General features: G+C 67.0%; 57 protein-coding genes and 1 riboswitch (1 of these 58 cut by a window edge). Of the genes, 37 read left to right on the top strand and 20 right to left on the bottom strand.

Annotated features, from left to right (window positions below; genetic code table 11):
• Positions 1 to 125 carry the 5' end (the start) of a hypothetical protein gene (locus OG976_RS09355; protein ID WP_328360960.1) on the bottom strand. 526 nt of this gene lie to the left of the window's left edge, so the window shows 125 of its 651 coding nt (coding positions 1-125); it begins with the start codon at positions 123 to 125; its stop codon lies off the left edge, out of view.
• A gap of 210 nt (positions 126 to 335) precedes the next feature.
• Complete coding sequence (locus tag OG976_RS09350; RefSeq protein WP_328360957.1) at positions 336 to 662, bottom strand: hypothetical protein; 327 nt, start codon at positions 660 to 662, stop codon at positions 336 to 338.
• 769 nt (positions 663 to 1,431) lie between these two features.
• Between OG976_RS09350 and OG976_RS09345 the strand changes: the two genes are divergently transcribed.
• Genes OG976_RS09345 through OG976_RS09335 form a run of 3 tightly spaced genes read left to right on the top strand, consistent with a single transcriptional unit; the run spans position 1,432 to position 4,804 of the window.
• Positions 1,432 to 2,508: a phosphotransferase family protein gene (locus tag OG976_RS09345; protein ID WP_328360955.1), complete on the top strand. Its 1,077-nt coding sequence runs from the start codon at positions 1,432 to 1,434 to the stop codon at positions 2,506 to 2,508.
• 8 nt (positions 2,509 to 2,516) lie between these two features.
• Positions 2,517 to 3,866, top strand: a complete 1,350-nt coding sequence (locus OG976_RS09340) for a flavin-containing monooxygenase (RefSeq protein WP_328360953.1) — start codon at positions 2,517 to 2,519, stop codon at positions 3,864 to 3,866.
• A complete protein-coding gene (locus tag OG976_RS09335) occupies positions 3,863 to 4,804 on the top strand; it encodes an alpha/beta hydrolase (protein ID WP_328360951.1) in 942 nt (313 codons plus the stop codon). The genes OG976_RS09340 and OG976_RS09335 overlap by 4 nt, the downstream gene beginning before the upstream one ends.
• Here OG976_RS09335 and OG976_RS09330 read toward each other — a convergent pair.
• Both OG976_RS09330 and OG976_RS09325 read right to left on the bottom strand, forming a co-directional pair.
• Positions 4,758 to 5,579 carry a mycofactocin-coupled SDR family oxidoreductase gene (locus tag OG976_RS09330; RefSeq protein WP_328360949.1) on the bottom strand — a complete coding sequence of 274 codons (822 nt, stop codon included), beginning with the start codon at positions 5,577 to 5,579 and terminating at the stop codon, positions 4,758 to 4,760. The genes OG976_RS09335 and OG976_RS09330 overlap by 47 nt on opposite strands.
• Positions 5,576 to 6,748 carry an acyl-CoA dehydrogenase family protein gene (locus OG976_RS09325; protein WP_328360946.1) on the bottom strand — a complete coding sequence of 391 codons (1,173 nt, stop codon included), beginning with the start codon at positions 6,746 to 6,748 and terminating at the stop codon, positions 5,576 to 5,578. Before OG976_RS09325 ends, OG976_RS09330 begins: the two co-directional genes overlap by 4 nt.
• Positions 6,749 to 6,846: 98 nt before the next feature.
• On the opposite strand from OG976_RS09325, the gene fabG reads away from it, so the two are divergent.
• Genes fabG through OG976_RS09305 form a run of 4 tightly spaced genes read left to right on the top strand, consistent with a single transcriptional unit; the run spans position 6,847 to position 10,673 of the window.
• Complete coding sequence (fabG, locus tag OG976_RS09320) at positions 6,847 to 7,587, top strand: 3-oxoacyl-ACP reductase FabG (RefSeq protein ID WP_328360943.1); 741 nt, start codon at positions 6,847 to 6,849, stop codon at positions 7,585 to 7,587.
• Positions 7,587 to 8,798 carry an acetyl-CoA C-acetyltransferase gene (locus tag OG976_RS09315; RefSeq protein WP_328360940.1) on the top strand — a complete coding sequence of 404 codons (1,212 nt, stop codon included), beginning with the start codon at positions 7,587 to 7,589 and terminating at the stop codon, positions 8,796 to 8,798. Before fabG ends, OG976_RS09315 begins: the two co-directional genes overlap by 1 nt.
• Positions 8,795 to 9,988, top strand: coding sequence for an acyl-CoA dehydrogenase family protein (locus OG976_RS09310; RefSeq protein WP_328360937.1), 1,194 nt, complete (start codon positions 8,795 to 8,797; stop codon positions 9,986 to 9,988). The genes OG976_RS09315 and OG976_RS09310 overlap by 4 nt, the downstream gene beginning before the upstream one ends.
• Position 9,989: 1 nt before the next feature.
• A complete protein-coding gene (locus OG976_RS09305; RefSeq protein ID WP_328360934.1) occupies positions 9,990 to 10,673 on the top strand; it encodes a GntR family transcriptional regulator in 684 nt (227 codons plus the stop codon).
• Between the two features lie 3 nt (positions 10,674 to 10,676).
• Here OG976_RS09305 and OG976_RS09300 read toward each other — a convergent pair whose 3' ends face one another.
• Positions 10,677 to 11,288 (bottom strand): maleylpyruvate isomerase family mycothiol-dependent enzyme, encoded by a 612-nt coding sequence (locus OG976_RS09300; RefSeq protein WP_328360931.1) that lies wholly within the window; start codon positions 11,286 to 11,288, stop codon positions 10,677 to 10,679.
• A 133-nt stretch (positions 11,289 to 11,421) separates the two neighbouring features.
• Between OG976_RS09300 and OG976_RS09295 the strand changes: the two genes are divergently transcribed.
• Positions 11,422 to 12,597, top strand: coding sequence for a thiolase family protein (locus OG976_RS09295; protein ID WP_328360928.1), 1,176 nt, complete (start codon positions 11,422 to 11,424; stop codon positions 12,595 to 12,597).
• Between the two features lie 15 nt (positions 12,598 to 12,612).
• On the opposite strand, the gene OG976_RS09290 is transcribed toward OG976_RS09295, so the two are convergent.
• The 3 genes from OG976_RS09290 to OG976_RS09280 all read right to left on the bottom strand — a co-directional run bounded on the left by OG976_RS09290 (position 12,613) and on the right by OG976_RS09280 (position 15,710).
• Positions 12,613 to 13,293: a TetR/AcrR family transcriptional regulator gene (locus OG976_RS09290; protein ID WP_328360925.1), complete on the bottom strand. Its 681-nt coding sequence runs from the start codon at positions 13,291 to 13,293 to the stop codon at positions 12,613 to 12,615.
• Between the two features lie 99 nt (positions 13,294 to 13,392).
• The gene (locus OG976_RS09285; RefSeq protein WP_328363330.1) at positions 13,393 to 14,607 is read right to left on the bottom strand and encodes a CaiB/BaiF CoA transferase family protein; all 1,215 of its coding nucleotides are present in this window, start codon (positions 14,605 to 14,607) and stop codon (positions 13,393 to 13,395) included.
• Positions 14,608 to 14,732: 125 nt separating this feature from the next.
• Positions 14,733 to 15,710, bottom strand: coding sequence for a squalene cyclase (locus tag OG976_RS09280; RefSeq protein WP_328360922.1), 978 nt, complete (start codon positions 15,708 to 15,710; stop codon positions 14,733 to 14,735).
• A gap of 97 nt (positions 15,711 to 15,807) precedes the next feature.
• Between OG976_RS09280 and OG976_RS09275 the strand changes: the two genes are divergently transcribed.
• Entirely contained in the window at positions 15,808 to 16,236 is a 429-nt protein-coding gene (locus OG976_RS09275) for a nuclear transport factor 2 family protein (RefSeq protein WP_328360919.1), read from the top strand.
• Positions 16,237 to 16,255: 19 nt separating this feature from the next.
• On the opposite strand, the gene OG976_RS09270 is transcribed toward OG976_RS09275, so the two are convergent.
• Positions 16,256 to 16,864 (bottom strand): TetR/AcrR family transcriptional regulator, encoded by a 609-nt coding sequence (locus OG976_RS09270; RefSeq protein WP_328360916.1) that lies wholly within the window; start codon positions 16,862 to 16,864, stop codon positions 16,256 to 16,258.
• 38 nt (positions 16,865 to 16,902) lie between these two features.
• Here OG976_RS09270 and OG976_RS09265 point away from each other — a divergent pair, with 38 nt between their 5' ends.
• On the top strand, positions 16,903 to 17,292 hold the full coding sequence (locus OG976_RS09265) for an ester cyclase (protein WP_328360913.1): 390 nt from the start codon (positions 16,903 to 16,905) through the stop codon (positions 17,290 to 17,292).
• Positions 17,289 to 18,332, top strand: a complete 1,044-nt coding sequence (locus tag OG976_RS09260) for a TIGR03857 family LLM class F420-dependent oxidoreductase (protein ID WP_328360910.1) — start codon at positions 17,289 to 17,291, stop codon at positions 18,330 to 18,332. Before OG976_RS09265 ends, OG976_RS09260 begins: the two co-directional genes overlap by 4 nt.
• Here OG976_RS09260 and OG976_RS09255 read toward each other — a convergent pair.
• Entirely contained in the window at positions 18,322 to 19,818 is a 1,497-nt protein-coding gene (locus OG976_RS09255; protein WP_328360907.1) for an acyl-CoA carboxylase subunit beta, read from the bottom strand. The genes OG976_RS09260 and OG976_RS09255 overlap by 11 nt on opposite strands.
• A gap of 62 nt (positions 19,819 to 19,880) precedes the next feature.
• Here OG976_RS09255 and OG976_RS09250 point away from each other — a divergent pair, with 62 nt between their 5' ends.
• Both OG976_RS09250 and OG976_RS09245 read left to right on the top strand, forming a co-directional pair.
• A complete protein-coding gene (locus OG976_RS09250) occupies positions 19,881 to 20,915 on the top strand; it encodes an LLM class F420-dependent oxidoreductase (RefSeq protein ID WP_328360904.1) in 1,035 nt (344 codons plus the stop codon).
• A 103-nt stretch (positions 20,916 to 21,018) separates the two neighbouring features.
• On the top strand, positions 21,019 to 22,110 hold the full coding sequence (locus OG976_RS09245; protein ID WP_328360902.1) for an alkene reductase: 1,092 nt from the start codon (positions 21,019 to 21,021) through the stop codon (positions 22,108 to 22,110).
• Here the strand turns inward: OG976_RS09245 and OG976_RS09240 are convergent.
• Positions 22,083 to 22,574, bottom strand: a complete 492-nt coding sequence (locus OG976_RS09240; protein ID WP_328360899.1) for a DUF2834 domain-containing protein — start codon at positions 22,572 to 22,574, stop codon at positions 22,083 to 22,085. The genes OG976_RS09245 and OG976_RS09240 overlap by 28 nt on opposite strands.
• 74 nt (positions 22,575 to 22,648) lie before the next feature.
• Between OG976_RS09240 and OG976_RS09235 the strand changes: the two genes are divergently transcribed.
• Genes OG976_RS09235 through OG976_RS09225 form a run of 3 tightly spaced genes read left to right on the top strand, consistent with a single transcriptional unit; the run spans position 22,649 to position 24,125 of the window.
• Complete coding sequence (locus OG976_RS09235; protein WP_328360897.1) at positions 22,649 to 23,248, top strand: TetR/AcrR family transcriptional regulator; 600 nt, start codon at positions 22,649 to 22,651, stop codon at positions 23,246 to 23,248.
• Between the two features lie 16 nt (positions 23,249 to 23,264).
• Positions 23,265 to 23,660: a nuclear transport factor 2 family protein gene (locus tag OG976_RS09230; protein ID WP_328360894.1), complete on the top strand. Its 396-nt coding sequence runs from the start codon at positions 23,265 to 23,267 to the stop codon at positions 23,658 to 23,660.
• 51 nt (positions 23,661 to 23,711) lie between these two features.
• Entirely contained in the window at positions 23,712 to 24,125 is a 414-nt protein-coding gene (locus OG976_RS09225; protein WP_328364080.1) for a hypothetical protein, read from the top strand.
• Here the strand turns inward: OG976_RS09225 and OG976_RS09220 are convergent.
• Positions 24,008 to 24,361 (bottom strand): UBP-type zinc finger domain-containing protein, encoded by a 354-nt coding sequence (locus OG976_RS09220; RefSeq protein ID WP_328360891.1) that lies wholly within the window; start codon positions 24,359 to 24,361, stop codon positions 24,008 to 24,010. The genes OG976_RS09225 and OG976_RS09220 overlap by 118 nt on opposite strands.
• 369 nt (positions 24,362 to 24,730) lie before the next feature.
• Between OG976_RS09220 and OG976_RS09215 the strand changes: the two genes are divergently transcribed.
• The 11 genes from OG976_RS09215 (at position 24,731) to OG976_RS09165 (ending at position 35,897) form a co-directional block, all read left to right on the top strand.
• Positions 24,731 to 25,417 carry an MlaE family ABC transporter permease gene (locus OG976_RS09215; protein WP_442930515.1) on the top strand — a complete coding sequence of 229 codons (687 nt, stop codon included), beginning with the start codon at positions 24,731 to 24,733 and terminating at the stop codon, positions 25,415 to 25,417.
• Positions 25,414 to 26,235: an ABC transporter permease gene (locus OG976_RS09210; protein WP_328360885.1), complete on the top strand. Its 822-nt coding sequence runs from the start codon at positions 25,414 to 25,416 to the stop codon at positions 26,233 to 26,235. Before OG976_RS09215 ends, OG976_RS09210 begins: the two co-directional genes overlap by 4 nt.
• A gap of 2 nt (positions 26,236 to 26,237) precedes the next feature.
• The gene (locus OG976_RS09205; protein WP_328360883.1) at positions 26,238 to 27,581 is read left to right on the top strand and encodes an MCE family protein; all 1,344 of its coding nucleotides are present in this window, start codon (positions 26,238 to 26,240) and stop codon (positions 27,579 to 27,581) included.
• Positions 27,578 to 28,606, top strand: a complete 1,029-nt coding sequence (locus OG976_RS09200; RefSeq protein ID WP_328360880.1) for an MlaD family protein — start codon at positions 27,578 to 27,580, stop codon at positions 28,604 to 28,606. Before OG976_RS09205 ends, OG976_RS09200 begins: the two co-directional genes overlap by 4 nt.
• Positions 28,603 to 29,913, top strand: coding sequence for an MCE family protein (locus OG976_RS09195; protein ID WP_328360877.1), 1,311 nt, complete (start codon positions 28,603 to 28,605; stop codon positions 29,911 to 29,913). The genes OG976_RS09200 and OG976_RS09195 overlap by 4 nt, the downstream gene beginning before the upstream one ends.
• Complete coding sequence (locus tag OG976_RS09190) at positions 29,913 to 31,217, top strand: MCE family protein (protein WP_328360874.1); 1,305 nt, start codon at positions 29,913 to 29,915, stop codon at positions 31,215 to 31,217. Before OG976_RS09195 ends, OG976_RS09190 begins: the two co-directional genes overlap by 1 nt.
• Positions 31,214 to 32,335, top strand: coding sequence for an MCE family protein (locus OG976_RS09185; RefSeq protein WP_328360871.1), 1,122 nt, complete (start codon positions 31,214 to 31,216; stop codon positions 32,333 to 32,335). The genes OG976_RS09190 and OG976_RS09185 overlap by 4 nt, the downstream gene beginning before the upstream one ends.
• A gap of 1 nt (position 32,336) precedes the next feature.
• Entirely contained in the window at positions 32,337 to 33,788 is a 1,452-nt protein-coding gene (locus tag OG976_RS09180) for an MlaD family protein (protein ID WP_328360868.1), read from the top strand.
• Between the two features lie 65 nt (positions 33,789 to 33,853).
• Positions 33,854 to 34,297: an SRPBCC family protein gene (locus OG976_RS09175; RefSeq protein WP_328360865.1), complete on the top strand. Its 444-nt coding sequence runs from the start codon at positions 33,854 to 33,856 to the stop codon at positions 34,295 to 34,297.
• Between the two features lie 14 nt (positions 34,298 to 34,311).
• Positions 34,312 to 35,394 (top strand): CaiB/BaiF CoA transferase family protein, encoded by a 1,083-nt coding sequence (locus OG976_RS09170; protein WP_328360862.1) that lies wholly within the window; start codon positions 34,312 to 34,314, stop codon positions 35,392 to 35,394.
• A gap of 56 nt (positions 35,395 to 35,450) precedes the next feature.
• Positions 35,451 to 35,897, top strand: a complete 447-nt coding sequence (locus OG976_RS09165) for an SRPBCC family protein (protein WP_328360859.1) — start codon at positions 35,451 to 35,453, stop codon at positions 35,895 to 35,897.
• Here OG976_RS09165 and OG976_RS09160 read toward each other — a convergent pair.
• On the bottom strand, positions 35,869 to 37,065 hold the full coding sequence (locus OG976_RS09160) for a pyridoxal phosphate-dependent aminotransferase (protein ID WP_328360855.1): 1,197 nt from the start codon (positions 37,063 to 37,065) through the stop codon (positions 35,869 to 35,871). The genes OG976_RS09165 and OG976_RS09160 overlap by 29 nt on opposite strands.
• A gap of 163 nt (positions 37,066 to 37,228) precedes the next feature.
• Here OG976_RS09160 and OG976_RS09155 point away from each other — a divergent pair, with 163 nt between their 5' ends.
• From OG976_RS09155 to OG976_RS09130, 6 genes are all read left to right on the top strand, one after another.
• Positions 37,229 to 38,440, top strand: a complete 1,212-nt coding sequence (locus OG976_RS09155) for an acetyl-CoA C-acetyltransferase (RefSeq protein WP_328360852.1) — start codon at positions 37,229 to 37,231, stop codon at positions 38,438 to 38,440.
• 9 nt (positions 38,441 to 38,449) lie between these two features.
• A complete protein-coding gene (locus OG976_RS09150) occupies positions 38,450 to 40,585 on the top strand; it encodes a 3-hydroxyacyl-CoA dehydrogenase NAD-binding domain-containing protein (protein ID WP_328360849.1) in 2,136 nt (711 codons plus the stop codon).
• 81 nt (positions 40,586 to 40,666) lie between these two features.
• A complete protein-coding gene (locus OG976_RS09145) occupies positions 40,667 to 42,154 on the top strand; it encodes a class I adenylate-forming enzyme family protein (RefSeq protein ID WP_328360846.1) in 1,488 nt (495 codons plus the stop codon).
• 39 nt (positions 42,155 to 42,193) lie between these two features.
• Entirely contained in the window at positions 42,194 to 43,183 is a 990-nt protein-coding gene (locus OG976_RS09140) for an LLM class F420-dependent oxidoreductase (RefSeq protein ID WP_328360843.1), read from the top strand.
• 91 nt (positions 43,184 to 43,274) lie between these two features.
• Entirely contained in the window at positions 43,275 to 43,700 is a 426-nt protein-coding gene (locus OG976_RS09135; protein ID WP_328360840.1) for a Zn-ribbon domain-containing OB-fold protein, read from the top strand.
• A 19-nt stretch (positions 43,701 to 43,719) separates the two neighbouring features.
• Positions 43,720 to 44,865: a thiolase family protein gene (locus OG976_RS09130; protein WP_328360837.1), complete on the top strand. Its 1,146-nt coding sequence runs from the start codon at positions 43,720 to 43,722 to the stop codon at positions 44,863 to 44,865.
• 2 nt (positions 44,866 to 44,867) lie between these two features.
• Here the strand turns inward: OG976_RS09130 and OG976_RS09125 are convergent, their stop codons facing one another.
• From OG976_RS09125 to OG976_RS09115, 3 genes are all read right to left on the bottom strand, one after another.
• The gene (locus OG976_RS09125) at positions 44,868 to 46,610 is read right to left on the bottom strand and encodes a PE-PPE domain-containing protein (RefSeq protein ID WP_328360834.1); all 1,743 of its coding nucleotides are present in this window, start codon (positions 46,608 to 46,610) and stop codon (positions 44,868 to 44,870) included.
• Between the two features lie 87 nt (positions 46,611 to 46,697).
• Positions 46,698 to 48,347, bottom strand: coding sequence for a DNA repair helicase XPB (locus OG976_RS09120; protein ID WP_328360831.1), 1,650 nt, complete (start codon positions 48,345 to 48,347; stop codon positions 46,698 to 46,700).
• A 26-nt stretch (positions 48,348 to 48,373) separates the two neighbouring features.
• On the bottom strand, positions 48,374 to 50,632 hold the full coding sequence (locus tag OG976_RS09115) for a helicase-associated domain-containing protein (RefSeq protein ID WP_328360828.1): 2,259 nt from the start codon (positions 50,630 to 50,632) through the stop codon (positions 48,374 to 48,376).
• 65 nt (positions 50,633 to 50,697) lie between these two features.
• On the opposite strand from OG976_RS09115, the gene OG976_RS09110 reads away from it, so the two are divergent.
• The 4 genes from OG976_RS09110 to OG976_RS09095 are packed head-to-tail and all read left to right on the top strand — an operon-like array spanning position 50,698 to position 52,272.
• Complete coding sequence (locus OG976_RS09110) at positions 50,698 to 50,883, top strand: hypothetical protein (RefSeq protein ID WP_328360825.1); 186 nt, start codon at positions 50,698 to 50,700, stop codon at positions 50,881 to 50,883.
• 59 nt (positions 50,884 to 50,942) lie between these two features.
• On the top strand, positions 50,943 to 51,374 hold the full coding sequence (moaC, locus tag OG976_RS09105; RefSeq protein ID WP_328363327.1) for a cyclic pyranopterin monophosphate synthase MoaC: 432 nt from the start codon (positions 50,943 to 50,945) through the stop codon (positions 51,372 to 51,374).
• Positions 51,371 to 51,850 (top strand): MogA/MoaB family molybdenum cofactor biosynthesis protein, encoded by a 480-nt coding sequence (locus OG976_RS09100; RefSeq protein ID WP_328360822.1) that lies wholly within the window; start codon positions 51,371 to 51,373, stop codon positions 51,848 to 51,850. Before moaC ends, OG976_RS09100 begins: the two co-directional genes overlap by 4 nt.
• Positions 51,847 to 52,272 (top strand): molybdenum cofactor biosynthesis protein MoaE, encoded by a 426-nt coding sequence (locus OG976_RS09095; RefSeq protein ID WP_328360819.1) that lies wholly within the window; start codon positions 51,847 to 51,849, stop codon positions 52,270 to 52,272. The genes OG976_RS09100 and OG976_RS09095 overlap by 4 nt, the downstream gene beginning before the upstream one ends.
• Before the next feature lie 4 nt (positions 52,273 to 52,276).
• Here the strand turns inward: OG976_RS09095 and OG976_RS09090 are convergent, their stop codons facing one another.
• From OG976_RS09090 to OG976_RS09075, 4 genes are all read right to left on the bottom strand, one after another.
• Entirely contained in the window at positions 52,277 to 53,461 is a 1,185-nt protein-coding gene (locus OG976_RS09090; protein WP_328360816.1) for a transglycosylase family protein, read from the bottom strand.
• A 9-nt stretch (positions 53,462 to 53,470) separates the two neighbouring features.
• A riboswitch (cyclic di-AMP (ydaO/yuaA leader) is annotated at positions 53,471 to 53,653 on the bottom strand.
• Positions 53,654 to 53,903: 250 nt separating this feature from the next.
• Positions 53,904 to 54,173 (bottom strand): MoaD/ThiS family protein, encoded by a 270-nt coding sequence (locus tag OG976_RS09085; protein WP_328360813.1) that lies wholly within the window; start codon positions 54,171 to 54,173, stop codon positions 53,904 to 53,906.
• Between the two features lies 1 nt (position 54,174).
• Positions 54,175 to 55,239: a GTP 3',8-cyclase MoaA gene (gene moaA, locus OG976_RS09080; protein WP_328360811.1), complete on the bottom strand. Its 1,065-nt coding sequence runs from the start codon at positions 55,237 to 55,239 to the stop codon at positions 54,175 to 54,177.
• Positions 55,236 to 55,628: a YccF domain-containing protein gene (locus OG976_RS09075; RefSeq protein WP_328360809.1), complete on the bottom strand. Its 393-nt coding sequence runs from the start codon at positions 55,626 to 55,628 to the stop codon at positions 55,236 to 55,238. Before OG976_RS09075 ends, moaA begins: the two co-directional genes overlap by 4 nt.
• Positions 55,629 to 55,713 lie beyond the last annotated feature (85 nt).

Genomic DNA, 55,713 nt, shown 5'->3' with positions numbered 1-55,713 from the left:
CCGACCAGAGCCACATGCCATGGAACGCTCGCTATCGCGCCCTGGCGCTCGGCTTTACGACTGATGAGCTGCCCCCAGATCATTAGCGGAAAGCCAATGGGGCCAAGGAATATAGTGCTGGTCAACAAAACGCCCCAAAAGAAAAGTAGTTCTCCTTTTCGGTGATTCCGTTGGAGTTTGGCACTATCCAGCGGCCCCGCTAAATCTCGCTCGCTAGGGGTATTGGTCGCAACATAGGGCTTCGACATTTTAATATTCCGTTCGCTCTGAGGCAAAGTTCGCCGGCGTCCGAGGTCGTCCGGCCTTCCGATTTGAGATGAGACGGGCGTCGTCGGTCATGGCGTCTGCCAGCCCCAAGCCCAAACGCCTAGGGGCATCAGCAAGGCACCCTCGAGCAGAATTCCGAAGCTGACGATGAGGGCAAGTATCAGTGTCACCTTGACGATTGTTGGGAAATTCTTCCAACTTCCGTCTTGTCCGCCATTTCCATCGGTGTCGGCATACAAGTCGCCGTTGGTCGTGCCGGCGGCCATCTCCGCCTCCGGCGAAGGGAGCATGCGGCGGTCTCCGAGCAATGCCATGAGCTTCCACCAAAAGAACACAACTGCGCTGTCGAAAATGATCAGCAGTCCGTAGTTGCCGAGATCCGCGAGTCGAAACATCTTTGTACAGGTCCTATCGTCGCCGGGTTTGGACGCTCAGAATGGTTTGGCCGGGCCGGGGCCCAAGCTCACGAGGATGGCGATCGTCAGGAGCGCGAGCATCACCAGAGAATACGACCATACAAACATGCGTACGCCTTTCAACCGGGCCTCGTATTCTGGGGATTTGTCATTCGGATATCGCAGAACGGCGCCTTCGCTATGGGCGCCAGATTTCGATGTATCAATATCGGCCACTGTTGATTTCCCTTTCCGGCTAGCGCATTGAGAAAGAACGGTTGCCGTAGATGGCCAGTCTTTCTCGCTTGTTTGATGGCTAGCTAGTTGATTAGAGGTTCGCTGAGCGTACGACAGGCGAAAATTAGTGTCAAGGTTCACATTGTGCCGGCTGTCGGTGGCACGTCACATTGGCCGGGTGCGCCGCTGGTCAGGCACACCTTCGCGACGGCGTCCACTGCCGTTTCGCACGCGCTATTGCGCTGACTTGGCCGAAACCACTTGCTGTTGAACAACTTCGGGCTCACATGAGGCGTCGGCACCGAACCGCCGCGACCTCTACCGGATGCGACTACGCCACGCGATTCTGCAGCCCGGGCCGGTTGGCCGCCGACACTTTGCGCGCCATCACGGCTGACAAAGCGCTGCTGGTCAGGCCTCGCCGGGCCATGGTGCCTGGGCTCTTCGCCCGCCCGGCTCCCGGACTGCCCAACCGGATGGGGGCCCGATTCGTGTCCCGGCAGCGTTCCGCTGACGAACGGTCGATGACACTATGAGCGATGTGTCTACCATCCCGCGGTACCCCTCCGATGTAACGCCCGGCTGGCTCGCCGAGGTCCTGGCAGGTCGAGGTACGGCAACCGAGGTCACCTCGGTGGACGTGCGCCCTGTCGGCACCGGGCAGACCGGCGCCACCTTCCGGGTGAGCGCGACCTACGCCGCCAATCCGCACGGCGTGCCGCAGACGTTCATCCTCAAACTGCCCTCCAGTGACGACGCAGTACGCGATCGCGTGGCATTGGGCTATCGCAGCGAGAGCGCCTTCTATCAGTCCGTCGCCGACCGGGTCAGCATCCCGATCCCGCAATGCTTCCATTGCGAGGTCACCGACGACGGGTCCAGTTTCGCCCTGCTGCTGGCAGACCAGGCACCCGCGGTGCAGGGCGACCAGATCGCCGGCTGCGGTGTCGAGGAGGCCCGGCTGGCCGTCCGCGCCCTGGCCGGGCTGCACGGCCCCACCTGGTGTGACCCGCACTGGCACGCTTTCGAGGGTTTGGTCATGTCGACCAACGGCGAAGATGCCATCCGGGGCATGGGTGAGATCTCCAAGATGGCCGCCGACATCACCAGGGGCAAGCTCGCAGGCAAGCTCAGTGACGCCGACGCCGAAACCCTCTCCGCGTCGATGGCTGCGGTCACACCGTGGCTGCTGCAGGCACCTGATCGTTTCGCGCTGCTGCACGGCGACTACCGGCTGGACAACCTGCTCTTCGACGGCGACCGCGTCACCGTCGTCGACTGGCAGACCCTCGGCGTCGGCCTCGCCGGTCGCGACCTCGCCTACTTCACCGGGACGAGTCTGGAGCCCGACGTCCGGGCGGCGGTGGAGAAGGACCTGGTCGCCGAATACCACCAGGCACTGCTCGAGCAGGGAGTCGAGGACTACGACCTGGCGACCTGCTGGCAGGACTACCTGCTCGGCATGATCCAGGTGCCGCTGATCTCCGCCCTGGGTTGCGCATTCTCGATCGAAACCGAGCGCGGCGACGACATGATGGCAGCGATGTTGCGCCGTGGCTGTCAGGCCATCCGCGACCTGGGGACCCTCGATCTCATCGAAGCCGAATAGGAGCAGACATGGGTGATGCCCTGCCCCGCACCGCGATCATCGGTGCGGGCATCAGTGGACTCACGTCGGGCAAGATGCTCAAGGACTACGGGGTCCCGTACACCACCTTCGAACTCTCCGACCGCATCGGTGGCAACTGGGCATTCGGCAACCCCAACGGACTCTCCAGCGCATACCGGTCGCTGCATATCGACACCTCCAAGCAGCAGCTGTCGTTCAAGGACTTTCCGATTCCTGAGCACTTCCCGTCCTTCCCGCACCACAGCGACATCAAGACCTATCTCGACTCCTATGCCGAGGCGTTCGGATTGCTGGACAACATCGAATTCAGAAACGGCGTCGCGCATGCCGCCCGGCGAGCCGACGGCCGCTGGGACATCACCGACCAGCACGGCGACACCCGCGAGTTCGACCTGCTGGTGATCGGCAACGGACATCACTGGGACGCCCGCTACCCGAACTTCCCGGGCGAATTCACCGGCGAGACGATCCATTCCCACCACTACATCGACCCGCACACGCCGCTGAACCTCACCGGCAAGCGCATCCTGGTGGTCGGCATCGGCAACAGTGCCGCCGACATCACCGTCGAACTGTCGTCGAAGACTCTGCAGAACACCGTCACCCTCTCGACGCGCTCCAGCGCGTGGATCGTGCCCAAGTACATCGCCGGGCGCCCCGCCGACAGCCTCGCGCGTACCTCGCCACACATCCCGCTGTCCTGGCAGCGCAAGGCGATTCAGTTGATGGCCCCGTTCATGGGTGTCGACCCGCAGCTCTACGGCCTTCCGGCGCCGAATCACAAACTGTTCGAAGCGCATCCGACGCAGTCGGTGGAGCTGCCCCTGCGCCTTGGCTCCGGGGACGTCGTCCCCAAGCCGAACGTCGCACGGCTCGACGGCGACACCGTCCACTTCGAGGACGGCACCAGCGCGGTGTTCGACGCCATCGTCTACGCCACCGGCTACAACATCACCTTCCCGTTCTTCGACCCCGACTTCATCAGCGCGCCCGGCAACGACATCCGGCTCTACAAGCGAATGTTCGCCCCCGGCATCGACAATCTGGTGTTCATCGGTTTCGCCCAGGCCATCCCCACGTTGTTCCCGTTTATCGAATGCCAGGCCAAGCTGCTGGCCGCCTACGCCATCGGCCGCTACGCCCTGCCGCCGGTCGCGGAGATGGAGCGGGTGATCGACGCCGATCAGAGGAAGTACGTCGGGCACTGCGTCGACCGCCCACGCCACACCCAGCAGGTCGACTACGTCCACTACGAGCACGACATCCGCACTCGCGAGTTGCCCGCCGGCCTCAAGCGCGCCGAACTTCGACGCCTGCGAACCAAGGAAGCCGTATGACGCCCACCGACATATCCTTCGACTCGGCCGGAGTGCTCTGCAGCGGATGGCATTTCGCCGGCGAGGGTGATCGCTTCTTTGGGCCCGCGGGCAGGCCGGTGGTGGTGATGGGTCACGGCTTCGGCGGTACCAAGGACTCCGGGCTGGCCCCCTTCGCCGAGCGGATCAGCCACGCGGGCATCGACGTGCTGGCCTTCGACTACCGCGGGTTCGGCGCCTCGGAAGGATCACCGCGCCAGACGGTCTCGGTGGCGGCCCAGGTAACCGACTTCCGATCGGCGGTCGCGGCGGCCAAGCGACTGCCCGACGTCGACCCGAACCGGATCGTGCTGTGGGGGTCGTCGATGTCGGGTGGCCACGTGCTGCAGGTAGCCGCCGGGCGGCCCGACATCGCGGCCGTCATCGCCATGACACCGCTGACCAGTGGCCTGGCGGCCAGTCGCGCCGCGGTGGCGCACCGCGACGTCGGAACGGCGTTGAAGTGGACGGCGATCGGGTTCAAGAGCCGCGTCGACGTGACCCGCGGCCGCCGCCCCACGATGATGCCTCTGGTGGCCCACCCCGGCGAGCCCGGCGGGCTGACGCTCGACGGCGCGTACGAGAGCTACACCGCGCTGGCCGGTCCGACGTGGCGCAACGAGGTCGACGCGGCCGCGGGACTTCAACTCGCCGGCATCCGAACAGCGCAGGCCGCCAAGCAGTTACGCTGCCCGGCGCTGTTCCAGATCGCCGACTTCGACCGCTATGTTCCCGCCGACTCGGTGGCCGACACCGCAGTGCTGGCCAGGGGACAGGTCCACCACTACCCGTGTGACCACTTCGACGTCTGGCCCGGTCACGCGTGGTTCGACCGGGCCGCCGACGATCAGGTGGCGTTCCTGACCCGCGCCTTCAGTACTTCGTCGAGCCCTGATCGACTGAAATCGCCTCAGCGGTAATCAGTTTGGCGTCGTCGCTGGCCAGGAAGCACACCGTGTCGGCGATGTCCTCCGGCTCGGCGATGTAAATCGGCAGGAACGGCAGCATCATGTTGTTCAGCGCCGGGTTGGTTTCCATCGCCTTGCCCAGCTCGGCCACCATGTCGCCGGTACCCATGTCGGTGTTGACCGGTCCGGGGTGCACGCTGTTCACCCTGATGTTGTGCTTGCCGAGTTCGGCGGCGAATGCCCTGGCCATGCCGGTGACGGCATGCTTGCTGGCGGTGTAGTGCACCATGAACGGCTGCATCTTGATGCCGGCCGCCGAGCTGATCAGGATCACCGACCCTCCGCGCCCGCCATCGACTATCGCCGGAGCGCCTGCCATCACGGTGTTCCAGGTTCCAGTCACGTTGACGTCCATGACATCCCGGAAAGCTTCCGGCGTGATCTCGTCCCACGCCGATGGTGACGTGATGCCCGCGTTGGCGACGATGATGTCCAGCCTGCCCAGTTTTGCTACGCCGTCCGCGACAGCGTCCTTGAGACCGGCGTGATCGCGGACGTCTACGACGGCTGGCACGATCCGCCCGCCGGCCGCCTCGACCAGGCGCACGGTCTCGGCCAGATCCTCCGGGGTGGCCGGGTTGTACGGCACGCAGTCCGGCAGCTTGCCCGCGATGTCGACGGCGATGATGTCGGCACCCTCGCTCGCCATCTTCACCGCGTGCGCGCGGCCCTGGCCGCGGGCGGCTCCGGTGATGAACGCGACCTTGCCGCTGAGCTTTCCTGTCATGCTTTGCGCTGCGCTTCCTTGACTAGTCCGCCACCGATGATCAGGCGCTGAATCTCGCTGGTGCCCTCGTAAAGCCGCAACAAGCGCACCTCTCGGTAGATCCGTTCGACCGGGACACCTCGCATGTATCCGGCGCCGCCGTGTACCTGGACGGCAAGGTCGGCGACCTTGCCCGCCATCTCGGTGCAGAAAAGCTTGGCCACCGACGGCGCTATCCGACGGTCCTCGTCGTGCAGCCACTTGCGCGCGGCATCGCGCGCCAATGCGCGGCCCGCCATCACACCGGCCTGCTGGTCGGCCAGCATCGCCTGCACCAGTTGGAAGGTGCCGATCGCGGTGCCGCCCTGGGTGGCGGTCGCGGCGTAGGCCACCGACTCGTCCAGCGCGCGTTGGGCGGCGCCGACCGCCAGTGCTGCGATGTGAATGCGCCCGCGCGCCAGCGACGTCATCGCCGCGCGGTATCCGTGGTCCTCGCTGCCGCCGATCAAGGCGTCGTCGCCGACGCGGACATCGGTGAAGGTCACGTCCGCGGTCCAGGCGCCCTCCTGGCCCATCTTGGCGTCCTTGACCCCCACCTCGACGCCGGGGGTGCCGGCCGGCACCAGGAACACCGCGATGCCCGCACCCTTGTTGTCGGCGGGCCTGGTGCGGGCGAACACGATGAACAGATCCGCCACTGGCGCGTTGGTGATGTACTGCTTGCTCCCGTTGATCACCCAATCGCCCTCGTCGCGAACGGCTTTGGTCTTCAAGCCGGACGGATTGGACCCCGCGCCGGGCTCGGTCAGCGCGAAGGAGGCGACGACCTCGCCGGTGGCGATGGGTTCCAGCCAGCGAGTCCGCTGCTCGTCGGTGCCGAAGCCCACGAGCACCTGACCGGCGATGCCGTTATTGGTGCCGAACATCGACCTCAGCGCCAGGCAGGTGTAGCCCAGTTCCATGGCCAGTTCGACATCCTGGGTGATGTCCAGGCCGAGGCCGCCCCACTGCTGCGGGATCGCGTAACCGAACAGGCCCATCTTCATGGCCTGGTCACGCAGGTCGTCAGGAACCTTGTCCTCGGCGACGATCTCCGACTCCCGCGGCACGACGGCCGTGCGGACGAAGTGGCGGGTCTGAGCCAGGATCTCGCGGAAGTCGTCGTCGCTGACAGCAGCAACTGGGCTCATCAGAGCTCCTTGTGAGTGGGGGCACGTATCGGTGGCGATCATATATGAAATATGATTCTGCGAAGTTTCGCGTTCGCAGCCTGGAAAAGGGAGATCAGATGTCGTTGCTGGCCGGCCAGACGGCTGTCATCACCGGTGGAGCGCAGGGCCTGGGCTTTGCGATCGCCGAGCAGTTCATCGCCGAGGGTGCCCGGGTGGTCATCGGGGACATCAACCTCGAGGCCACCGAGGCGGCGGCGGAGAAACTCGGCGGTGCCGAGGTGGCCCGGGCCGTGAAATGCAATGTGACGTCCTATGCCGACGTCGACGCTCTGGTCGATGCCGCAGTCGAGCAGTTCGGGCGCTTCGACGTGATGGTCAACAACGCCGGCATCACCCGGGACGCCACCCTGCGCAAGATGACCGAGGACGAGTTCGACCAGGTCATCTCGGTGCACCTGAAGGGCACCTGGAACGGCCTGAAGAAGGCCGCCTCGGTCATGCGTGAGCAGGGCAGTGGCGCGATCGTGAACATGTCGTCGATCTCCGGCAAGGTCGGCATGATCGGGCAGACCAACTACTCGGCGGCCAAGGCCGGGATCGTGGGAATGACGAAGGCGGCCTCCAAGGAACTGGCCCATCTCGGTGTGCGCGTCAACGCCATCCAGCCAGGGCTGATCCGTTCCGCCATGACCGAGGCTATGCCGCAACGTATTTGGGACTCCAAGGTCGCCGAGGTCCCGATGGGGCGCGCCGGTGAGCCGAGCGAGGTCGCCAAGGTGGCGCTGTTCCTGGCCTCCGACCTGTCGTCGTACATGACGGGGACGGTCCTTGAGGTCACCGGGGGACGGCACCTCTGATGCCGACCGCGGTCATCTGCGAGCCGGTTCGCACACCCATCGGCCGCTACGGCGGGATGTTCGCCTCGCTGAGCGCCGTCGAGCTGGGAGTCGCTGCGCTGAAGGGACTGCTGGAACGCACCGGCGTGTCCCCGGACGCCATCCAGGACGTCATCTTCGGGCACTGCTACCCCAACAGCGAAGCGCCCGCGATCGGCCGGGTGGTCGCACTCGACGCCGGCCTGCCGGTCACCGTGCCGGGCATGCAGGTCGACCGCCGCTGCGGGTCGGGACTGCAGGCCGTGATCCAGGCCTGCCTCCAAGTCGCCTCGGGTGACAACGATCTCGTCGTCGCAGGCGGTGCGGAGAGCATGAGCAACGTCGCCTTCTACTCCACCGACATGCGGTGGGGTGGTGCCCGGCACGGAGTCACGGTGCATGACGGGCTGGCGCGTGGCCGCACGACCGCAGGCGGCAAGCTTCATCCGGTGCCCGGCGGCATGCTCGAGACCGCCGAGAACCTGCGCCGTCAGTACGGCATCTCCCGTCTGGAGCAGGACGAGTTGGCGGTCACCTCGCATCAGCGGGCGGTCGCCGCGCAGAACAGCGGTGTCCTGGCCGAGGAGATAATCCCCGTCGCGGTGTCCACCCGCGGTGGTGACCAGCTCATCGACACCGACGAGCATCCGCGTGCCGACACCACGATCGAGTCGCTGGCCAAGCTCAAACCCGTTCTGGCCAAACAGGATCCCGACGCGACCGTGACAGCCGGAAACTCCAGCGGCCAGAACGACGCCGCGTCGGCATGCTTGGTCACCACCGCCGAGAAAGCCGCCGAACTGGGTCTGCGGCCACTCGTCCGGCTGGTGTGCTGGGCCTCGGCCGGGGTGGGTCCTGAGATCATGGGCATCGGTCCGGTGCCGGCCACCGCCGTCGCGCTACACAAGGCAGGCCTGCACCTCGGTGACATCGACGTGATCGAACTCAACGAAGCCTTCGCCGCGCAGGCGCTGGCGGTCATGCGGGAGTGGAAGTTCACCGACTCCGATCTCGAGCGCACCAACGTGCGCGGATCGGGCATCTCGCTGGGCCACCCCGTGGGCGCCACGGGCGGTCGCATGCTCGCCACGCTGGCCCGCGAACTACACCTGCGCGACGCGCGCTACGGGCTGGAGACGATGTGTATCGGCGGCGGGCAGGGCCTGGCGGCGGTGTTCGAAAGGGTGACATGACCAAACTCGCGCAAACCCTCGGGCTGACCGAAGTGCAGGCCGAAATCATCTCCACCGTGCGGCAATTCGTCGACAAGGAGATCATCCCCAACGCCCAGGACCTCGAGCACTCCGACACCTACCCGCAGGCCATCGTCGACCAGATGCGCGACATGGGGCTGTTCGGCCTGATGGTGCCCGAGGAGTACGGCGGGCTCGGCGAGTCGCTGCTCACCTACGCACTGTGCGTCGAAGAACTGGCCCGCGGCTGGATGAGCATCTCCGGGGTCATCAACACCCATTTCATCGTCGCCTACATGATCCGCCAGCACGGCACCGACGAACAGAAGCAGCGTTTCCTGCCCCGGATGGCCACCGGCGAGACCCGCGGCGCCTTCTCGATGTCCGAGCCCGAACTCGGTTCCGACGTCGCCGCGATCCGCACCCGGGCCCGCGACAACGGCGACGGCACCTACACCATCGACGGTCAGAAGATGTGGCTGACCAACGGCGGCAGCTCGACCCTGGTCGCGACGCTGGTGAAAACCGACGAAGGCGCCGACAAGCCGCACCGGAACCTGACCGCGTTCCTGATCGAAAAGCCCTCCGGCTTCGGCGAAGTCGCGCCCGGTCTGACGATCCCGGGCAAGATCGACAAGCTGGGGTACAAGGGCATCGACACCACCGAGCTGATCTTCGACGGCTACGTCACCGGCGCCGAGAACGTCCTCGGCGCCAAGCCGGGACAAGGCTTCTTCCAGATGATGGACGGTGTGGAGGTCGGCCGCGTCAACGTCGCCGCCCGCGCCTGCGGGGTCGGGTTGCGGGCGTTCGAGCTCGCGATCCGCTACGCCCAGCAGCGCAGCACGTTCGGCAAGCCGATCGCCGAGCACCAGGCCATCGCCTTCCAGCTCGCGGAGATGGCCACGAAGGTCGAAGCCGCACATCTGATGATGGTCAACGCCGCCCGACTCAAGGATTCCGGGGAACGCAACGACGTCGCGGCCGGGATGGCGAAGTATCTGGCGAGCGAGTTCTGCTCGGAGGTCACCCAGCAGAGCTTCCGGATTCACGGCGGCTACGGGTACTCCAAGGAGTACGAGATCGAGCGGCTGATGCGCGACGCCCCCTTCCTGCTCATCGGCGAGGGCACCAGCGAAATCCAGAAGAACATCATCAGCAAGCGGCTACTGGCCGACTACCGGATCTGACATGAGCGCACCGGATTTCGCACCGCGGCCACAGTTGGCCGAGGATGTCGCGCGCTTTGTGCGACAGCGAATCTTCAACGGCACCTATCCCGCCGGGGAGTACATCCGGCTCGACCAACTCGCCGCCGAACTCGGAATCAGCGTGACCCCGGTACGCGAGGCGCTGTTCGAACTGCGCGGGGAAGGGTTGCTGGACCAGTTGCCCCGGCGCGGCTTCGTGGTGCTGCCGTTCACCGACCGCGACATCACCGACGTGTCGAACCTGCAGGCCCACGTCGGAGGTCTGCTCGCGGCCAGGGCGGCTGCCAACATCACCGATGAACAGCTGCAGGAACTCACCGCCATCCACTCGGAGCTGACCGACGCCTACGCCGCCAACGACGGCGACCGCGCGGTGCGGCTCAACCATGAGTTCCACCGGGCGATCAACGTGGCCGCGGACTCGCCGAAACTCGCCCAGCTGATGTCGCAGATCACCAGGTACGCACCGGAATCGGTGTTCCCGACCATCGACGGCTGGCCGGACAGGTCGATCGCCGACCACCACCGCATCGTGGCCGCGCTGCAGGCCCATGACGAGGACGGGGCGCGCGCCGCGATGTCCGAGCATCTGGCGGCGGGGGCCACCCCGCTGATCGAGCACCTCGTGAAGCAGGGTGTGGCCCGGCGCGTCGCCGGCCCCTAAGACTCACACCACCGAGAATCCCGTCGCCAGTGGGGCACGCCCGGTCAGGGCCGACAGCACCAATTCGCCGTGGCCCCGCCGGACCGCGATCGCCGCAGCCAATTCCGTTGCACTGCCGCACACCTCATCCGGCAGCGTCTCCGGTTGACCGGTGGCCCGGGCCAGGTCCAGGCTGTGCACCGCCAACTCGAAGATCCGGGTCGGCAGATAATCCGACAGCCGCATCCCGCCGGCCACGGTGGAGATCAGCGGATCGCCAGCGCCGCCCAGGGCGGCGAGAGCCGCGTCCCGGAAGGACCGCAGCGCCGTCAGCGGATCGTCGCCGAGTGCGCGTGCGGCCTGCTCGGCGCGGGCGTCGATCGCCGCCGCATCGGTCTGTTGCAGGGCGACGATGTAGTAGTCCGCGACGGTGTGGACGTCGCGGTCGGCCGCCGGCTTCGCCAGATAATCGGTGACAGTGGTGAACGAGCGGCCGAGATGGCCGACCAGCGTCCGCACCGTCCACGATCCGAGCGCGGGAGCCTGCCAGCGGTCCGCAGGCACCGCGGCAACCAGTGCCAGCGCATGCTCACCGGCGACGCGATAGATCTCGATCAGTTCTCCGGTGGTGGTCATGGTGTGCATTCCATCGAATCCGGGCGCGGTGGTAAAGAGCCAGTCGGTGCCGTCTGGCACCCACCGCCGGCGCCGATACATTATCTGCTACTTTTGTAACGCTCTTGACGCATCAATCCTGAGGTGGAGAACTATGCCCGAAGCAGTCATCGTCGGCGCTGTGCGGACCGCGATCGGTCGCTCGTTCAAGGGCACGCTGGTCAACACCCCGCCGGAAACTCTGATCACGGCCATCGTCCCCGAGGTGATCCGCCGCGCCGGCATCGACCCGGCCGACATCGACGACATGATCTTCGCCGAATCCCATTACGGCGGTGGCGACCTCGCTCGGTACGCGGCCGACGCATGCGGCCTCGAGCATGTTCCCGGGCAGTCGGTCAACCGGCACTGCGCGGGTAGCCTGACCGCGATCGGCAACGCCTCGGCGCAGATCGGCTCCGGTATGGAGCGCGTACTGATCGCGGGCGGTACGCAGTCGCTGTCGATGACCCCGCTGACGAGCCAGCGCATCATCGGCCCCGAACTGAAGTTCGAGGAGCGCTGGATGCCGCCCACCCACGTCGAGACGCCCGACGCCCCCACCAAGGACATGTCGATCACGGTCGGCTGGAACACCGCACAGGCGGCAGGCATCAGCCGCGAGGAGATGGACGCCTGGGCGGCCCGCTCACACCAGCGCGCCGTCGCCGCGATCGACGCCGGAAAGTTCCTCGACGAGATCCTGCCGCTCAAGGTCGCACAGCTCGACGGTTCGGTGATCGACTTCAGCGTCGACGAGCAGCCCCGCCGCGACTCCACCGCCGAGAAATTGGCTCAGCTCAAGGTGCTTCACCCCGAGATCGAGGGCTTCTCGATCACCGCGGGCAATGCCAGCGGCACCAACGACGCGTGCGCCGCGGTGGCACTGGTCGACCGTGCCTACGCCGCGGCCGACGACCTCGACATCCTGGCGACGGTCAAGGCCTGGGGTGCGGTTGGCGTGCGGCCGCGCGACACCGGGCTGGGCGGCGTCGAGGTGATCGGCAAGGTCCTCGACCGCGCCGGGCTCAAACCGTCGGACATCGCCCTGTGGGAGATCAACGAGGCCTTCGCGTCGGTGCCGATCGCGGCCACCCGCAAGTACGGTCTTGACGAGGAGCTGGTGAACTTCTCCGGCAGTGGCTGCAGCCTGGGGCATCCCATCGCGGCATCCGGTGCCCGGATGGTCACCACTCTCATCTACGAGCTTCGCCGTCGCGGCGGCGGTATCGGTATGGCGGCGATGTGCGCCGGCGGCGGTCAGGGCGGCGCAGTCATCATCGAGGTCTAGGGGACAGCCCGGCCCTCAGCTCTTGCGGCGCGCCTTCGGGCCGGCCTTCTTGCCCTCGTCGATCAAGCGCTCGGCGTGCTCGAGGATGCACTGCAGCCCGTACTCGAAGTTGTGATCGTCGGCCGCACCAATGCGGATGGTGTCTTCGAGTGCGTGCGCATCCGCGTTGGCGGCTTGGTTCTTCTCGTGAAGACGATGCAGCACAACCGAACCCCGCACATGCACCGACACCGCTGAGTAGACGTCGAACGCGTCCTGGGCGGACAGGCCGGCATCGGCCAGGTTGGCGATGGCCTTCTCGACTTCCTGTTCACCGGCGCGCACCGCCCGTGGACTCAGGGCCGAGCGGATCAGGATGAGATCACACAGGATTGGGTTTGCCAGGAACGTCGCACGTGTCGTCCTGGCGTGGTTGGCCAGTGTCCGTCGCCAGTCGTCGGCCGCCACGTAGGGAGTGGCGAACTCGCACTGCCGCAGCGCGCGATCGGTCATCGCGTTGAGCAGGTCGTCCTTCTTGCGGAAGTACCAATAGATGCTCGTGACGCCAACACCGAGGTGCCTGCCCAGCTGTGGCATGCTCAAGTTGTCGATCGACACCTGCTCCGCCAGTGCGAAGGCGCCGGCGATGATGTCGTCCGGATTGATCGACCCGCGCTCGCGCCGCGGGCGCTTCGCCACCGTCGCTGGCTTGGCCACTGCAGGACCACCTTCCGTTGAAACTGGCTCCCGGGCCGATTCATCGAGTTACTGTAAAGCCTATAGTAGGCGTTACCGAACATCGCGGCCATACCGGGCCTAGGCGATGGCCCCGGACTCCTTGAGGGCTTCTATGCGATCCCAGTCCAGACCGATCTCCATCAATACGGTTTCGGTGTGCTCAGAAGCCTGTGGCGCACGGGTGGTTTCGAGTGGTTCGTGGTTGAACTGCACGGGACCGCGCACCACCTTGAAGGGTGCCCCGCCGTCGGCGGCTTCCACTTCGGCGATCATGTCGTTGGCGAGCGCCTGCTCGTCGGCGGCCAGGTCGACCAGGCTCTGATAGGGCGCCCACTGCCCGCGCATGGTCTTGAGCTGCTCACGCCAGTAGTCGAACGGTTTGGCTCCGACAGCGGCGGCGATCAACTCGCTTGCCGCCTCGGCATTTTCGATGAGTGGCATGACGTCGGCGAACCGCGGGTCGTCGGCAGCCTCCGGGATGCCGAGATGTTCGAAGGTGTCCCGGATGAGACCGGTCGGGCTGACGATGCAGAGGTTGATCGTCCCGCCATCGGAAGCGACGTAGTTACCCAGGAACGGATTGAACTGCGATCCGCCGGATTTGGGCATCTCGGCACGCATGCACTCGCCGGTGTCCATGCCCTGGGTCACGCTGGCGCCTGCCGCCCACCAGGCGGTGCTCATCAGCGATACGTCGACTTCGAGTGCCTCGCCGGTCCGCTCGCGGTGCAGCAGCGCCGCTGAGATGCCGCCGGCGATGTTCATGCCGCCGATCGAGTCGCCGAACGCGGGAATGCCCTGGGCCAGCATGCCTCCCAGCTCAGCCGGTGACAGCGCGTAACCGATCCCACTGCGGGTCCAGAATGCCGTCCCGTCGTAGCCGCCGACGTCGCGCTGCGGCCCCTTGTCGCCGTATGCGCTGCCGCGTGCGTAGATGATGTTCGGGTTGACCGCGCGGATGTGCTCGACGTCGATCTTGTTCCGCTGCCGTACGCCGGGCATGTAGTTGGTCAGGAACACATCCGCGGTCTTGGCGATCTCGTAGAGCACCTCCTGACCCTCGGGTGTCGAGATGTCGATGCCGACGCTGCGTTTGCCACGGTTGGGATGTTCCATGAGCGGGTGGCGGTCCGGATTGAGCTGAAATCCGCCCATGTAGAGGAAGCCGCGCTGGGTGTCGCCGCGCACCGGGTGTTCGACCTTGATGACGTCGGCACCCCAGTCGGCCAGAATCGCACCCGCGGCGGGAACGAAGGTGAACTGCGCGACCTCCAGTACCCGGAAGCCATCCATCACTTTGGTCACCGCGGCGCCTCCTTCTATCTGTGGAATTTACTGTAACAATTACAGTTGGTTGGAGGGGCGGCGTTGCGGATGCACGGCGCCGGGCGCGGCGGCGCAGCAGCAACCGGTGAATCTCACGGGCTCCCGTCCCACCAGGCGAGCACTCGAATTGCGAACAGAGTCAGCCACTTCGACGGCTGTCCCTCGGGTACATCCACCTCGAACCACACCCGTCCTGGATGATGAGCGCCTTGGCGCCAGGTGCCGTCCGGTTGCCTGGCGGCACGGATGAGGTCGATCGCGTCCGCCATGCGCGGGTCGGGCGGTGAACCATCGAGCAACGACGCTTGGCGGAAGTACTCGGCTGCGCTGAGCACGTTGTATCGCCATCGGAATGGGTAGGAGAAGGCGTCCACCCAGGGTGCGACCGGATCGCCGGTCGTCAGACGGCGAAAAAGCCCGCGCCGCAGCAGGTATTCCTGCCCGGCGTGCCGGGCTGAACGGGTCGCGTCGCTGCCCCCGGTCACCGTGTCGTAGGCGAGGAGGCCCTGCAGTGCGTTGAGCGTCGAGTGGAACGAGGATCGCGTCGACCCCTCCACCCATTCGCAGTTCCACCCGCCGTCAGGTAGTTGATGCTCGAGGAACCAGGTGACGATGCCGGAGATATCTGCACCGAGCCACGCCCCGTTGGCGACCGTCCAGGCGTTGATGCAACAGTCGACTTCCCCGCCCCAGTAGGGCAGGTCCTCGTACTCCCACCGGCTGTTCTGTGCGAGAAGCTCAACAGTGCGGCGCTCGCGCAGGACACTGGCGTCAAGGCCCCACTCCCGCAGCGAGTTGAGCGTCCAGGTCGTCGCGGTCCAGGGCTGCCCCGCGCCGTCGTCGGCCTCGGGGCCGTCGAAGTCGAAATCGGCCGGGAAGAATGCGCCGCCCGCCCACTGGCCATCGCTGTCCTGCGCCGCGAGAAGACGCGCACCGAATCCTTCGGTTGCGACCCGTGATCGAGTTGCTTCCCAGACCGCCGCCGGCTCACCGACCAGATCGCGCTCCACTTGCCAACGCAGCGCCGGATCAGAATCGACGAGCCACGCGATCAGCGGCAGGGCCGGCATGCTGCGACTATAGCGATATGGGCACGTGTGCCCGGGTCTTGTTGCTGTGATGAGAGTTCTTCTCGTCCCGGTGAACGAAGGGTGTGCGGTGACATCGATGTCCGATGAACTGGAGGCGATTCGGCAGCTGAAGGCCCGATACTGCCGGTACCTGGATACCAAGGATGTCGAGGGCTGGCGTGCTGTCTTCGCCGAGGATCTCACCGTGCTGCTCGACGGTGCCGTATCGACCGGCGGGGTGGATCCGCAGACCGGTCCACCGATCGAGGGCGTCGACAACTTCGTCCCGATGGTGTTGGCAACGCTGGAGGGGGTGGCCACCGTTCACCACTGCCACACCCCGGAGCTCACCCTGGATTCGCCGACGACCGCGACCGGCATTTGGGCGATGGAGGACATGTTGTTCTTTCCCGACGGAACCCACATGCACGGGGCGGGTCACTACCGCGAGACCTACGCCAAGCGCGACGGCGGTTGGCGAATCACGTCCTTGCATCTCACCCGAACGCTGCTGCGCTTCTCGTGAGCCGGCGGCACACGCGCCCTCAGGTTCCGTAGTCGTGGATGATCCGTTCGCGGGTGTGGGTCAGTTCGCGGCCGATGTCGAAGGTTCGCGGCAGGGTAATCCAGACGAACACCGCACCGAAGGTCGCCGCGGTGATGTCGCCGACCGCTTTGTCGACGTCGACATCGCGGCGAACCGACTTGTCGCGGACACCGCGTCGAAGGCTCGTACCGATCTTGTGCGCTGCGTTGGACAGGTCGCCGGCTATCCGGTCGCGCAGCGGCGAGGTGGTCTTGACCGCTTCGAAGGTGGCCACGTACATCGCGTGGAACACGTCGGGCTCCCGGGCGTAGAGCTCACGGATCCGGTCGATGTGGGCCAGCACCTGCTCCATGCCCGTCGCGCCCGGATCTGGGTCCGGGTTGAGGCGGCTCATGTACACCTGCAGGAAGTCGTCCAGGATGGCGTCCTTGCCGCCGTAGCGGGCGTGCACCATCGTGCGGCTGTACCCGGCACGGCGGCCGATCTCCGCAGCGGTCGTTGCCTCCCAGCCCTTCTCGACGATGAGCGCGGCGGCAGCCTCCATCAGGCGGCGTCGAGAGGTCTCGACCCGCTCCGCTTGCGTCAAGCCGCGTTCGGGAGTGGGCACCCTTGCATATTAAACACACGACAACTAAGTTGCCTGGAATGACGTCAGCGCCGGTGGGCAGGACCGCGCGTGAGGTGGTCGAGCTCTACAACCTCGTGGTCTGGAACACGCGGGACTTCGCTCTGGCCGAGGAACTGCTGGGGGACAGCGTGATTCGCCACGAGGTGGGGGAGTCTCATGTGCTCACCCACGATGAGGCTGTCAAACGAGTGGTCGACACCTGGGAGATGTTCGACGAGATCCGGTTCGATCTGAACCTGATCGTCGCCGGGGATGACGACGAGCACGTGGCGCTGGTCTACCAGTCGCCGATGACGCTCAAGGACGGGTCCGAGATCTGTATCGGCAGCATGGAGATCTTCCGTGTCGTCGACGGCCGGATCACCGAAGTCTGGAATTGTGGCTACAAACAAGGAGAGTGGCAGTGAGCGGACAACCGTTGGACGAACTCGGCTACTACCTGCTGGCAGGCGCCGGCGGTGAAGGGCCCGCCACGTTGATGGACGAGGCCCGCCGAGGTGAGGAACTCGGCTTCGGCACGGCCTTCATCTCTGAGCGCTGGAACGTCAAGGAGGCCTCGTCACTGGTGGGTGCGGCCTGCGCGGTGACCACCCGGATGCAGATCGCCACGGCGGCAACCAATCACAACACTCGGCATCCGCTGATCACCGGGTCGTGGGCCACCACCATGCACCGCCTGTCCGGTGGCCGGTTCACCCTGGGGATCGGACGCGGAATCGGCGCCATCTACTCGGCGTTCGGCATCCCGGCGGTCACCACCGCGCAGATGGAGGACTTCGCCCAGGTGATGCGCCGGCTGTGGCAGGGCGAGATCATCTTCAACCATGACGGCCCGCTCGGGAAGTACCAGATTCTGTTCCTCGATCCGGACTTCCGGGAGGACATCCGGCTGGCGCTGGTGGCATTCGGGCCGAACACCCTCAAGCTCGGTGGCCGCGCGTTCGACGACGTCATCCTGCACACCTACTTCACCCCGGAAACCCTGCAGCGCTGCGTCAAGACGGTCAAGGACGCCGCCGAGCAGGCCGGCCGCGACCCGGACAGCGTGCGGGTGTGGTCCTGCTTCGCCACCGTCGGTGATCACCTGCCCGAAGAGTTGCGGCTCAAGAAGACGGTGGCCCGCCTGGCGACCTACCTCCAGGGGTACGGCGATCTGCTGGTGAACACCAATGGCTGGGATCCCGCTGTGCTGGAACGGTTCCGGGCGGATTCGGTGGTGCAGTCCATCGGTGGTGGCATCGACCACAAGGGAACCGCCGAGCAGATCGAGCACATCGCGACGCTGATCCCCGACGAGTGGCTCGAACCATCGGCCACCGGTTCGGCGCAGCAGTGTGTCGACCGTATTCGCAAGGAGTTCGACTATGGCGCCGACGCGGTGATCCTGCACGGTGCCACCCCGGACGAGCTCGAGCCGGTCGTGCAGACCTATCGCGCTACGGTGTGATGACGGTGCGCGACACCGGTTCTGCGACCTGCTGGCGGCTGTAGACACCGCGCTGTAGCGCCAGCAGCAGGGCGTTGCGGGTTTCTTCCGGCGAGATCAGTTCGTCGAACCCGAGGTTGTTCGCCGAGCGGTACGACGCCTCGAGCTCCATGTTCTTGAGGACTTCGGTGACGTCCTCGTCGGCGTGCGACGCCCGGCTCAGCGCCGCCGCGCTCATCGCGCCCATGGTGGCGCCCGGGAAGGCGAAGGTGGCCACCTGGCTGTCGAAACCCAACAGCGACATGACCATCGAACCGAAGCCGAACGCCTTGCGCAGTGTCACATGCAGTTTGATCGTGGTGGCCGCCGTCTGGGCGGCGAACATCCGGGCCCCGGAGCGCAGCACACCACTGCGTTCGGACTGACTACCAGGCAGCATGCCGGGATTGTCGGCCAGAAAAACGATCGGCAGGTGGAATGAGTCGGCCACCATGATGAAATGTGCTGCCTTGTCGGCAGCGTCGGCGTCGATCGACCCGGCGAGCTTGGTCGGCTGATTGGCGACGACTGCCACCGGATAGCCACCCAGGTGGGCCAGCGCACAGATGATCGCCGGGCCGAACTTCGGTTGCACCTCGAACCAGTCCGGCTCGTCGAACACCACGTCGAGGACGGTGCGCATGTCGTAGATGCGTCGGTTGTCCCGGGAGATGATGTCCAGCAGTTCGGGGGTGTGGCGCAGTTCCGCCGAGTCGTCGTAGAGCCGGGTCGGGGGATAGGACCAGGCGCTGGAGGGGAAGTAGGACAGGTAGCGACGAACCTCGTCGAGCACCGCTTCGTCGGTCTCGGCGACGTTGTGGATCACGCCGCTGGCAAGGGCGACGTCGGGGCCGCCCAGGTCCTCCTTCGAGATGTCCTCTCCGGTGGACTCTTTCACCACCGGCGGTCCCGCGGTGAAGATGGCGCCCTGACCGCTCATGATGCTGAAGTCGCACACCGGCGCCACCAGTGCGCCGTGGCCGGCCGACGGGCCCAGCACGGCCGAGACAGTGGGCACCTTGCCGGAACACTGTGCCTGCGCGATGAGGTCGGTGGGGCTGCGGCCATAGTGTTCCCCGCTCGGCCGAAATCCGGCCCCTTCCAACAGCATTACCAGCGGCACCTTGTTGCGTAGCGCCAGTTCGGCCAGCCGGTAGCGCTTCGCGTTGCCGCCGGGGCCGATCGTGCCTGCCAGGGTGGTGAAGTCTTCGGCGCCGATCATCACCGGCGTGCCGCCGACGCGTCCGGCTCCCGTGACGATGCCGTCCGCGGCGATCTCGCCGCCGACCAGGGTGCCGAACTCCTGGAAGGTGCCGGGGTCGAGGAGGTGGTCGATGCGTGCCCGGGCGTCGAGTTTGCCCTTGTCGTGGTGTTTGGCCAGCCGCTCGTCGCCGCCCATCGCATGTGCATGCTGACGCCGCCGGCTCAGGTCGTGCAGTGTGTCCTGCCAGTCCTGCGCGTTGCTCATCGAGGTGTCCTAACCGTGCGCGCGTTGACCATACTGAATTGCTTACTGTAGCCTCTGCCAGCATGGCGTCGGGCGGTTGTCTCAAGGTCGATCGCGGTGTCATGAGCAGGCTCGCCGAGGTCGCCGACGCAGCCCGGGATCTGGAGCGGCTCGGTTATGACGGCTGCTGGACCGCGGAGATCAATCACGACCCGTTCCTGCCGCTGACCCTGGCTGCCGAGCACACCTCGCAGATCGAGTTGGGCACGAGCATCGCGGTGGCATTCGCACGTAACCCGATGACCGTCGCCAATGTCGGGTGGGATCTCCAGGAGTACTCCGAAGGCCGGCTGCTGCTGGGCCTGGGCACTCAGATCAAACCGCACATCGAGAAGCGGTTCAGCATGCCGTGGAGTCAGCCTGCGAAGCGGATGGGCGAGTTCGTTGTCGCGTTGCGCGCCATCTGGGACTGCTGGCACAACGGCACCAAGCTGAGCTTCGACGGAGACTTCTACACCCACCGCCTGATGACGCCGATGTTCACTCCGGAGCCCCAGCCCTACGGTTCGCCGAAAGTCCTCATCGCGGCGGTGGGCGAGTTGATGACGGAGACGTGCGGCGAGGTCGCCGACGGGATGATCGCGCACGCGTTCACCACCAAACGCTACTTCGACGAAGTGACCATCCCGGCGGTGGAGCGCGGGATGGCCAAGTCCGGCCGCAGCCGCGACGACTTCCAGATGTTCGCGCCGGTGTTCGTGGTGACCGGTGCCGACGAGGCGGAAATGGCCGCGGCGGCAGCGGCTTCACGCAAGCAGATCGCGTTTTATGCCTCGACCCCGGCGTATCGCAAGGTGCTCGAACTGCATGGCTGGGGTGAGTTGCAAACCGAATTGCACCGGCTGTCGATGGCGGGCCAGTGGGACACGATGGGCACCCTCATCGACGACGAGATACTGGAGACCTTCGCCGTCGTCGCGCCGGTGGAGGAGTTGGCCGGCGCGCTGCGGGCCCGCTGTGACGGCATCATCGACCGGGTGATGGTGGGGCTGCCGGCCGGCACGCCGGAGTCCACCGTCCGCACATTCCTGGATGAGGTCCGCGCTCCCAGCCTGTAGTTGGCGACATGTCCACTCGTCGCACTTCCTCGCGACAACGACAGGCTCGGTGAATCTATCCGCGGCGGGAATGAATCAGGGCCCGCCCGTACTTGAGGCAGGCATGACCTACACCCTGGCCGACGACGCAGCCCTGCTCCAGCCGATCACCGTCGGCAGTGTGACGGCCCGCAACCGGATCTTCATGGCGCCGTTGACGCGCAGCCGGGCCCAGGATGACGGCACACCGTCTGACCTGCAGGTCGAGTACTACGCGCAACGTGCCTCGGCGGGTCTGATCATCACCGAGGCCACCGCGGTCTCTCAGGCCGGCAACGGTGCCTACGGCAATACCCCGGGCATCTACACCGACGCACACGAGCAGAAGTGGGCGCAGGTCGCCCAGGCCGTCCACGAACGTGACGGGCTGATCTTCATGCAGATCTGGCATGTCGGCCGGATGGGGCACCCCGACATCAGCGGTACCGAGTCGGTGGCGCCGTCAGCGATCGCTGCCGACATGCTCGCGCACACCCCCGCCGGCAAGAAGCCGCTGCCCGTTCCGCGTGCTCTCGACACCGACGAAATCCCCGGCGTGATAGCGCAATTCCGCACCGCGGCCCGCCGCGCGGTCGACGCCGGTATGGACGGTGTCGAGATCCATTCGGCCAATGGCTATCTGCTGCACCAGTTCCTGGCCGATGCCACCAATCGGCGCACCGACCACTACGGTGAATCTGCGCAGAACCGTGCGCGGCTGGCCGCCGAGGTCATCGAAGCCGTCGCCGAGGAGATCGGCCCCGACCGGGTCGGGGTGCGCATCTCGCCCGGAAACAACGCCGGAGACGTCCACGAGATCGACACCATATCAGCGTATGAGGCCCTGCTGCAGCGCATTTCAACGCTCGGCCTGGCATACCTGCATGCGCTCATCGACCCCGACGCCGACGATTTCGGAACCATCCGCGCACTGTGGCCGGGGACTTTCGTCCTCAACACCGGTCGCGAGGTCGAAACCAGTTTCTGCCAGCTGGAGAACCTCGCCGACTGGGGCGTCATCAGCGCCGCCACCGTCGGCCGGGCGTTTCTGGCCAACCCCGACCTCATCGACCGGCTGCGTGCCGGCGCCGAGCTCAATGAACCCGACGTCGCGACGTTCTACTCACCGGGATCGGCGGGTTACACCGACTACCCGACGCTGGCGCCGATCGTCTGAGCCGCCGCCTTCTCGTGGCGGCGCTGACGCTCGGCGGTCGCCAGGTAGAACGCCCAGGCGAACGCGAAGCTGGTGAACAGGCTGGACACGAAGAACAGCCACGGCCTGCGGATGCCACGGCGGTAGCCGTCGACGATGGTGAACAACGGCAGCAGGATGACATTGCCGATCGTGTAATCCTGGCTGGCTGAGGCGGCCGCTGGGTTGTCATAGCCCAAAGTGATGAACTGCCACCAGCTTCCGCTCCCGGTGAACACATTGCCGCTGCCGTCGGCGTACTGGTGGACGAACTTGATGTTGAAGTACCAGCCGAGCGCGATCGAGGCGATGCCCGCCACGTAGTAGGCCACCTCCAGGGCGCTGAGAGCGGGTCCGTTGGCAGGCTTGCGGAAGATCGTGGGGTTGGACTGAATGACCCAGGCGATCACGAGTACGGCGAGCACTGCATGCACGAGAAGCGTCATGGTTGGTCAATGTAGATCAATCACTTCGATGTTTTGTCAATTTTGACAAATGGTCGTGCGGTAGGTTGTCCTGCGTGATTCGGCCTGCTCAGACGGCGCGCAGTGAGCGCACCCGCGACGCGTTGCGGCGCGCGGCCATGGTGCGGTTCCTCGCCCAAGGTGTCGAGGACACCTCGGCCGATCAGATCGCCGCCGATGCCGGGGTCTCGCTGCGCACGTTCTATCGCCACTTCACCTCCAAACACGACCTGCTGTTCGCCGACTATGACGCCGGCCTGGAATGGTTCCGCGCCGCGCTGCAGGCGCGTTCGCCGGAGGAACCGATCCTGGAGTCGGTGCAATCGGCCATCGACGCCTCGCCCTATGACCCGGAGGCCGTCGCCCAGATCGCGGCTCTGCGCGCCAAAGAACTCGACCCCGGCAGCATCCTGCGGCACACCCGCCAGGTGGAGGCCGAGTTCGCCGACGCGGTGGCTGCCCAGCTCTCCGACAGCGCCGGGCACGCGACGGTCGACGATCGGCTGCGCGTCATGGTCACGGCCCGCTGCATCGCGGCCGCCGTTTTCGGTGCGATGGAGATGTGGATGGTCGGCGACGACCCGTCGCTGGCGGAATTGCAGCGGCTGTGCCGCACCGCGCTGGAGCTGTTGCGCGGCGGCGTCATCACCGAGTAGTGGCATGCTCTCGGTCATGCATGCATTTCGCGCTGCCGTGGAAGCCGGCGACTTCGATGCCCTGCCCGCGCTGTTCGCTGAGGACGTCGTCTTCCGCAGCCCCATCGCGCACAAGCCGTACCACGGCCGCGACGCCGTCGGCGTGATCCTGCGCGCCGTCTCGCGGGTGTTCGCCGATCTCACCTACGTCCGCGAGATCGGTGCGCAAGACGCTCCCGACCACGCGCTGGTCTTCACCGCCAAGGTCGGCGACCTCGACATCAACGGCTGCGACTTCCTGCACACCCGGCCCGACGGGCTTATCGACGAGTTCACCGTGATGCTGCGTCCGCTCAAAGCGGTCAACGCGTTCGCCGAGCGGATGAGCGAGGAATTCGCCAAAGAGATGCAGAGGTCTGGTCTTTCGGATTGACACGGCGTGTGCTCCCACACTTGAGCGGCTGCGCGGAGGACCATCGGACCCATGGCGAGGATCGGTGACGACTCTCTGATCGTTCGCGCCGAACAACGTGCCGACGCCACCTGGCTGTTCACCATCCGCTACACGGTGTACTTCGACCAGTCCGAGCTCGGGATGCGATTCGACGACAGCGTCCAGGTCTGCGACGACCACTGTGCGAGGCCGGTGCCGTTCATCGCCTGCACGCCGTCGGTGTTGCGCAAGAAGCGCGTGGTGGTCAACGACGACGCGATCACTCAGGTCGACAACGTCTACGCCACAGTGTGTCTGCGTCGTCGCGGCGGTCCCGACGCGGTGATTCAGTCCGCGCGCCTTCCCAGGATCTCGGCCCAGTCGCTGGGCACCCGCCCGCGGGGACCGGGCACCGTCTCGTCAGCGGGCCGGCTCTCCGGTGGCGCCAGTCGCGGTCCGTCGTAGTACTGGTTGTCCTGGTAGTCCCAGAACCAGTCCTCGCCCGGCTCGAAGGAGCGGATGATCGGGTGACCTGACTGCCGCCAATGCGCGGACGCGTGACGCATCGGGGAGTCATCGCAGCAGCCGATGTGTCCGCAGGCGGCGCAGCGGCGCAGGTGCACCCACCAGCCGCCCGAGGCGTCACATTCGACGCAGCCCGTGCCGCTCGGTGGGATGGACGGGTCGACCGCTTCAGCCACCAGCCCAGCCTACGCACGGGCTCTAGCACGCCGCGGACAACACTTTAAATCGCGACGATCCGATCGGTCTGAGCGAAACCAAATGCTTTGCGGCGACCTGCCGATAGTGCCCATTGACGCTTGGACTTCTGCGCAGGCGTGCGTTGACAGCTAATCGGGACTCTCTTAGCGTCCGGCCCAAGCCTGACGATGGAGAGGACTGCATGTGGGATCCGCAGAGGGGTGCTGGCGCCCGGCGGCTGTAATGCCGCCGTTGCCCTCGCTCCGCCCGCGTTTCCTCGGCGGCCGACGGTGAAAGCTGCCGCCTGGTCCAAGCCCGTGTTCTCCATCGGCGACTTCGTCGTTCTCGTGGGCGAAACCTTCGCGGCCATGTTCCGCCGCCCGTTCGCCTGGCGTGAACTGCTCGACCAGATCTGGTTCGTCGCCCGGGTGTCCATCGTGCCCACGGTGGTGCTCTCGATTCCCTACACGGTGCTGATCGTCTTCACCCTCAACATCGTGCTGCTCGAGGTCGGCGCGGGTGATCTCTCCGGCGCCGGGGCGGCGCTGGCCTCGGTCACCCAGGTGGGCCCTGTCGTGACGGCCATCGTGGTCTCCGGGGCCGGCTCGACCGCCATGTGCGCCGACCTGGGTGCCCGCACGATCCGCGAAGAGATCGACGCGATGAAGGTGATCGGCGTCAACCCCATCCAAGCCCTCGTGGTCCCACGGGTCATCGCCGCGACTTTCGTTGCGCTGATGCTGTATTCGGTGGTCGCCGTCGTCGGCCTGGCCGGAAGCTACTTCTTCGTCGTGTTCATTCAGCACGTCACGCCCGGGGCGTTCGTCGCCGGCATGACGCTGCTGACCGGCCTGCCCCAGGTGATCGTGTCTCTGGTCAAGGCGCTGCTGTTCGGCCTGTCGGCCGGTTTGATCGCCTGCTACAAGGGGCTGTCGGTCGGCGGCGGGCCCACCGCGGTCGGCAATGCCGTCAACGAAACCGTGGTGTTCGCGTTCATGGCGTTGTTCCTGATCAACATTCTGGCCACCGCGTTCGGCGTCAAGGTGGCGCCGTGAGCGACACCGATACCAATCGGCTGGTCGGCGCGACCCGGAAGCTGGGGGAGCAGACGGCGTTCTACGGAAGCGCCCTGGCGGCCACGCCGTACGCAGTGCGGCGTTATCCCGCCGAGGTGCTGCGACTCATCGCCGTCATGGGGATGGGCACCGGCGCGCTGGCCGTCATCGGCGGCACCGTTGTCATCGTCGGCTTCCTGACGCTGTCCACCGGCGCGCTGATCGCCGTGCAGGGCTACAACACACTGTCGAACGTCGGTATCGAGGCCTTGACCGGATTCCTGGGCGCCTTCCTCAACGTCCGGTTCATCGCGCCGGCGACCGCGGGCGTGGCGCTGGCCGCGACCATCGGGGCGGGCGCCACCGCGCAGCTCGGCGCGATGCGGATCAACGAGGAGATCGACGCCCTAGAAGTGATGGGTATCCGCGCCGTCACCTACCTGGCCTCGACCCGCATCGTGGCGGGCGTGCTGGCGGTCATCCCGATCTACACCGTCGCCGTGTTGATGTCGTTTCTGGCCACCCGGTTCGGCACCACCGTCATCTACGGCCAGTCCCGCGGTGTCTACGACCACTACTTCTCGAGCTTCCTTCATCCCAGCGACCTGATGTGGTCGTTCATCGAAGCGCTGGCGATGGCCGCCGTCGTGATGGCTATCCACACCTACTACGGCTACACCGCCACCGGCGGGCCGGCCGGCGTGGGTGAAGCCGTCGGCCGCGCGGTGCGCACCTCCATCACCGCGGGCGTGTTCATCCTCTTGACCATCACACTGTCCGTGTACGGACAGTCCGGCAACTTCCACCTGTCGGGGTAGGCGTGGCGAACTCCTCCCGACGCGAGAAGATCGATCCGATCTGGTGGGCCCCGGTGCTGATCCTCGTGATCGCCGCCCTCACCGCGCTGACCGCACTGCTGTTCTCCGGATCGCTGCGCAAAACCGTTCCGCTGACGGTGGTTTCGGACCGTGCCGGACTCGTCATGGAGGACGGCGCCAAGGTCAAACTGCGCGGCGTGCAGATCGGCCAGGTCAGCTCGATCGGCGCTGAGCACGCCGGTGGGCAGAACCTCTCCGCTCTGAAACTCAAGATCGACCCCGGGCCGTTCCAGTACCTGCCGGGCAACGTCGAGGCGGAGATCAAGTCGAGCACCGCATTCGGCGCCAAGTACGTCGACCTCATCGTCCCGTCCGACGGTGCGAGCGGGCGCCTTGCCCCCGGCGCGGTGCTGCGCTCCCGCAATGTCACCGTCGAGGTGAACACGGTCTTCCAGAACCTGCAGTCGGTGGTGCGCTCCATCGACCCGGCCAAGCTCAATTCGGTGTTCACCGCGGTCGCCGACGCGGTGCGCGGCAAGGGCCAACGGATCGGTGAGTCGATCACCGACGCCAACAAGGTGCTGCTGGCGGTCAACCCGCGGATGCCAGGAGTGCAGCGAGACTGGCAGTTGTTCGGCCAGACCGCCCAGGCCTATTCCGATGCGGCGCAGAACATTCTGGCCATCCTGGACAACTTCACCACCACCAGCGCGACGATCACCGCCAACGCCGGCGCCCTGGACAGCCTGCTGCTGTCGGCGGTCGGGTTCTCCCAGTCCGGCATCAACACGATCGGCGCCAATCAGCCGAACCTGGTGCGGGCGATGAACATCCTGGACCCGACCACCGCGCTGTTCGGAAAGTACTCGCCGACCTACACCTGCCTGTTCCAGGGCGCCCAGTGGTTCCTCGAGAACGGTGGCCGGGATGCCCTCGGCGGCAACGGCAAGTCGGTGATCATGGACGCCGCTCTCCTGGCCGGCGACGACCCCTACCGCTACCCCGACAATCTGCCGATCGTCAACGCCAAGGGCGGTCCCGGCGGAAAGCCGAGTTGCGGCTCGCTGCCCGACGCCAGCAAGAACTTCCCGGTGAAGTACCTCGTCACCGACACCGGCTTCGGAACCGGCCTCGACGTGCGGCCGAACCCGGGTATTGGGTTCCCCGGCTTCGCCAACTACTTCCCGGCCACCAAGGGCGTGCCGGAGGAACCGCGGATCCGTTATCCCGGGGGCCCGGCTCCCGGCCCGCCGCCGCCCTATCCCGGCGGACCGGCCTACGGCGCACCGGAATTCGCACCGGACGGCACACCGCTGTACCCACCGCCACCGGGAGGACAGCCGTGAGATCGAGAACCGCCCGTACCGCCACCCTCGTGGCGCTGTTCACCGTGATGTGCCTGATCTTCATGTTCGTCCTGGTCACCGTGTTCGGCCAGTTCCGCTTCGACTCGCGGGCGTCGTACAGTGCGGTGTTCTCCAACGTCTCGGGTCTCAAGGGCGGCAACTTCGTCCGCATCGCCGGGGTGGAGGTCGGCAAGGTCAAGGACATGACCCTGCACAAGGACGGCACTGTCACCGTCGACTTCGCCGTCGACAAGCAACTGCAACTCACCGAGGGCACCCGCGCCGTGGTGCGCTACGAGAACCTGATCGGAGACCGCTACCTGTCGCTCGAGGAGGGTGCGGGTTCGGTGCGCAAACTCTCTCCCGGGCAAACGATTCCGTTGACCCGGACCGCGCCGGCCCTCGACGTCGACGCGCTCATCGGCGGCTTCCGGCCGCTGTTCCGCGCATTGGACCCCGACCAGGTCAACGCCCTGTCGGGTCAGCTGCTGCGGGTGTTCCAGGGTCAGGGCGGCACGATCTCCTCGGTGCTCGCCCAGACCTCGGCGCTGACCACCACGCTGGCCGGGCGCGACCAGCTGATCGGTGAGGTGATCACCAACCTCAACACCGTGCTCGGGACGTTCGCCGCCCGCGACGACCAGTTCGGCACGGGGCTGGACAAGCTGTCCCAGCTCGTGGCGGGCCTGGCCGACCGCAGGACCGACATCGGCACCGGGCTGGCCTACATCAACGCCGCGGCCGGGTCGGTCGCCGACCTCCTGACCGCGGCACGCCAGCCGATCAAGGACACCGTCACCCAGACCGACCGGTTCGCCGGCCAGGTGATGGCCGACCACGACTTCGTCGACGACCTGGTCAAGACACTTCCGGACGCCTACCAGGTACTGGCCCGAAATGGCTTGTACGGGGATTACTTCGGCTTCTACCTCTGCGACGCGATCCTCAAGGTCAACGGAAAGGGCGGTCAGCCCGTGTTCGTCAAACTCGCCGGACAGGACACCGGACGGTGCACACCCAAATGAGCCGACTCACGATCAAGCGACCACACTTCACGCCGCTGGCCGACCGTAACCGGCTGACCGTCGGCCTCGTCGGTGTCGCCGTCGTCGTCGCCCTGGTGGCCGCGGTGTTCTCCTACGACAAGATCCCCTTCATCAAAGGGACGACGGACCACTCCGCCTACTTCGCGGAAGCCGGCGGTATCAAGACTGGTAGCGACGTGCGGGTGTCGGGTCTCGGTGTCGGCCGGGTCTCCGGCATCAGCCTGGAGGGCACCAAGGTGCTGGTGGACTTCACGGTTCGCGACGGGGTGGACCTCGGTGACCGCACCGAGGTCGCGATCAAGACCGAAACAGTGCTCGGCACAAAGTATCTCGAGCTGACACCGCGCGGTGACGGCACGCTGAGCGGACCCATCCCACTGGAACGCACCCGCTCGCCCTACGACCTCACCGACGCCCTCGGTGACCTCACGACGACGATCAGCGGTCTGGACACCGCCCAGTTGTCGTCGTCGCTGACCACTATCGCGGACACGTTCAAGGACACCCCGCCCGACCTGAAGATCGCTCTCGAGGGTGTGGCCCAGTTCTCCGACACCCTCAACACGCGCGATGCCAAGCTCCGCCAGCTGCTGGCCGATGCCAACAAGGTCACCGGCGTGCTGGCCAAGCGCAGCGAACAGATCGCCCAGCTGGTCGCCAACGCCAACGCGCTACTGGTCGAGCTTGTCTCCCAGCGTGACTCGGTGGACGCATTGATGGGCAACATCAGCGCGGTGTCGCAGCAGATCTCCGCGGTGGTCGCCGACAACCGCACCCAGCTCAAGCCGGCCGTCGACAAACTCAACGGGGTGCTGGCAATCCTGGACAACCGCAAGAAGGAATTGCAGCGCACGCTGTATCTGTTCCGGCGCTACGCCATGTCGTTCGGTGAGGTGCTGGGTTCGGGACCGTTCTTCAAGGCGTCGGTGGTCAACCTCGTACCCGGCCAGTTCTCCCAGCCGTTCATCGACGCGGCGTTCTCCGACCTCGGTCTGGACCCGAACGTGAAGGTGCCCTCCCAACTCGTCGAGCCCGGCGTCGGACAGCCGGCCACCCCGCCGCTGCCGGTGCCCTACCCGCGGACCGGACAGGGCGGCGAGCCGAACCTGACCCTGCCCGACGCCATCACCGGTAACCCCGGCGACCCGCGCTACCCCTACCGCGAGCCGCTGCCGGCACCGCCGCCCGGCGGTCCACCACCGGGCCCGCCCGCCCTGGCTCCGGCACCCGGTGAGCTACCGCCACCGTCGATCCCGCCGGTGCCGCCGGCCGACGGGAGGAACTGATGCTCACGACGCATCGGCGCGCGACCCAGATCGCCACGGGCATCAGCCTGTTGGCCATCCTGGCGGTGGCGGTCACCGTGGTGGCCACCCCGTGGTGGCGTCACGTCGCGCAGAACACCTACGTCGCCTACTTCGCCAACACCAACGGCCTCTACACCGGCGACGAGATCCGCATTCTGGGCGTCGCGGTCGGCACCGTGGAGAAGATCGAGCCGCAACCCACCGCGGCCATGGTCACGTTCTCCGTCGACCGCAAGTACCAGGTGCCCGCCGACGTGAAGGCGGCGATCCTGTCGCCCTCGCTGGTCTCCGCCCGGGCGGTGCAACTGATTCCGGCCTACTCCGGCGGCCCGGAACTCGCCGACGGAGCGACCATCCCGATCGAGCGGACCGCGGTGCCCCTCGAATGGGACGACCTGCGAAGGCAACTCGAGAAACTCACCGGATCACTGCAGCCCACCACACCGGGCGGCCCCAGCGCGCTCGGCGAGTTCATCAACACCGCCGCAGACAACCTGCGCGGCCAGGGCGACACCGCGCGTGACACGGTGCTCAAGCTCTCCCAGGCCGCCTCGGCACTGGGTGACCACGCAGGAGACATCTTCGGCACCGTCAAGAACCTGCAGCTGCTGGTCTCGGCGCTGTCATCGAGCAGCGACCTGCTGGCGTCGTTCAACACCAACCTGGCCGACGTCACCACCGTGCTGTCCAACACCCCCGACGAAATCGCCGGCGCGACACAGGGCCTGGACGGGGCCGTCAACGATCTGCGTGGCTTCGTCGCCGAGAACCGGGAAGGTCTCGGAACCACCTTCGACCATCTCAACGCGATCACCACCGCGCTCAACGACAGCAGCGGCGACGTCAAGCAGGCGCTGCACATCGCGCCTACGGTGTTCTCCAACTTCACCAACATCTACCAGCCGGCGCAGAGCGCGATCACAGGCATCCTGGCCCCAGTCAACTTCGCCGACACCGTCCAATTCATTTGCAGCTCAATCCAGGCGGCGTCGCGCGAAGGCTGGCAGCAGTCCTCGAAGCTGTGCACGCAGTACCTGGCGCCGATCATCAAGAACCGCCAATACAACACCTTTCCGATTGGCGGTAACCCGTTCGTCGGCACCGTCGCGCGGCCCAACGAGATCACCTACAGCGAGGACCGGCTCAACCCCCACCTGCCACCGGCCGATACCGCCCCACCGACCGACGCCGCCTCGGCGCTGGCCGCCGAGGTCCCGCCCGCCACGCCGACCGACCCCGGTGCCGGGCTGGAAGGTCTGATGGTTCCGGAGGGTCCGCCATGAGGCGGCTTGGCGCCGCGGCGCTGGTCGTCGCCTGCCTGTTGGGTGTCTCGGGTTGCCAATGGCGGGGCCTCAATTCGCTGAGCCTGCCGGGCACCACCGGAACCGGTGACGGCTCCTACACCATCCAGGCCGAACTGCCCGACGTGGTGACCATTCAGGAGAACACCCGGGTGCGGGTGGCCGACGTCAACGTCGGCAACGTCACCAAGATTGCGGTCCAGGACTGGCATGCGCTGGTGACGATGCGTATCAACGGCGATGTGCATCTGCCCGCGAACGCCACCGCCAAGGTCGGGCAGACCAGCCTGCTGGGATCCCAGCACATCGAGCTGGCCCCGCCCACCGACGAGGCGCCACAGGGTGAGCTCAAGAACGGTGCGCTGATACCGCTGTCGCGGTCCGGCACCTACCCGACCACCGAGCAGACGCTGGCCTCGGTGTCGGTACTGCTCAACGGCGGCGGGCTGGGCCAACTCCAGGAGATCAACCAGGCGTTCGCCACGGCGCTGACCGGACGCGAAGACGATATGAAAAGCCTTCTAGTCCAATTGGATACGTTCATCTCCCAGCTCAACGTCCAGACCGACGACATCATCACCGCCACCGAGAAGCTCAACTCGCTGGCCGGTCAGGTCGCCGCCAAGGACCAGGCCGTCGACAAGGCGCTGACCACCATCCCGCAGGCGCTGGCAGTGCTGGCCGACTCGCGCACCAAGCTGGCCAACGCGATCGACGCGCTCGGCAAGTTCAGCGCCATCGCAACCGACACCGTCAACCAGACCAAGCAATCACTGGTCGACAACCTGCGCAACATCGCGCCGGTGTTGCGGGAACTGGCCAACGCCGGACCCGCACTGACCAGGGGCCTGGACTTCTTGTCGACCTACCCGTGGGTGAAGAGCACCATCCCCAACTGGTTCCGGGGCGACTTCGCGAACATCACCCTCGTCATCGACCTCACGTTGAGTCGGATCGACAGCGGCCTGTTCACCGGAACCAGGTGGGAGGGCGACCTCACCGAACTCGAGATGCAGTGGGGCCGCACCATCGGTCAGATGCCCAGCCCCTACACCGGCGGGAACCCGTTGATCGCGCCCTACCACTTCGGGGGGTACTGACATGCTGCGTCTGCCCCGCCCGGTGTGGATCCAGCTGGGAGTCCTCGCGACCATCACGGTGATATCGGTCAGCATCATGGCGTTCGGGTTCATCAAGGTGCCCGCTCTGCTGGGCATCGGCCGGTACACGGTCACCGTCGACCTTCCGAAATCCGGTGGGCTGTACCCGACTTCGGTGGTCACCTATCGCGGCACCGAGGTGGGCCGGGTCGAGTCGATCGACGTCACCGGCGACGGTGTGCGTGCCGTGCTCGACCTGGACTCCGCTACGCCGATCCCCACCCCAATCGAGGCGGCCGTACACAGCCGCTCAGCCGTCGGCGAGCAGTTCCTCGAACTGACCCCCAAGGCCGGTGCCGGGCCGAAGCTGCGCGACGGTGACGTCATACCGGCTGCCGAAGTGCAGACCCCACCCGATATCGGCAAGCTGCTCGATGCCACCAACACGGCGCTGCAGGCGATCCCGCAGGAAAACCTGCGCACCGTCGTCGACGAGGCCGCCAAAGCCGTCGGCGGGCTGGGTCCCGAGTTGGCCCGCATCGTCGACGGGTCGACCGCGCTCGCGATCGAGGGCGGCAAGACCGTCGGGCCGCTGACCCAGTTGATCGACCAGTCGCCGCCGGTGCTCGAATCCCAAGTCCGCACATCGGACTCGATCGCCGTCTGGGCGGCCCGGATGGCCTCGATCACCGGGCAGTTCAAAGATCAGGACGCGGCGTTCGCCGACCTGCTGCGGGTCGGTGGTCCAGGACTTGACGAGGGCCGCGCGCTGTTCGACAGGGTGGCACCGACGTTGCCCGTGCTGCTGGCCAACCTGGTGAGCCTCGGTGACATCGCGGTCACCTATCGCAACGACCTCGAGCAACTTCTGGTGCTCTTCCCGCAGGGCACGGCCGTGATGTCGGCGATCGCCGTGGCGGACTCCGGAGTCAAGCAGTCCTACCGGGGCATCTATCTCGATTTCAATCTCAACCTCAACCTGCCGCCGCCATGCAACACCGGGTTCCTGCCGGTGGACCAGCAGCGCTCGGCGTCGGACGTCGACTATCCCGAACGTCCGGCCGGCGATCTGTACTGCCGGATCCCGCAGGACTCCGACATGAATGTCCGTGGCGTGCGCAACATCCCGTGCGAGACCAAGCCCTGGAAGCGGGCGCCGACGATCGAGATGTGCGAGAGCGACGAGAACTACGTGCCGCTCAATGACGGCTTCAACTGGAAGGGTGACCCCAACGCGACGTTCTCCGGCCAGGGTGTGCCGCAGTACCCGCCGGGCGCCGACCCGCGGGTGGCGCCGCCGCAGGGCACCGGCACCGCACCACCGGTGGCCTACGTTCCCTACGATCCCGCCACCGGCACCTACGTCGGCCCGGACGGCAAGCAGTACACCCAGGCTGACCTGGCCCACCCGCAGAACAAGACCTGGCAGTCGATGCTGACCCCGCCGTCCTAGTCGGGGCGCCGGACGTCGATGGCCAATCCGGTCCACCGGCGCAGCCGCCTCGCTATGGTCACGCCATGGCAGTCAAAGATTCCCGCGAAGTGGTCATCGAAGCGACACCCGAGGAGATCCTCGACGTGATCGCCGACGTCGAGTCGACACCGACCTGGTCGCCGCAGTACCAGAGTGCCGAGGTGCTCGACGCCTACGACGACGGCAGGCCCCGCCAGGTCAAGATGAAGATCAAGGCCGCGGGCCTGACCGACGAGCAGATCGTCGAATACAGCTGGACCGACAGCAGTGCGAGCTGGACGCTGATCAAGGCCGGGCAGTTGCGCTCCCAGGACGCCTCGTACACGCTGACGCCGGCCGGGGACAAGACCAAGGTGCGGTTCGACCTCAGCATCGACCTGTCCGTTCCGCTGCCCGGCTTCGTGGTCAAGCGCACGATCAAGGGTGCGATGGAGACCGCCACCGACGGCTTGCGCAAGCAGGTCCTGAAGGTGAAGAAGGACGGCTGAGTTAACTTGATCGCGTGACTGGTTCCGGGCCCCTCGCCGGGGTGAGAGTTGTCGAGCTGGGCGGGATCGGGCCGGGACCGCACGCCGCGATGGTGTTGTCCGACCTTGGCGCCGACGTGGTGCGGGTGCGCAGGCCCAGAGGGGGAATGGCCATGCCCGCCGAACATATCGACCTGTTCCACCGCGGCAAGCGCGTCGTCGACCTGGACATGAAGTCGCAGCGGCAGGCGCTGCTGGATCTGGTGGCCAAGGCCGACGTGCTGCTGGACTGCTTTCGCCCCGGCACCTGCGAGCGGCTGGGAATCGGCCCCGAACAGTGTGCGGCCGTCAACCCGCGGCTGATCTTCGCCCGCATGACCGGGTGGGGTCAGGACGGTCCGCTGGCCTCGACGGCCGGCCACGACATCAACTACCTCTCGCAGACCGGCGCGCTGAACGCGATCGGATACCGCGACCGCCCTCCGGTGGTGCCGCTGAACCTGGTTGCCGATTTCGGTGGCGGCTCGATGCTGGTGCTGCTGGGTATCGTCGCCGCGCTCTACGAGCGGGAGCGCTCGGGTCAGGGTCAGGTGGTCGACGCGGCGATGGTCGACGGTGTCAGCGTGCTGGCCCAGGCCATGTGGACGATCAAGTCGACGGGCCGGCTGTCCGACGAACGCGAATCGTTCATGCTCGACGGCAGCTGTCCGTACTACCGCACCTACCGGACGGCCGACGGCGAGTACATGGCCGTCGGTTCGATCGAACCGCAGTTCTTCGCCGAACTGATTGCCGGGCTTGGTCTTTCAGCTGATGAGGTGCCGGCCCAGTCTGACATCGCTGGTCGGCCGGAGATGGCGCGGATCTTCACCGAGCGCTTCGCCGCCAAGACCCGCGACGAATGGGCCGCGATCTTCGCCGGGACCGACGCGTGTGTCACGCCGGTTCTCGACTGGACCGAAGCCGCCGCCAGCGCGCACTTGCGCGAGCGCGGCACCCTGGTCGACGTCGGCGGAACCACCCAGGCCGCGCCAGCACCACGGTTCTCCAGGAGCCGGCCCGGTCCGGTCGGCTCACCCCCTCGGGACTCCACCCCGATCGACGAAATAGGTTGGTAGACAGACCCTTCCGGCAAAGCTCACCGGGCGCACCGCGGGCTGGCTAGATTGGCCCTGTGGCGGTTCGAGCATCGCGAGAGATCGTGATCGACGCCGCGCCGGAGACCATCCTCGACGCGCTTGCCGACGTCGAGGCCGTGCCGACGTGGTCGTCGGTGCACAAGCACGCCCACGTGGTGGACCGCTACGCCGACGGGCGCCCGCACCACGTCCGGGTCACCGTCAAGATTCTCGGGCTGGTCGACCACGAGATGCTCGAATACCACTGGGGTCGCGACTGGGTGGTCTGGGACGCCGACCGCACCGCCCAACAGCATGCCCAGCACGTCGAGTACACGCTTCATCCCGAAGCCGGCCGGACCCGGGTGCGTTTCGATATCACGATGGAACCCTCGGCGCCGTTGCCGGAGTTTCTGGTCAAGCGTGCCAAGAAGACGGTCCTTCAGGCGGCGACCGAGGGTCTGCGTGCGCACGTTATGCGCGCAGCACACCCAGACGCCTGATCGCCTCGTCCAACGTGGCATCGCGTTTGCAGAATGCGAAGCGCACCAGGTGATTCCACTGGTCGGCATGCCCGGAGTGCGGATCGCAGAATGCTGACATCGGGATCGCTGCCACACCGGCGCGGGCCGGCAACTCGGCGCAGAACGCGGCACTGTCGGAATAGCCCAGCGGCCGCGGGTCGGCACACAGGAAGTAGGTACCCGCGCTGTCGTGCACGGCAAAGCCGAGATCGGCCAGGGCGCCGGCGAGCCGGTCCCGTTTGGCTTCAAGCGAGTCGCGCAAGGCGTCGACCCAGGCGTCCTCGGCGTTGAGCGCGTAGGCCACCGCGGGCTGAAACGGCGCACCGCCGACATAGGAGAGGTACTGCTTGGCCGCCCGCACCCCGGCGATCAGTTCCGGCGCGCCGCACGCCCAGCCGATCTTCCAGCCGGTGCAGTTGAACATCTTCGCCGCACTGGAGATCGTCACGGTGCGCTCGGCCATGCCGGGATAGGTGGCGATCGGTAGGTGCCGCGTGCCGTCGTACACCAGGTGCTCGTAGACCTCGTCGCTGATCACCAGCAGATCAGCCTCGACCGCGAACCCGGCCAATGCGCGCAGGTCGCGGTCGGAGAGCACCATGCCGGTCGGGTTGTGTGGCGAGTTGACGATCACCGCCCGGGTTCGGGGAGTGAGGGCGGCCCGCAGGGCATCGACGTCGAGTGCGAAGCCGCGACCGTGCGGTGCCAGCGGAACGGTGACCCGATTGCACCCGGCCATCGCGATGACGGGCGCGTAGGTGTCGAAAGCAGGCTCGATCACCAGGACGTCGGAGCCCGGCTCGACGAGGCCGAGCACCGAGGCGGCGATCGCCTCGGAGGCGCCGACGGTGATGAGCACGCCGTTCTCCGGGTCGAACTCCATGCCGTATCGGCGCTTGCGCTGCGCGGCGACGGCTTGCCGCAACGGCAGGATGCCGGCACCGGGCGGGTACTGGTTCACGCCGTCGGCGATGGCCTTCTGGGCGGCTTCGAGCATTCCGATCGGGCCGTCCTCGTCGGGGAAGCCCTGACCGAGGTTCACCGCGTCGAGGCGCGCGGCAAGCGCCGACATCGCGGCGAAGATATTGACCGCATAGGGCTGCAGCCGCTGGACCGTCGCCGGGCCGGCGGCATGGGGATCCGTCATGCGCTGAGCCTAAGCGTGCCGACCGCGGCCCCAGGGGGCTAACCCCAGCTCAGAGTCCCAACCAACAGGTTGGCCGAACGGCCTGTTAGGGTGCCAGTACAGAGGTCTAGGCTCCGAGGAGCCGGATCCAAACACTCCGAAAAGGACAGAAGGGGCAACAACCATGTCCGAAGAAGCCTTCATCTACGAGGCCATTCGCACGCCTCGCGGCAAGCAGCGGGGCGGCTCGCTGACCGAGGTCAAGCCGCTCAACCTGGTCGTCGGTCTGATTGAGGAGCTGCGCTCGCGATTCCCCGACCTCGACGAGAGCCTGATCAGCGACGTCATCCTGGGCTGCGTCTCGCCGGTGGGCGATCAGGGCGGCGACATCGCGCGCACCGCGGTGCTGGCGGCCGGCATGCCAGACACCGTCGGTGGCGTGCAGCTCAACCGGTTCTGCGCCTCGGGCCTGGAGGCCGTCAACACCGCCGCACAGAAGGTGCGCTCTGGCTGGGACGACCTGGTGCTCGCCGGTGGTGTCGAGTCGATGAGCCGCATCCCGATGGGGTCTGACGGCGGCGCGATGTTCACCGACATCCCCTTCACCTTCGACAACTACATCGCCCCCCAGGGCATCGGCGCAGACCTGATCGCCACCATCGAGGGCTTCTCCCGCGAGGACGTCGACGCCTACGCCGCCCAGTCCCAGGAACGCGCCGCTGCGGCGTGGTCCGGTGGCTACTTCGCCAAGTCGGTGGTCCCGGTCCGCGACCAGAACGGCCTGGTGATCCTCGACCACGACGAGCACATGCGCCCCGGCACCACGGTGGAGAGCCTCGGCAAGCTGAAGTCCGCGTTCGAGGGCCTGGCCGCCATGGCCGGCTTCGACGATGTGGCGCTGCAGAAGTACCACTGGGTCGAGAAGATCAACCACGTGCACACCGGCGGCAACAGCTCGGGCATCGTCGACGGCGCCGCCCTCGTGCTCATCGGTTCGGAAAGTGCGGGCAAGTCCCAGGGCCTGACCCCGCGTGCCCGCGTGGTGGCCACCGCGACCACCGGCGCCGACGCGACCATCATGCTCACCGGGCCCACCCCGGCCACCGAGAAGGTTCTGGCCCGCGCCGGCCTGACCGTCGACGACATCGACCTGTTCGAGCTCAACGAGGCGTTCGCCTCGGTGGTGCTGAAGTTCCAGAAGGACCTGAACATCCCCAGCGAGAAGCTCAATGTCAACGGCGGCGCCATCGCGATGGGTCACCCGCTGGGCGCCACCGGCGCCATGATCACCGGCACCATGGTCGACGAGCTGGAGCGCCGCGGCGCCAAGCGCGCGCTGATCACGTTGTGCATCGGCGGCGGCATGGGCGTGGCCACCATCATCGAGCGAGTGTAAGGAAAACTTATGGCAGAGAACACAATTGCGTGGGACAAGGATGCCGACGGCATCGTCACGCTGACGCTGGACGACCCGACAGGTTCGGCCAACGTGATGAACGAGCATTACAAGGAATCCATGCACAAGGCTGTCGAACGCCTTGTTGCGGAGAAGGATTCGATCACCGGTGTGGTGATCACCAGCGGCAAGAAGACCTTCTTCGCGGGCGGTGACCTCAAGAGCATGATCAATGCCGGCCCGGAGAACGCCGGTGAGATCTTTGACGAGGTCGAGGACATCAAGCGCGACCTGCGTGCGCTGGAGACCCTGGGCGTCCCGGTCGTCGCGGCTATCAACGGCGCCGCCCTGGGTGGTGGCCTGGAGATCGCACTGGCCACCCATCACCGCATCGTCGCCGACGTCAAGGGTGTGCAGATCGGCCTGCCCGAGGTCACCCTGGGTCTGCTGCCCGGTGGCGGCGGCGTGGCCCGCACGGTCCGGATGCTGGGCATCCAGAACGCGTTCGTCAACGTCCTGAGCCAGGGCACCCGGTTCAAGCCGGCCGCCGCCAAGGACAACGGTCTGGTCGACGAGCTGGTCGGCAGCGTGGAGGAACTGATCCCGGCCGCCAAGGCGTGGATCAAGGCCAACCCCGATGCCCACACCCAGCCGTGGGATGCCAAGGGTTACAAGATGCCCGGCGGCCTCCCGAGCAGCCCGGCGCTCGCGGCGATCCTGCCGTCGTTCCCGTCGCTGCTGCGCAAGCAGCTCAAGGGTGCACCGATGCCCGCCCCGCGCAACATCCTGGCCGCGGCCGTCGAGGGTGCGCAGGTGGACTTCGAGACCGCGACCCGCGTCGAGAGCCGCTACTTCACCGAGCTGGTCACCGGCCCGATCGCCAAGAACATGATCCAGGCGTTCTTCTTCGACCTGCAGGCCATCAACTCCGGTGGCTCGCGGCCCGAGGGCATCGGCAAGACCCCGATCACCAAGATCGGCGTCCTGGGCGCCGGCATGATGGGCGCGGGCATCGCCTATGTCTCGGCCAAGGCCGGTTTCGACGTCGTGCTCAAGGACGTCACGATCGAGGCCGCGCAGAAGGGCAAGGCCTACTCCGAGAAGATCGAGGCCAAGGCACTCGAGCGTGGCAAGACCAGCAAGGAGCGCTCCGACGCGCTGCTGGCAAGGATCACCCCGACGGCGGATGCCGCCGACTTCAAGGGCGTCGACTTCGTCATCGAGGCCGTGTTCGAGTCGGTCGAGCTCAAGCACAAGGTGTTCCAGGAGATCGAGGACATCGTCGAACCCAACGCGCTGCTGGGCTCGAACACCTCGACGCTGCCCATCACCGAGCTGGCGACGGGGGTGAAGCGCCAAGACGATTTCATCGGCATCCACTTCTTCTCACCGGTCGACAAGATGCCGCTGGTGGAGATCATCAAGGGCGAGAAGACCTCTGACGAGGCGCTGGCCCGGGTGTTCGACTACACCCTGGCCATCGGCAAGACCCCGATCGTCGTCAACGACAGCCGCGGCTTCTACACCAGCCGCGTCATCGGCACCTTCGTCAACGAAGCGCTGGCGATGCTCGGCGAGGGCGTCGAGCCGGCGTCGATCGAGCACGCGGGTTCCCAAGCCGGGTACCCGGCCCCGCCGCTGCAGCTGTCCGACGAGCTCAACCTGGAGCTCATGCACAAGATCGCCGCCGCCACCCGCAAGGCTGTCGAAGAGGCGGGCGGCACCTACGCGCCGCACCCGGCCGAGGCAGTCGTCGAGAAGATGATCGAGGCCGGCCGTCCCTCACGGCTTTCCGGTGCCGGTTTCTACGAGTACGTCGACGGCAAGCGGACCCAGCTGTGGCCCGGGCTGCGGGAGACGTTCAACTCCGGCAGCTCGCAGCCGCCGCTGCAGGACATGATCGACCGGATGCTGTTCGCCGAGGCGCTGGAAACCCAGAAGTGCTTCGACGAGGGCGTGATCACCACGACCGCCGACGCCAACATCGGCTCCATCATGGGCATCGGCTTCCCGCCGTGGACCGGTGGTGCTGCGCAGCTGATCGTCGGCTACCCGCATGGCGGTAAGGCCGGGTTCGTGGCGCGGGCCAAGGAGTTGGCCGCCAAGTACGGCGACCGCTTCAACCCGCCGGCCTCCCTGCTCTAGGCACGAGACGCAAGGTCCCCGAAACAGTCCTGTTTCGGGGACCTTTGCGTTGCGCGGTGCGTATCGGGTTAGCGTGGCGGCATGAGCGACGGCGCCGGCGAATTCCGTAGCGCGCTCGCCGCCAGCCTGGCCGGATACCGTGACGCCCCCTGCATCGAGTTCGAGGGCCGCTGGTGGCGCGGTGACGAGATCAGCGCCTATATCGACAGCATCGGCGGGGCGCTGCGCGACGCGGGAGTCGCCGACGGTGCCACGGTCGCGGTGGTGGCGCGCAACCGGCCGCCGCACGCCGCGGCAGTGGTCGGCCTGCTCGCCGCCGGGCGCTGGGTGTCGATGGTCTACTCCTACCAAACTCCGCACGGCATCGGCCGAGACATCGAGCAGCTTCGTCCGGCCGCCATCATCGCCGACCGCGAGGACTGGACCGAACCGGTCGTCGAGGCCGCCCGGCGGACGGGAACCGCCGGTATCGCGGTGTCGCTGCACCCGCCCGCCGTCGACCGTGTGACCGGCCTCGAACGGGTCAGCGCTGAGCTGGCCGACGCCGGGCGCGACGGGTCGGCCGGGCTGCGGGTGCTCACCAGCGGCACCACCGGACCGCCCAAGCGACATGACATTCCGGCGTCGGTGCTGGAACACACGGTCTACAGCGTGGCAGGCCCGACCGCGTCCGCCGACGATCCGCCGGAGCTCATGTACTGGCCGCTGGGCGGCATCGGTGGAGTCTGCCAACTGATCACCGGGGCCTACATCGGTAAGCGCATCGCCCTGCTGGAGAAGTTCTCGGTGACCGAATGGGTCAGGGTGGTCAAGGCGTACGGCATCCGGCGCAGCGGGCTGCAACCGGCAGCGGTGCGGATGCTGGTGGAGGCCGACCTGCCGCGCGAGGACCTCGCCACGCTCGACTACGTGGTGAGTGCGTCGGGGCCGCTGGACGCCGAGACCCGGGACGCCTTCGAACAGCGGTACGGCGTTCCGGTTCTACTAGCTTATGGCGCAACGGAATTCGCGGGTTCCGTGTGCACGTGGACGCCTGAGCTGTATCGCGAGTTCGGTGCGCTCAAGCGGGCCAGCTCGGGGCGGGTGCTGCCCGACACCGAGGTGCGCATCATCGACCCGCAGACGGCGGCCGCGGTGCCGACCGGCGAACAGGGTGTGTTGGAAGCGCGGATCGCGACCATCAGCCCCGACTGGATCCGGACCAACGACCTCGCCTCGATCGACGCCGACGGCTTCATCACCCTGCACGGCCGCGCCGACGGCGCCATCAACCGGGGCGGCTTCAAAGTTCTGCCGGAAATCGTTCGGCACGTGCTGGTTTCGCACCCCGGCGTGCGCGATGCCGCGGTGGTCGGCGTGCCCGATGGCCGGCTGGGTGAGGTGCCCTTCGCCGCGGTGGAGACCCTGCCGGGTGCCGCGGCACCGTCACCGGAGGAGCTGATGGCGCTGGTGCGCGAGCAGTTGCCCAAACACTGCGTGCCGGTCGGCGTCGCCGTCGTCGGAGAACTGCCCCGCACTCAGTCGCTCAAAGTGAGCCTTCGCGACGTGGCGGCGCTGTACTCACACTGAGGGTTGCCCAATCCGGCGGCGCCCGTAGAGTCGAAGGCTATGCGCTTCGGACTCTTCATCCCACAGGGCTGGCGGCTGGACCTGGTCGGCATTCCCACCGACAAGCACTGGCAGGTCATGAGCGACCTGGCCACGCATGCGGACAACGGCCCATGGGACTCGTTGTGGGTCTACGACCACTTCCACACCGTGCCCGTCCCCACCGACGAGGCCACCCATGAGGCGTGGACGCTGATGGCCGCCTACGCCGCGACCACATCGCGGATCAAGCTCGGCCAGATGTGCACGGCGATGAGCTACCGCAACCCGGCGTACCTGGCCAAGGTCGCGGCCACCACCGACATCATCTCCAGCGGTCGCGTGCAGATGGGCATCGGTGGCGGCTGGTACGAGCACGAATGGCGTGCCTATGGATACGGATTCCCTTCGGCCGGTGCGCGACTGGCCCGCCTCGACGAAGGCGTGCAGATCATGCGCGACGCGTGGCGAGACGGGCGGGTGAGCTTCACCGGCAAGCACTATCAGGTCGACGGCGCGATCGTGGCCCCAAAGCCTTTGCAGCAGGACGGGATTCCATTGTGGATCGCCGGTGGCGGTGAGAAGGTGACGCTCAAGATCGCCGCCAAGTACGCGCAGTACACCAATTTCACCTCCGATCCCGACGGATTCCGGCACAAGTCGCAGGTGCTCGCCGAACACTGCGGCGAGGTCGGCACCGATTTCGGCGCGATCGTACGGTCGGCGAACGTCAACGCGATCCTGGGCAGCAGCGATGCCGACGTCGCGCAGCGGATCCAGCGGGTGCGTGAGCGGCTGGCCGGTGTCTGCGGGGACGATGCGGCCGATGCGATGCTGTCCATGTTCAGCGCGCCCGGCTCGGCGGCGGGCACCCCCGAGCAGGTGGTGGAGAGCCTGACGACGCTGCGGGAGCTGGGCTGCGAGTACGTCATCTGCTACTTCCCGGAGGCCGCTTACGACCGGTCCGGCATCGAGCTCTTCGAGCGCGAGGTCATCCCCGCGCTTGCGTGAGAAGCACATGCACGCAAATGAGAATGGGGTTTCCATAAAGCGCTAACTGTGTTGTACGATCCGCCTACCGAGTCGACGGAGGATCGCAGCTATGCAGAAGGCCCTGGCCCCCGAAATCTCCACATGGCCACAGGAGAACCCGCAGCTCATCGGCAGTAAATGCGGGAGTTGCGCCGCGGTGGTCTTCCCCCGCCAGGAGCGCTGCCCGCAGTGCAGTGCCGGCGACATGGCCGAGGTCATGCTGCCGCGGCAGGGGACTCTGGTGGCCTGGACCACGCAGGGCTTCGCCCCCGGTGCGCCCTACATCGGCCCCACCGGTAAGGACTTCGTCCCGTTCGGGGTCGGCCTGGTCCAACTCGGCCTTGGGGAAGAAGCCGTGGTGCGTGTCGAGGGCCGGCTGACCGAGAACGACCCCGCCAAGCTCCAGTGGGGGATGGACGTCGAGTTGACCATGATCCCGTTCGCCACCGACGCCGACGGCAACGAGATCGTCACCTTCGCCTTCCAGCCGGTCTGAGCCGAGAGGAACTCAAGTCATGACCAACGACGTCGCCATCATCGGCGTGGGCCTGCACCCGTTCGGCCGGTTCGACAAGACCGCCATGCAGATGGGCGCCGAGGCCATCCAGGCCGCCCTCACCGACGCCGGTGTGCAGTGGAAGGACATCCAGTTCGGCTTCGGCGGTAGCTACGAGGTGTCCAATCCGGATGCGGTCACCCGCCTGGTGGGCCTGACCGGAATCACGTTCACCAACGTCTTCAACGCGTGCGCCACCGCGGCCAGCGCCATCCAGCAGACCGCCGACACGATTCGGCTCGGTAAGTACGACATCGGTATCGCCATCGGGCTCGACAAGCATCCGCGCGGCGCGTTCACCGACGATCCGGCCAAACTTGCACTGCCGCAGTGGTATGCCGAGAACGGTCAGTTCGTCACCACGAAGTTCTTCGGCATCAAGGCCAACCGCTACCTCCACGACCACAACATCTCCGAGGAGACGCTGGCGCGGGTGGCCAACAAGAACTTCCGCAACGGTGTGCTGAACCCCAATGCGTTTCGCCGCAAGGAGATCTCGGTCGAGGAGATCATGGCCTCACCGGTGCTGAACTATCCGCTGCGCCAGTACATGTTCTGTGCTCCCGACGAAGGCGCGGCCGCAGTCATCATGTGCCGGGCCGATATCGCCCACCGCTACACCGACAAGCCGGTTTATGTGCGGGCCAGTGAGATTCGTACCCGCACCTATGGCGCCTACGAGGTGCACGGCACCTCGGCCCCGCTCGACGAGGACGTCTCGCCGACCGTCTACGCCGCGAAGGCGGCCTACGAGGCGGCCGGCATCGGGCCCGAGGACGTCGACATCGCCCAGTTGCAGGACACCGACGCCGGTGCCGAAGTCATCCACATGGCCGAGACGGGTCTGTGTGCCGACGGCGAGCAGGAGAAGCTGCTGGCCGACGGCGCAACCGAGATCCACGGCTCGTTGCCGATCAACACCGACGGCGGTCTGATCGCCAACGGCGAGCCGATCGGGGCCTCTGGCCTGCGCCAGATGCACGAGTTGGTGCGCCAGCTGCGCGGTGAGGCCGGTGATCGTCAGGTGCCGGGCAGCCCGCGCGTCGGGCTGGCCCAGGTGTACGGCGCACCCGGAACTGCTTCGGCCACAATACTTTCGCTGTAGCTCTACCCGGCGGTGGTGGTCGGGATGGTGAACACGCCCTGAACCGCCTGCAGGATCACCAGAACCTCGATCAACGCGGCGGTGGTGACCAGTCCGACGTTGGCGGCCAGTGGCCGCCCGATCGCGTTGATCAGTCCGCCGATCGGGTCGCCGTGGATGGCCTGGGAGATGCCGTCGAGGAACAGCGTGACGTTGTAGGCCGGCAGCATGGTCACGATGGCGTTGACGATGTCGGCGGTCGGCAACAGTGCGGCGTAGATCGAGGCGGCGGCGTTCGAGATCACGGCGGCGACCGTGGTGGTCACGTTCTGGATCGCGGTGATGATGCTGTCCGGGGTGGTGGGCAGGGCGATCGGACCCGGCGTGGGCAGGTGGATCGAATTGAGTTCCTGCCAGAACGACCCGCCGGGTGCGAAATCGCTGACGAAGTCGTTGATGCCCTGGGCCACCCCGGCGGCCAGCAGACCGACGACCTCGCCGAGGTCGACGTTCGGCAGAAACTCAAAGGGCGCTTCGACATTGGCGTCGCCAGTGGTTGACCAGCCGTAATTCGGGTCGCCGTAGCCGAGATTGACGATCACCCGCAGCGCCGGCTGCACCAGGTCGGCCAGCGGATTGCCGATCAACGGAATCAGGCGAAGCGGCTCGAGCAGTGGCAGGTTCTTGGTCGGAATGATGTAGTACTGCTGTGTCGCCGACGTGGTCGGTAGCGCGATGGCGTTGTCGACCTGGTCCTGGGTGAGCTTGGCGTACTGGGTGTGGACGAACACGATGCCGAGGCCTGCGTTGAGCACCGACAGGAAGTTCAGCGGGTACTTCGGGAAGTCGGCGAACCCGTCGTATTCCAGGGTGTAGTTGGTGGTGGGGAAGGCGTCTTCCGGTGTGGCACCGTAGAAGTCGAGGCCCAGGCTGGGCATGCTCAGGCCGGGGAACCGCGACAGCAGCCCGCCGTCGGGGTTCATCTCGTTGCCGACCAGCACGAAGTTGATCGGGGTGTCGGCGGGCAGCTGGCTCATCACCAGCGAGGAGATGATGGCGCTCTGCGAGTAGCCGAACACCGTCAGCGTATTGCCCAGGGCGAGCTGGCTGTTGATCGCATCCTTGAGGATCGTGATCCCTTGGTCCACCGAGGTATTCAGCGGCAGGCTCTTCACGCCGGTGATCGGGTACAGCCCCTCCGGGGTGAACAGACCGATCGGCACGGCGCCGGGGTTGTTCGACTTGATGTAGAGGTTGTAGACCGACTCGATGTACTCCTCGGAGGGGATCGGCACCCCGCTGGGACCCATCACCAGACCGGTGTCGGCGGCGGCCGGAGCCGGGACGGCCGCACGCGCGGTCGTGGCGACGGTGCGCCGGTTGAAGTCCACCAGCGCAAAGCCCAGCTGCGAATCGGCCGGAACGCTCGGAGCGCTCGGCGCCACCGGCTGGGTCGCGGTCGCCACGGTGCTCGCCTCGGCGGCGCTGGTGTCGACCTCGGTCACCCGAGTCGAGATAGTCAGCGGAACGGGTGCCAACTTCGCCGAGCGGGCCGATGCCGCGGACACCGCGGCGGGACCCCGGTTGGCGGAGGTGCTGCTGTGATTACTACCGCTGGTCGCCGAGCGAGCCGAGCTTCCGTGGGTCGATGACGCGTCCGACGACGGGCTGTCCGCCCAGGCCACCGCCGAGCCGAACGCGGCCGCACCTATCCCTAGGGCAACCGCGAGACCACCGACCCGACCGACCACACTCGCTGCGCGCACCGAACCCCCCACCGACGGAGACCACTGGACTGTGGCGAAGACTAACGCGTCCCCGGTCGATTCGTCGTGGGTGACCCGAGACTGTGCTCAGATGGCGGGACCCAGCAGGTCGTCAGCGTCCCTGATGACGTAGCCGTAGCCCTGCTCGGCCAGGAAGCGCTGCCGGTGTGCGGCGTACTCGGCGTCGAGGCTGTCACGGGATACTACGGAGTAGAACACCGCGCCGCCGCCGTCGTGCTTGGGGCGCAACAGCCGGCCGAGTCGCTGCGCTTCCTCCTGGCGCGAGCCGAACGTTCCCGAAACCTGGACGGCCACCGAAGCTTCCGGTAGGTCGATGGAGAAGTTGGCCACCTTGGAGACCACCAGGGTGCGGACCTCGCCGCGCCGGAATGCGTCGAAGAGCGCCTCGCGCTCGGCGTTCTTCGTCGACCCCTGGATCACCGGCGCGTCCAGCTCGGCCCCCAACTCGTCGAGCTGGTCGAGGTAGGCGCCGATCACCAACGTCGGCTCGTGGGGATGGCGGGCCAGGATCGACTTGACCACGGCGATCTTCGAGCGCGCCGTCGAGCACAACTTGTAGCGCTCGTCGGGTTCGGCGACCGCGTAGAGCATCCGCTCGTTGTCGGTCATCGTCACCCGGACCTCGATGCATTCCGCGGGAGCGATCCAGCCCTGCGCCTCGATGTCCTTCCACGGTGCGTCGTAGCGCTTCGGGCCGATCAGGCTGAAGACGTCGCCTTCGCGGCCGTCCTCCCGGATCAGGGTGGCCGTGAGGCCGAGCCGGCGCCGGGACTGCAGATCGGCCGTCATCCGGAACACCGGGGCGGGCAGCAGATGCACCTCGTCGTAGATGATCAGCCCCCAGTCGCGGCTGTCGAACAACTCCAGATGCCGGTACTCGCCCTTGGTGCGGCGGGTGATCACCTGGTAGGTGGCGATGGTGACCGGGCGGATCTCCTTGCGCTCACCGGAGTATTCGCCGATCTCCTCCTCGGTGAGCGAGGTCCTGGCGATCAGCTCGCGCTTCCACTGCCGTCCGGCCACGGTATTGGTGACCAGGATCAGGGTGGTCGCACCCGCCTTGGCCATCGCCGCGGCACCGACCAACGTCTTGCCCGCACCGCACGGCAGGACCACGACCCCCGAGCCGCCGGCCCAGAACGAGTCGACCGCCATCTCCTGGTAGTCGCGAAGTTCCCAGTCGTCCTGTTCGAGGCTGATCGGGTGTGCTTCACCGTTGACGTATCCGGCGAGGTCCTCGGCAGGCCAGCCGATCTTGAGCAGCATCTGCTTGACCCGGCCGCGCTCGCTCGGGTGCACGACGACCGTGTCGTCGTCGAGGCGGGCGCCCAGCATGGGCGCGATCTTCTTGTTGCGCAGAACCTCTTCGAGCACCGCGCGGTCGAAACTGACCAGTGTCAGCCCGTGCGCGGGGTGTTTGACCAGCTGCAGACGGCCGTAGCGGGCCATCGTGTCGACGATGTCGACCAGCAGTGGCTGCGGTACGGCGTAGCGGGAGAAGCTGACCAGCGCGTCGACCACCTGCTCTGCGTCGTGGCCCGCGGCGCGCGCATTCCACAAGGCCAGCGGGGTGATGCGATAGGTGTGGATGTGCTCGGGAGCGCGCTCCAGTTCGGCGAACGGGGCGATCGCGGCCCGGGCCGCCCCGGCCTGCTCGTGGTCTACCTCGAGCAGGACGGTCTTATCGGACTGCACGATCAATGGGCCGTCAGTCATGCGGCGCCGTGGTTGTCATAGCTCCATTATCCGGCGTCGGCTGACATCACCGACGTGACCCGATGCACAGCGAACTCGCGCGGCCGGCCCTGGGTCTCGTCCCAGGCCACCAACTGGCCGCCGTTGACCCCCAGTGGCCGCACCACCCGCTGGGTCGCAACCCCGGCGGCGTCGACGTAGCCGATCACCACATCCTTGTGTTCGACGGCTGCCTGCTGCAGCAGCGCCATCGCCACCGCCGGGTCCAGGCGCACATTGGCAAACGGCAGGGAGTCCACCCTTCGCAACATCGCGACCACCGCCGCCAGGGTCTCCCCGCTGGGCTTCGGCAGCGACCGGAACGCCCGGCGCTGCTGCGGCGCGGGCACCCGGGCACCGCGCTGACGGATGTCCACGATCGCGCCGGTGGAGTCCTCCGCGGCGGGGACGAAGCCCGCCGCACGCAACCCGGCCAGTACCTCGCCGATCGGTGCCTGCGACACCGCAACCGTCGGCGCCAGCAGCCGCACTTCGAGGTGTTCCAGAGCCGGAGAGGCCACCGCGCTGGCCAGTAGTGCGGGGTCCTCGCATCGGAGGAACGACGATGCCATCCCCACCCGCAACTGGCCGTGCCGACGGGCCACATCGTTGATCAGGTAGGTAAGTCCTTGTGGGACAGGTGTTTTGGAATACTTCTCGAAGAACGTGTGCAGTGCGCCCGCGGTGCGCCCGGTATCGAGCGCATGCCGGATCGACTGTTCGCTGACCCGGTAGACCATCGCCGCACCCGCCGACTCCACCGTGGCCACCGCCGCCAGTTCGTCGGCCAGATCGCGTTGCAGCGGTCCCGGGACCACCACGGTCAGGTCCGCCTGCACCAGGAAGTGGTCGATCGGTGCGGGCAGCGCCTTGGTCATCGCTGCGACGGCGGCCGGTTCGCCCTCGCCCAGCAGTGCCCGCGCCGGTGTGCTCAAGGCGCCGCGGCCGACCAGGCCCAGCGAGTGGGCCTCGTCGAGCAGGTGTGCGACCGGGTCGGGTTGCAGGCGGGCGGCCCACCGTGGCCGCCGCCAGATCAGCGCCTGCGAGACGTGGCCAGCGTCGACACCGGCGCCCGGCGGCAGCTCGGCGAGCACGCCGAGCAGAAGCCGGCGATCCAGCGGTGCGGCGGTGGAGTACAGCGAATCCGACAGTGCGGCATAGGGTTTGCCGTCCTGTCCTCGGCTGCCGATCAGGCCGGGACGGGCCGGCAGGTCCAGCCAGGTGCTGGCCAACAGATACCAGCGCGCCGCGCTCGGGGTTTCCAGGAAGCGGTCGGCAGCCACCGTCGGGGCCCAGTACAGACCCGCGGAGTCCGGCGGCTCGGGATCCGGGGTGCCGCTGGCGATGAGCCCGGCCGCTGCGGACAGCTCGAGAATCAGGCCCAGCCGCGCCTCGTCGATACCGGTGAGCTTGGTCAGCCGTTTGGCTTCACGCACGCCCAACCCGCCGCTGCGCAGTTCGGGAACCGGCGCGGCCGACAGTGTTTCCAGGACCAGTTCGATCTCACGGACCAGGTCCAGGACGGCACCGGCCGCGGACGCGTCGGCGTCGGCGGCCGTGGTGGTGGTGACCACGGGGTCCGGCGCCACCAGATGCAGCGGTCCGGGCTGCTCGCCGCGCAGCACCTGGCCGACCTGGCGCGGCAGGATCACGGTCTCCTCGTCGATCTGGCGCAGCAACCCGGCGGCCAGCAGCCGAGGCACCGGGCGGTCCGGTGGCGCGCCCGGGGCGGCGTCACGGGTGCGGCCGATCGGCGAGCCGGCCACCAGCCGGTCCAACAGATCGCGCTGTGGCTCGTCGAGTCCGTCGAGGGCGGCGCCGATGTCGGCGGGGGATCGGGCGGTGTCTTCGAGGATGACCTGTCCGGGATACCAGGGCAGGCCCGCCGAAGCCTCCGGGGAGACCCGCACCGCGGCATCACCCCACACCAGCGCGCGCTCCCGCAAGTCGTCGAGCGTGGCCAGCACGTCCGGCTCGGCGGCCCGCGCGCCGATCAGGGCGACCAGCTTGGTCACCGGCACCGCCGCGGCATCGGCATGCAGCACGAGCAAGGCGTCGAGAACCGCGAGGTGCAGGAAGTCCAACTCGTCGGTGGCAGCCTTCACCGACTGACGGGCCGCAGCGCGGGCAGCCAGCGCTGCGATGCTGCCCGGTGCCGGTTGCGCGAGGTCCGGACGCAGCTCCAACAGGCGGATCACCCGCTCGTCGGACAGCCCGGCCAGCCAGGCGCCCAGCGGCGGGGCTGCCGGAGCGGAAGGTTCTGTCATTGGTGACCAGCCTAAATCAGGTGGCTATGTGCACACCCCGGCGTCAGGAGTGTCAGAATGGTGCCGTGGCTGAGAAGACCAAAACCAGGTATGTCGACAACGGCTGGCCGACGCGGGACCCCGAGGACCACGCAGTGAGCGAATTGGCTGCCGACCGGGTGGGTGCGTTGTCCCCGTTCGGCGACACCACATTCCCGCTGCCTGCCTCTGACCTGCCCTACCTGCACCCGGTCACAGTCGTCAACCGATAGCGGTGACCAGCGGACCGCAGCGCCGCCTCTCGCACCTCGACGAGCGCGGTGCGGCGCACATGGTCGACGTCACCGCGAAGGCCGCCACCGCCCGCACGGCGGTGGCAGCAGGCACCGTTCACACCACCGCTGAAGTGATCTCGCTGATTACCGCAGGCGGATTGCCCAAGGGCGATGCGCTTGCCACCGCACGGGTGGCCGGCATCCTGGCCGCCAAGCGCACCAGTGACCTCATCCCGCTGTGCCACCCGCTGGCCCTGACCGGCATCGACGTCGACTTCTCGATCGGCGACAGCGAGATCGGGCTGACCGCCTCGGTGCGCACCACCGACCGCACCGGCGTGGAGATGGAGGCGCTGACCGCTGTCAGCGTCGCCGCGCTCACGATTTTCGACATGATCAAGGCCGTCGACCCGGCCGCGCGCCTCGACGACATCCGGGTGCTGCGCAAGGACGGCGGCAAGACGGGCGTCTGGACACCCACGACGTGAGTCGCCGCGCACGCGTCGTCATCGCCTCCACCCGGGCCGCAACCGGGGTCTACGAAGACCGCTGCGGACCCATCGTCGTCGACTGGCTTGCCGGACGCGGATACGAGGTTCCGGCCGCCGTCGTCGTCGTCGACGGCAGCGCCGTCGGTGACGCGTTGCGGGCGGCGATCGCCGACGGTGTCGACGTCGTGATCACCTCGGGTGGCACCGGGATATCGCCGACGGACGCCACCCCTGAGGCCACCGTGGGCGTACTCGACTATCAGATTCCCGGCCTGGCCGACGCGATCCGGCGGTCCGGGTTGCCCAAGGTGCCGACATCGATCCTGTCCCGCGGGGTGTGCGGGGTGGCCGGACGCACCCTGGTGGTCAACCTGCCGGGGTCGACAGGCGGTGTGCGCGATGGGCTTTCGGTGCTCGCGGACGTCCTCGATCACGCGCTCGACCAACTGGCCGGAGGAGACCACAGCCGATGACACGCATTCTGCGGGCGGCCCTTGTCGACGGACCGATCTCGCTGACCGAACACGAGGAACTCGTCGCCCACGACGCGGCGGGCGCGGTCGTCGCGTTCTCCGGCGTGGTCCGCAATCACGATGGTGGCCGAAACGTGGTGCGGCTGGAGTACTCGGCACATCCGCTGGCCGAACAGACACTGTTCGAGGTGCTCGCCGAGGTGGCGGCCACGGCCACCGGCGTGCGCGCGATCGCGGCCAGCCATCGGATCGGCAGCCTGCACATCGGTGACGCCGCCCTGGTGGCTGCCGTGGCGGCAGATCACCGGGGGGCGGCGTTCGCGACGTGCTCGTTGCTCGTCGACACCATCAAGGAGCGGCTACCGGTGTGGAAGCACCAGTTCTTCGCCGACGGAACCGACGAATGGGTGAACTCGGCCTGAAGCCCTACTGACCCGGGGCGGGCTCGACCGGGGCCGGGGCGGCCGGGGCGAGAATCGGAGCGTTCGGATCAGCCGGCGCGGTGCCCATGTTGGGATCGTTGGTCACCGGCGTGGTCATCGGGCGCTGCGCCAAGCCCAGCAGTGCGTCGCCGCCGCTGATCTGCTGGGTCTGGACCGCGTGCCACAGCTCTTTGAGGTATGACACGTTCGGACCCTGCTGCGGGCCGGTCGGCTCGGCGGTGGTTCCCGGCGGCGGGTTGTCCGGGCTCGACAGGTGCTGGACACCGTCGGGCAGCTGGATCGTCCCATCGGCGGCCGGCGCAGCGGCGACGACGTTGGTGCCGCCGGCCGGTGGCGCGGCAGGATCAGCGGGCGCGGGTACCGGTGTGGCCGGCAGCACCGGCGGAACGGCCGGATCGGCCGGCGCGGGAGCCTGCGGCAGGGCGTGGAACGACGCGGCCTGGACGACGATGGTCTGCTCGTCGGGGTTCGCGGGGGCCTGCGGGGCGGGAGTCTGCAGAGCGGTGTTGATGACTGGCTCTGCGGCGATTGCATCGGGAGCCGGCGCAATCTGCTCCTGGGCCACCTCGACGATGTCGAGCTGGGGGGCCGGTGCCGGTGCTTCGGGAGCCGGGGCCTCGAGGACGGGCGCTTCCGGAGCGGGAGCGGGGGCCTCGGGGGCGGGAACGGGAGCTTCGGGCAGCGGTGCGTCCAGCGCGACGGCATCGACAGGAGCGTCGGGCAGCGGTGCGTCGAGCGGCGCGGCCGGGGCCGGGGCCGGGGCCGGGGCTTCGGGCGCCGGCTCATTCACCACGTTGCGAGGCGTGGCACCGGACAGGCCGCGACCGCAGACCGGCCATGCGCCCTTGCCCTGGGTGGCCAGCACCTGCTCGGCGACGGCGATCTGCTCGTCCTTGGAGGCCATGTAGGCCACCGGCGCGTACTGGGTGCCACCGTGGGAGGCCCAGGTGCCGGGGGAGAACTGCAGGCCACCGTGGTAACCGTTGCCGGTATTGATGGCCCAGTTGCCGCCGGACTCGCAGCGCGCTACCTGATCCCATTCACTGTCGGGGGCCGCTTGGGCCTGGCCGGCAAGCGCAATGCTGCCGCCGCCGATGACGGCTCCGGTGAAGGCGATCTTGGCGACGCTGATGGACGAGGAGGTGGGCTTACGATGCCGTCCACTCATAGGTCGGTTTAATCCTCTCTACAACGCCTGCGAGGTCAGCTGTCGGGTTCGGGCTGGAGAGGTTGCCCGGCCGTGCCGTTCCGGGTGGAACGACGTCGGCTTCACCCCAAGGAGCCGCTGGCGGCTCCGGGTCCGATCTCGGTGGACCGGTTGGGTCCCCCGCCCCCATCCATGGGTTCTCGTTGGTCTCTCCGCTCCTTGGATGGAGTTTGGCGCTAGGAGCGGAAAGGGCCTGCCCTGGTTGAGGGGGCTGACCTGTTGAGTGACGGTAATGGCTGCAGAGAGAGTCGTCACCTTTTGCAAAAACTGGCGTTTCTGCTAGCGGCAAATCTTAAAAGACCTCTAAATGCCCAAGACATCCGGACGTTGTCCCTGGTAAACCTGGCGACCCACCACGCCTTGGCCATCTCGTGACCTGATCGTTATGTGACGCAAATCACGATCATCCGCCGGCAAACGGGGGTAATACGTCCACTATCTGGCCAGATCGCAGGTTGACCGCCCGATCTCGGACCGCAACCCCGTCGCACAGGTACGAGCACCGCTGTAACACACGTGCTAATTCGTCACTGCGGCAACACAGTTCACTGACCACATCGGCCACAGTGGCACCGGCAGTCAAGGTCAGCTCATCGGTGTCCGTCCCGGCGGCTGCCCGCGCCGCGGCAAAGAAACGAACCGTCACCTCGACTGGTTCGGATACCTCAGCCATCTCACCCGCCGATCGCACTCATCGGGCGCTGGGGCTGCACGAAGTCGGGGTCGTTGATGCCGTGGCCGGCCGCCTTGCGCCACATTGCGGCGCGCCAAGCCTGCTCCAGTGCGTCGTCGTCGGCGCCGTTACGCAGCAACGCGCGCAGGTCGGTCTCCTCGGCGGCGAACAGGCAGCTGCGGACCTGACCGTCGGCGGTGAGCCGCGTCCGATCACACGCCGAGCAGAAGGCGTGCGACACCGACGCGATGACGCCCACGGTGGCCGGGCCGCCGTCGACCTGCCACAGCTGGGCGGGCGCGGACCCGCGCGGTGCGGGGTCCGGGGTCAGGTCGAACCGTGCGGCCAGGGCCGCGAAGATCTGGTCGGCGGTCAGGGTTGTATCGCGTCGCCAGCTGTGGCCGGCGTCCAGCGGCATCTGCTCGATGATGCGCAGCTGGTATCCAAACCGAAGGCAGTAGGTCAGCAGTTGCACGGCGTCGTCGAGACCCGATACCGGGTCCAGGACGGCGTTGACCTTCACCGGCCGCAGTCCGGCGGCTGCCGCGGCGGCCAGCCCGTCGAGCACATCGGTGAGGCGGTCGCGGCGGGTGATGGCGGAGAACCGCTCGGCGTCGACGGTGTCGAGCGAGACGTTGACCCGGTCCAGTCCGGCGGCGGCGAGGCCTTCGGCGCGGCGGGCCAGCCCGACGCCGTTGGTGGTCAGTGCGATCTCCGGGCGCGGGCGTAGCGCCGCGGTGGCGGCCACGATGTCCTCGAGGCCTTTGTAAAGCAGGGGTTCGCCGCCGGTGAAGCGGATGTTGGTGATGCCGAGCCTGCCGACTGCCACGGCGAGCAGCCGGGTCAACTCGTCGCGGGTGAGTAGATCGTCACCGGGCAGCCAGTCCAGCCCCTCGGCGGGCATGCAATAGGTACAGCGCAGATTGCATCGATCGGTCAGCGATACCCGCAGGTCGGTGGCCACCCGGCCGAACGTGTCGACCAGCGGCCCCGCGACCGGCCTGCCCTCGGCGGGAGCGGCGTCGTCGCGGCGTACCGAGGGCAGGCCGAGCATGGTGTCGGTCATGCGGCCGCCTGCACCTGGTCGACGGGCACGATCTCCTTGCCGAGCGGCACCAGCGACACCGGAACGAGTTTGAGGTTCGCCAAGGCCAGCGGGATACCCACGATCGTGATTGCCATCGCGGCCGCACTGACGATGTGGCCGATCGCCAGCCACAGGCCGAACAGCAGGATCCAGATGACGTTGCCGATGAGTGCGCCAGGCCGCGGGCCGGGTTTCTCGACGATGGTCCGGCCGAACGGCCACAGCGCGTAGGAGGCGATCCGCAGCGCGGCGAACCCGAACGGAATGGTGATGATCAGGAGGAAGCAGACCACCGCGGCGAGTGCGTAACCGAGAGCCAACCACAGCCCGCCGAACAGCAGCCAGATGATGTTCAGGACTAGGCGCATGTCTCCTCCAGGGGTTTGGCCAGCCTACCGAACTAAACGGGGATGCTCGGTCGACTGTTCCCCGAGTAGGATCACCGACACGCGT

The organism is Mycobacterium sp. NBC_00419 (genome assembly GCF_036023875.1).
Taxonomy (GTDB): Bacteria; Actinomycetota; Actinomycetes; order Mycobacteriales; family Mycobacteriaceae; genus Mycobacterium.
This window is presented reverse-complemented; position numbering and strand designations above follow the sequence as displayed.

What these genes read in the sequence shown, in the direction of transcription:
- OG976_RS09350 (WP_328360957.1), bottom strand. Translation starts at nt 662, where the DNA reads ATGTTTCGACTCGCGGATCTCGGCAACTACGGACTGCTGATCATTTTC.
- OG976_RS09345 (WP_328360955.1), top strand. Translation starts at nt 1,432, where the DNA reads ATGAGCGATGTGTCTACCATCCCGCGGTACCCCTCCGATGTAACGCCC.
- OG976_RS09340 (WP_328360953.1), top strand. Translation starts at nt 2,517, where the DNA reads ATGGGTGATGCCCTGCCCCGCACCGCGATCATCGGTGCGGGCATCAGT.
- OG976_RS09335 (WP_328360951.1), top strand. Translation starts at nt 3,863, where the DNA reads ATGACGCCCACCGACATATCCTTCGACTCGGCCGGAGTGCTCTGCAGC.
- OG976_RS09330 (WP_328360949.1), bottom strand. Translation starts at nt 5,579, where the DNA reads ATGACAGGAAAGCTCAGCGGCAAGGTCGCGTTCATCACCGGAGCCGCC.
- OG976_RS09325 (WP_328360946.1), bottom strand. Translation starts at nt 6,748, where the DNA reads ATGAGCCCAGTTGCTGCTGTCAGCGACGACGACTTCCGCGAGATCCTG.
- fabG (WP_328360943.1), top strand. Translation starts at nt 6,847, where the DNA reads ATGTCGTTGCTGGCCGGCCAGACGGCTGTCATCACCGGTGGAGCGCAG.
- OG976_RS09315 (WP_328360940.1), top strand. Translation starts at nt 7,587, where the DNA reads ATGCCGACCGCGGTCATCTGCGAGCCGGTTCGCACACCCATCGGCCGC.
- OG976_RS09310 (WP_328360937.1), top strand. Translation starts at nt 8,795, where the DNA reads ATGACCAAACTCGCGCAAACCCTCGGGCTGACCGAAGTGCAGGCCGAA.
- OG976_RS09305 (WP_328360934.1), top strand. Translation starts at nt 9,990, where the DNA reads ATGAGCGCACCGGATTTCGCACCGCGGCCACAGTTGGCCGAGGATGTC.
- OG976_RS09300 (WP_328360931.1), bottom strand. Translation starts at nt 11,288, where the DNA reads ATGACCACCACCGGAGAACTGATCGAGATCTATCGCGTCGCCGGTGAG.
- OG976_RS09295 (WP_328360928.1), top strand. Translation starts at nt 11,422, where the DNA reads ATGCCCGAAGCAGTCATCGTCGGCGCTGTGCGGACCGCGATCGGTCGC.
- OG976_RS09285 (WP_328363330.1), bottom strand. Translation starts at nt 14,607, where the DNA reads ATGGATGGCTTCCGGGTACTGGAGGTCGCGCAGTTCACCTTCGTTCCC.
- OG976_RS09280 (WP_328360922.1), bottom strand. Translation starts at nt 15,710, where the DNA reads ATGCCGGCCCTGCCGCTGATCGCGTGGCTCGTCGATTCTGATCCGGCG.
- OG976_RS09275 (WP_328360919.1), top strand. Translation starts at nt 15,808, where the DNA reads ATGTCCGATGAACTGGAGGCGATTCGGCAGCTGAAGGCCCGATACTGC.
- OG976_RS09265 (WP_328360913.1), top strand. Translation starts at nt 16,903, where the DNA reads ATGACGTCAGCGCCGGTGGGCAGGACCGCGCGTGAGGTGGTCGAGCTC.
- OG976_RS09255 (WP_328360907.1), bottom strand. Translation starts at nt 19,818, where the DNA reads ATGAGCAACGCGCAGGACTGGCAGGACACACTGCACGACCTGAGCCGG.
- OG976_RS09250 (WP_328360904.1), top strand. Translation starts at nt 19,881, where the DNA reads ATGGCGTCGGGCGGTTGTCTCAAGGTCGATCGCGGTGTCATGAGCAGG.
- OG976_RS09245 (WP_328360902.1), top strand. Translation starts at nt 21,019, where the DNA reads ATGACCTACACCCTGGCCGACGACGCAGCCCTGCTCCAGCCGATCACC.
- OG976_RS09240 (WP_328360899.1), bottom strand. Translation starts at nt 22,574, where the DNA reads ATGACGCTTCTCGTGCATGCAGTGCTCGCCGTACTCGTGATCGCCTGG.
- OG976_RS09230 (WP_328360894.1), top strand. Translation starts at nt 23,265, where the DNA reads ATGCATGCATTTCGCGCTGCCGTGGAAGCCGGCGACTTCGATGCCCTG.
- OG976_RS09225 (WP_328364080.1), top strand. Translation starts at nt 23,712, where the DNA reads ATGGCGAGGATCGGTGACGACTCTCTGATCGTTCGCGCCGAACAACGT.
- OG976_RS09215 (WP_442930515.1), top strand. Translation starts at nt 24,731, where the DNA reads ATGTTCCGCCGCCCGTTCGCCTGGCGTGAACTGCTCGACCAGATCTGG.
- OG976_RS09195 (WP_328360877.1), top strand. Translation starts at nt 28,603, where the DNA reads ATGAGCCGACTCACGATCAAGCGACCACACTTCACGCCGCTGGCCGAC.
- OG976_RS09190 (WP_328360874.1), top strand. Translation starts at nt 29,913, where the DNA reads ATGCTCACGACGCATCGGCGCGCGACCCAGATCGCCACGGGCATCAGC.
- OG976_RS09185 (WP_328360871.1), top strand. Translation starts at nt 31,214, where the DNA reads ATGAGGCGGCTTGGCGCCGCGGCGCTGGTCGTCGCCTGCCTGTTGGGT.
- OG976_RS09180 (WP_328360868.1), top strand. Translation starts at nt 32,337, where the DNA reads ATGCTGCGTCTGCCCCGCCCGGTGTGGATCCAGCTGGGAGTCCTCGCG.
- OG976_RS09175 (WP_328360865.1), top strand. Translation starts at nt 33,854, where the DNA reads ATGGCAGTCAAAGATTCCCGCGAAGTGGTCATCGAAGCGACACCCGAG.
- OG976_RS09160 (WP_328360855.1), bottom strand. Translation starts at nt 37,065, where the DNA reads ATGACGGATCCCCATGCCGCCGGCCCGGCGACGGTCCAGCGGCTGCAG.
- OG976_RS09155 (WP_328360852.1), top strand. Translation starts at nt 37,229, where the DNA reads ATGTCCGAAGAAGCCTTCATCTACGAGGCCATTCGCACGCCTCGCGGC.
- OG976_RS09150 (WP_328360849.1), top strand. Translation starts at nt 38,450, where the DNA reads ATGGCAGAGAACACAATTGCGTGGGACAAGGATGCCGACGGCATCGTC.
- OG976_RS09145 (WP_328360846.1), top strand. Translation starts at nt 40,667, where the DNA reads ATGAGCGACGGCGCCGGCGAATTCCGTAGCGCGCTCGCCGCCAGCCTG.
- OG976_RS09140 (WP_328360843.1), top strand. Translation starts at nt 42,194, where the DNA reads ATGCGCTTCGGACTCTTCATCCCACAGGGCTGGCGGCTGGACCTGGTC.
- OG976_RS09135 (WP_328360840.1), top strand. Translation starts at nt 43,275, where the DNA reads ATGCAGAAGGCCCTGGCCCCCGAAATCTCCACATGGCCACAGGAGAAC.
- OG976_RS09130 (WP_328360837.1), top strand. Translation starts at nt 43,720, where the DNA reads ATGACCAACGACGTCGCCATCATCGGCGTGGGCCTGCACCCGTTCGGC.
- OG976_RS09120 (WP_328360831.1), bottom strand. Translation starts at nt 48,347, where the DNA reads ATGACTGACGGCCCATTGATCGTGCAGTCCGATAAGACCGTCCTGCTC.
- OG976_RS09115 (WP_328360828.1), bottom strand. Translation starts at nt 50,632, where the DNA reads ATGACAGAACCTTCCGCTCCGGCAGCCCCGCCGCTGGGCGCCTGGCTG.
- moaC (WP_328363327.1), top strand. Translation starts at nt 50,943, where the DNA reads ATGGTCGACGTCACCGCGAAGGCCGCCACCGCCCGCACGGCGGTGGCA.
- OG976_RS09095 (WP_328360819.1), top strand. Translation starts at nt 51,847, where the DNA reads ATGACACGCATTCTGCGGGCGGCCCTTGTCGACGGACCGATCTCGCTG.
- OG976_RS09090 (WP_328360816.1), bottom strand. Translation starts at nt 53,461, where the DNA reads ATGAGTGGACGGCATCGTAAGCCCACCTCCTCGTCCATCAGCGTCGCC.
- OG976_RS09085 (WP_328360813.1), bottom strand. Translation starts at nt 54,173, where the DNA reads ATGGCTGAGGTATCCGAACCAGTCGAGGTGACGGTTCGTTTCTTTGCC.
- moaA (WP_328360811.1), bottom strand. Translation starts at nt 55,239, where the DNA reads ATGACCGACACCATGCTCGGCCTGCCCTCGGTACGCCGCGACGACGCC.
- OG976_RS09075 (WP_328360809.1), bottom strand. Translation starts at nt 55,628, where the DNA reads ATGCGCCTAGTCCTGAACATCATCTGGCTGCTGTTCGGCGGGCTGTGG.